Below are 57,416 nucleotides of genomic sequence, written 5' to 3'. Positions count from 1 at the left end.
CGATGGCGGCGTGCTGGCGATGGTCTCCAGCCCAAGCTACGATCCCAACCCGTTCGTGAAGGGCATCAGCTACAAAGCCTATAAAACGCTGCTGCAGGATAAAAACCTGCCGCTGATCAATCGCGTTACCCAGGGGCTGTATCCACCGGCATCGACGGTAAAACCCTACATGGCGATGTCGGCGCTGCTGAGCAAAGTGATTACGCCGGGCACCACCTTCTTTGGCGCGCCCACCTGGACGCTGCCGGGCACCGATCGCAAATACCGCGACTGGAAAAAGTCCGGCCACGGCATGCTCGACGTCACCAAAGCGATTGAAGAGTCCGCCGACACCTTCTTCTATCAGGTGGCGTTCATGATGGGCATCGACCGCATCCATAGCATGCTCAGCCAGTTCGGCTACGGCAAACCTACCGGTATCGATTTGAATGAAGAGTACGCCGGGCTGCTGCCAAGCCGCGAATGGAAGCAGAAAGTGCATAAACATACGTGGTATCAGGGCGATACGGTGTCGGTGGGCATCGGTCAGGGCTACTGGATCGCCACGCCGATTCAGATGGTGAAAGCCATGGTGGCGCTGATCAATAACGGCCGGGTGATTAATCCGCACCTGCTGGCCAAAGCACAGCGCGGCACCTGGCAGCAGGTTTACCAGCCGACCGCGCCCCAGCCGCAGATTGGCGATGCGAAATCACCGTACTGGTCGCTGGTGCGCCACGCCATGTTTGGTATGGCTAACGCGCCTAACGGCACCGGTTATAAATATTTCCATACCGCGCCGTACGGCATCGCCGCCAAGTCCGGTACGTCGCAGGTGTTTAGCCTGAAGCAGAACCAGACTTACAACGCGAAGATGATCCCGGTGCGCCTGCGCGACCACATTTTCTATACCGCCTTTGCGCCGTTTAACAACCCGCAGGTGGCGGTGGCGCTGATTCTGGAAAACGGCGGTAACGAAGGCATTACGGCCGCGCCGGTGATGCGCAATATCCTCGACCACATCTTCCTGCCGCCGCCGGATAGCAGCGTGCCGATGCAGACGGCCAGCACCGCGCAGGTGCACTGATCAGCGGAAAAATACCCGGTTGCGGCCGTGGTGTTTGGCATCGTAGAGCGCGGCATCGGCATTGCTGTACAGCGTGTCGAAATCGGAGCCCGGCTTACCGTAGCTCACGCCGAGGCTGGCGGTCACCAGCTGCTGCGGCAGCACCGCGAGCGGCGAGGCGTTAAGCGAGGCGTGGATCGCACCGGCGACAATCACCGCGTCGGACAGACGATAGTGCGGCAGCAGCACGGTAAACTCTTCGCCGCCGATGCGGCCAATGCTGGCGCCGGCCGGGCAGTGTGCCTGAATGCGCGTCACCAGCCCGCAAATCACCTTATCGCCCATCGGATGGCCGTATTCGTCGTTGATCTTCTTGAAGTGGTCGATATCCAGAATAATCAGCGCCGCCGGACCGCTCTCCAGCGTCTGGCTGATGCGCTGAATAATCGCGCCGCGATTCCACACCGCCGTTAGCGGATCGTGGCTGGCTTTGTACTCCAGCTCCTGCGCCAGCTGGTTTAACTGCTCATTCACGCGGTTCAGCTCGCGCTCCGCGCGATCGCTGCGGGAGATGAGCCGCCAGGTTTCGCGCATCAGGCGCTGATAGTGGCGATTCAGGTGCAGCAGCGCCTCGCGGTAATCCTGCGCGCTCAGCGTGTTTTGCGCCGCCACATGCTGTGAGCGATTCAGCACCTCGCTCTCTTCACGGAACAGCTCATTGAGGTCCATCATGACGCCAGTTCCGCCTGCAGATTAACCTGCAGATCGGTAAAATCCAGCGCCAGTTCCTGACCAAACTCTTCCGCGATGTCATCTTCCGCATCAAACAGCCAGTTCAGCGTGACGCACTGACCGCGCTGCGCCAGCTGGTTGAACAGATCGAACAGGCGGAACAGCATTTTGGTGCTGGAGCTGTTGAAGTAGCGCAGCGCGATAGTGACGACCACCGCGTTGTTGTCGGTGGGTTGCCACTGCTCAAGGGCATCCAGCAGCGGGCGATAAAACGCCGCCGCGTTCTCCGGCCACGACTCGCCGCGCAGCGCAAACTGGCGGGTGGCAAAATCAAAACTCACTTCGGGCGTGCTCTCAGTGGCAGCGATAATCAGGTTTTGCATACAACCTCAATCCTGGTGAATGGTGGCTTTAAGCCAAAACGTGGCGTAGCCGCTGGCGGGCAGCGGACGCAGTTCATACTCCAGCGGCTCACTGACATCACGGGCAAGCGTCAGCAAACCGATATTGGCCCCTTTGCTGGTGGCGGGGCTCTCGGTGCGCAGACCGACACGGTAGGCCTGCTTAATTTCGTCGTTACTCATGGTACGCAGCAGATCGAGCCAGTCGCGCAGCTGCTCGCAGGCGGCCTGTTCGACCTGATTACTGCTCTCCAGCACGTAGTTATCGCCATCCACGTGCAGCGTTACGGTACCAAAGCGAAAGTGCTGTTCGGCGTGGCTCAGGGTACGGCTGTCCTGCGAATAGCGCAGGATATTCTGCACAATCTCGACAAAGCTGGAGAACAGCCGGCGGCGCACTTTCAGTGGGGCCTGCTGGTTTTCCAGAAACACTTTGATCACTTCACCCATCGCGGTGATGTTCTGCGGCGAAAAGAAGCCGGTATAGTGCAGCGCAACGCTGTCGGGCGGCAGGTGCGTGCCGGTGGAAGCTGGATGCATAAGAGGCTCGTTAATAACGCAGGCCAAACCAGGTGACGTCATCGCGTCGCGGCTGGTTGCCCTGCCAGTGAAGAAATGCCTGCGCAAACGCCGTGGAGAGCTCGGCCATCGGCAGGGTTTTATGTTGTGCAATGACCGTCTGAATCCGCTTTTTACCGAACATAATCTGCCGCGCGCCGCCGGGTTGATCGGTCACGCCGTCGCTCATCACCAGCAGCACATCGCCAGGCTGCAGTCTGCGCTGCTGCTGCGGCCAGCAATAGTCGTGCGGTGTATCGGTGTAGCCAACGCCGACGCGATCGGCCTGCAGCGCGGCGGCTTCACCCTGTAGCGGCTGCAGCACCGCGTGCATGCGCGCGCTGGCCCAGCTCAGCTGATGGCTGGTCGTCTCCAGCCGCAGCGCAATTGCATCGCAGCCGTCGTTGGACAGCGAAGTCTGCTGCGAGGCGTTAAGCTGGCCCAGGGTTTGTTTGATGTGGCGGTTAAGCGCCTGCAGCAGGGCAGACGGCGTACGATGGTTGTGCTGCAGCGCACGCTCCAGCGCCGCATGCAGAATCACCGTCATAAACGCGCCGGGAATGCCGTGACCGGTGCAGTCGGCAATCAGCGCCAGCCAGCCGTGCTCATCGCGGTGAAAGGCGTAATAGTCGCCGCCCACGCCGTCGCGCGGCTGCCAGTGCAGGCACCAGTCGCTCAGCTGCTGCGCCATCTGCTGCCGCGAGCGGTCCAGCATCGCGTCCTGAATCACCCGCGCGTAATCGATGCTCTGTAAAATTTGCTGATGCTGCTGTGCCTGCAAATCGGAGACGGTACGAATCAGGTCGATACCGAGGCCGATGCCAATATAGCGGCCCTGTTCAGTCACGATAAAACCATCGGTTACTGATTTATCTCCGCTGGCGACCACCTGCTGCGCGACCCGATCGAGTTCGGTTTCGGCATCGATCACCAGCGGTTGTTTGTCCATAAAGGCGATACAGCTTTTACGATCGTACAGCTCGCGGAAGAACGGGCGCGTCATTTGCGACAGAAAGATGTGGCGGTTAATCATGCCGAACGGCGTGCCGTTTTCCACCACCGGCAGGCCAATCAAATCTTTATGTTCGCTAAACAGCGCCATTACCGCCGTGTTGTCCATCGCTGGCGTGACGAACGGCACCGCAATACACAGCGAACGCGCGCGGGCACGACCCGTCAGGGCGCTAAGCCCGGTGCGGAAATCAGGCTGCTGCATGAGAAAGAGTCTGGCGTTGATTAGGAATAATCTTAGGTTACGGCACGGCGATGACACTTTTATGTCACCGCCGGCCAGCGCACGCTGCTGCGCTTACTGCGGGGCTTTTAGCGCATCGGCGACGTGGCTGATGGCGCGCACCACCTCACTGGAGCTGCCGCGAATTTCGGCAATCACACCGCCCGCCTGCTGCGCGAGCACTACGCCCTGATCGGCACGTTTCAGGTTCGACGCGATGCCTTTCTGCGCCTTATCCGCCAGCAGGTGGTTATGCCTTACCCGATTTTCGATTTCGCTGGTGGCGCGATTGATGTTCGCTGCGAGGGTGCGCACTTCACTGGCGACTACGGCGAAGCTGCGGCCATGCTGACCGGCGCGCGCGGCTTCCACTGCCGCATTGAGCGCCAGCAGATTGGTTTGGTCGGCAATGCGGCGGATACTCTCCACGATGGCGCCGATGCGATCGGAAGAGTCGCTTAGGTCATTAATATCACCAGAAATACCGTGCAGTTCGCTGGCCAGCGCATTGATATTCTGCACGCTGTTCTCAATGACCGCCGCTCCCTGTTGCGTGCTTTCACTGGTATGCAGCGCGGTTTGCCATGCCTGCTGCGCTGCTTCGCGCTCCAGCTGGTTTTTTTCCACCTGCGCGGTAACGTCGGTGGCGAACTTCACCACTTTGTACAGTTCGCCGGCGCTGTTAAACACCGGATTATAGGTGGCGCGCAGCCAGACGGTGTTGCCCTGCTTATTGACGCGCTCGAACTGGCCGGAGATATATTCACCCTGATTGAGCTTGTGCCAGAAGCGGCGATAGGCCTCGCTGGTGCGCATTTCGGGCGGACAGAACAGGCTGTGATGGCGACCGATGATCTCATCAGCGCGATAGCCCATGGTATTAAAGAAGTTATCGTTGGCCATCAGCACTTCACCTTTGAGGTTGAAAGCAATCACCGCCATCGAGCGCTCAATGGCGGTGGTCATGGCGCGCTGCTCCTGCGCATCCATGATGCGTGCGGTGATATCACTCGCCAGCTTAACGATTTTAATCACCCGACCGTGGCGATCCTGCACCGGTACGTAGTTGGCTTCCAGCCAGATCGGACGGCTGTGCTTCGCCACGCGCAAAAACTTATCGCTGAAGCCTTCGCCGCGATTCAGACGCTGCCAGAACTCGCGATACTGCGGTGACTGCACCATATCTGGCGTGCAGAACAGGCTGTGATGCTGGCCGACAATTTCTGCCAGCGTGTAGCCCATGCGCTCCAGAAACAGCGCGTTGGCGGTAAGGATGTGACCATCAGGCGTAAACTCAACCATGGCGATGGCCTCCTGCAGCGAACTGAGCGTTGCGCTGTTGTGACTGCGTTTCTGCCACGCGAGGCGCGACAGGATTCCCGATGTAATAGTGCTGAACATGGTGGACCTTATTATGGTTATGGGATGTCAGCACGGTTATCGGCGTGAGTGGCTAAAAATTCACCACTAAATAACGCGGTTGCGCAGGTTTTTACCATCGGGTCCGGCGGTTGCTGCAAAAGGCAGCAGTCAGCGGATTTTTACCGAAAAGCGTTTGACGGTACGGCGCGAGTAAGGTTTAATGCGCCCCGTTGCCCGGATAGCTCAGTCGGTAGAGCAGGGGATTGAAAATCCCCGTGTCCGTGGTTCGATTCCGCGTCCGGGCACCAACATTCTGAAAACCCAGCCTTTATGGCTGGGTTTTTGCTTTTTGAAGCACCAATGATTTCTGGTCACTTTGACTGCTGAGGTCATAGTACTGCTTCAGCTATCCAGTATGAGTCTTCCTCTTAAGCAATCTGACGGGTAAAAGCACTTCGAAAATGTCTGCGTTAACTGGTGAACATCCAGATGCAGACGATCGGTTAAGCCATAGAACGGATAACAAATCGGACTAGCGCGGCATCCCTGACTTAGGTATTTTCCCGTCCATGCCAGACATCCAATGCAGCTCAGGCTGACCAGAGAAACAACTCACAGTGGTAGCCCAACGGACTCCAGTTACAGAACGCTAATATCGATGTTGCCGGATGCCGTTTTAATCGCGTTAATCTGTGCGGCAATCATCGCCATAGCGGACGGCCTCGCGTGTAATCACCGCTGACCTTGCCGTAATCCAGCGGCTGCGCACGCGAAGGCTGCGTGTAGCGGTCGATGCCAGCACGCATGGTGTTGAGGTCTTCGCTGGCTTTCTTGTAGTCGAACAGGTAACGGCGGCGATTATTGGGATCGGACTGCGTGGCGACAGTGCGGGCGCGGTCGAGGGAGAGCTGGACTTAGTCTGGTAGGTGTTGGGTGGTGGCGAGTTCGTCGAGTTCTGAAGCAAAAGTAATTTCTGGATTGACTAAGACTGTAACCAATAGAAGTGTATTTATTGAAGTTTGAACGAAACAATTAACCATGATTTCCTCCTCAGTGACTAGGAGGGTGTATTCACTAATTAATAAATAGGACGAATAGGGCTAAATAAATCTCATGCGTGATTACTTTAATAATGATGTGATTTTTTCTGCAGTGACCAAACACCCCCATTTTATTTATTTTTATGGGGGTGATGTTATTTAGAAATGTTGATGAAACCTAAAGAAAGCTCGCAATTAATTCTCATTTCCACTCGCAGATGAGAATGGGTCGTTCCAGCCTTTTATTTTTATCAATTCTTCCAGCTCCTCTCGGGTGTTGGCATTGTTTTTGTGAATCTCGTCATGAATGTCAGGGTTTACGACTAAGATATCATCCAGGTTAAGCGCATTGTGAGGATCATCTGATTTTCTATTCACATGATGAGCGTGGGCATCCTTTTCAAGTGCCTTCCCTGAGAGTTGGCAGCTTTCTATTCCATCTCTTTTAATTTTATCTTTTTTTAAATTTGGAAGTGCATTTTCAATTCTAGACTTCAGGATTTCACGGCTTTTTTCAGCGGTTGGGGAGTCTCGTAACGCTATTAAGACTTTTTCAGATTGCCGCAGCTTTTCACGTATAATAGAATCACGAGGTTCTTGTACTCTGTCTGAAACAGTATGCAATATAGCTGATACTGAAGCATATCTTTCATTATCAAAGATTAACTTATCTTTATCAGAAAGGTTATTATAAATCTTATTAACTCCTCCATTATCGCATGCTAACAAAGTTCCTATTTTTTTCTTATTAATAAATGTATTTCCATCAGAACCAAGTGCGCCTCCGTTAATTACGGCATTTTTTATCTTTGAGTTCTCTGCTTCAGTTAAGTTTTTACTATTTTCTGGCAGTTCAATATTCAAATCTTTAGCTAACGTTAAAGATGGTAGTTTTTTACTCATCTTCATCGCCCTTATCAGTTACATTAAGGTAGATTTCATTCAAAGTTGAAAATGCCTCAGTATTCTCATCATCATTTTCTCTAATTATTCTTGATAAGTTATAATACCAGCGTTTAGCTTTTCTAGGATTGTCGTAAAAATCATCCTTTAAATTAAGGAGATGGTTTCTTTGTTCACCATCGATATGGGTCAGTATATACTTATATTTCTGAAATTCATTTGTGAAAGTTTCTTTTGATAATGACATCCAGTTTTCTTGGAGTTTTTCAACGAAGGGAAATAACTCCTCGAAATTTTCGGCCTCTATTTTAAATGGTTTGACTAAGTTTTGAAGGAAACTATAAGCCTTCTCGAAATCTCCAATTCGCTTCAAATCTTCTGGTGTCTTAGCATTTTTCAGACAAGACAATTCAAAATCTTTCATATACCCTCCATAATGTAATGATTGTTAACTTATAAAAATCTAATCTCTATAAAAATAGAATGTTAACTTTGTAATATTACCAATAAAATTTCATATTGTTTACATCTGCCGCGCCGCAAGCGCCTTGCATGCTGACGATAGGGCGCAAAGTCGAGCTTTGCACGCTATCGTCCAGCTTACAAATACTTCTTGAACGAGGATGTCAGCACCGCCAGCGCCATGCCCAACATCAGCGCCGCAGGTAGCACCAGCAGATTTTGGTAAACAGCCGGTACCAGCGTGGTGTTGAACTCAACTGCGGGACGTAATAGCGCTTCGATAACATAGTGATCGCTCATAGTATTGCCTCACTTTTGGCAGGATTCATACCTGCTGCGTGCCGAGTGATGCAGATTGCGCCAGCACAAGTAAGCGCGCAGCAGTGCCAGAGAAAGGATGAAGAACAGTGGAAGCAGCATCTGCGATGCATGAGGCATTCCATGCAATCCGGCGAATTCCATCACTGGGCTGATAACTGCTGGCTCAGTGAATGCTCTGTGATCAGCACCGGGTAATGTTCCAACTATAGGCGACGCGCCAGATCGCTAGCTGATACCTATGCGAGCTGTAGATCTGGCGCAATCTGGCACAACTGCTGTAGTGAAGCTGAGCTGCTAACGTTCACCACCATTCCAACCGCACCACGACGGCTGAGCGGTTCAGCGTTACGTGATAGCCATTTTGCGATTGAGCATCATCGCCAACCAGAAACAGCGCACCAACTCCTGGTAGTTTCAGCGCGCGCGGCTCAGTGATGCCGGGAGTGAGTTCAGGTGTTGCCACTGGCAACACTGAACCTTCACTGTAATCAGGTTGGATTGATTGCTGTAGCGACTGAGGCTCAGCGTTGATTCCCTCATAGAACGGCGATGCCGATCGTCCGCCGAGATCCGCGATAACGTTGAGTTCCGCATGTGAGATAAATGGCAGTGCGGCGATCGCGCCAGCCAGCATCAATTTGTTCATTGCTGCCTCCGTGGTTCTGTCCAGATAATTTCGGTTGAAGGTGTTTGATTGCTCGCGAGGTTAGCGGGTGCCTGTGTTGCGATTGGACCAGGTTGAGCAGGCGTTAGTGAAGCCAGCTTTTGGCTGACAATCTGCCGATAGCGCGCAGCCGGTTTACCTCAAGCCGGATGGTGATAGCAGCCAGCCGCATTCAACCAACTGCCGGGACTACGCTCCCAGCACTCGCGAAGAATGCGCGCCGCTGCGCTCAGGTTGGTATACGGATCAAACGCATCCCTCGTGAGCTGAAGCGATGGCCATTCCAGCCGAGATTGACCTTCGCGATGCCAACATCGATTCTCTTAAGCAGATGGATTTTCATAAACTGCTGCAGCGCCTGCCAGGCAGCTTGTCGACTTTCATAGCGATAGCTTTTACCCGCGACGTTGATTGTCCAGGGCTATAGGCGCGTGCCATGTGGCAGCTGGCGCGATGATTCAGCCAACGCAAGTGAGTAAAGCGACTCAGCTGGAACGCCATGCTGCAGAGCGGCTTTCTGATAACCCGACGGCACGCTTTGCATACTGGTTGACGCCACAGAGCTGGCGGCACTTAGCTACAACGCGAGGGTTTGAACGCTGCGATATGCCATCCGCTTTCCTCTTGCTGGAGAAGAACCGGCATGATGCCGTTGCCGTAGCACATCCAGCGGCCTGCATCGTGGTTCAGGGTGATGCGGCGCTCGCGTACTTGATCGGCGAAATGCGGTGCTGTTGCGCCCAGTTGCGGAGTTTCTGATCGCTGCCTTCACTATCGACAAGGTAGATATCAACGGGGCGTTTATCGGCGAGAACGGCGGAAAGTCGAGCATCGCAGCGCTGGCAATCTGCATCGCGCACGAGCAGCGCGAGCCGACCACCAGAGTCATGCGCGATGCCTGCGGCGTTGCCCATGTTAACCGGTAGCATGTTGGGCATCAGGGTTTCCAGGCAGCATCAACTTCGCGCTGGAATTTGAGCTCTTTCTCTGTTCGTTCTTATTACTGTTTTACCCAGAGTTCGGCGTAGTGGCGGCGTTCGGCGTCTGATTCTGCTTCTATGCATAAGGCAGTAACAGGCTCAGTTTTTGGTCATTGAATACCTCTAATTCCATTCTTAATTTTAAGGAATTTATTGTATTCCCTTTCATTAATCTCATTAATTAAATAGGTGTCTTTTTATTCAGTTATATAACTTTTATTTTTCTGTATGTCTTCGGTGTAAATAGACCTAGGTAGGGATAATGAGAAGATAAATGGTTTTGCTTTAACGGGAAATAGTCATTTGATAACATCATGATCCATTTCTCATCAACAATCACTTGATAAGGATTATAATGAGCGTTATGTGCTTTTCGATGCTAAAGTAAATAATAAATAGTTAAATTTTAAAAAAATATCCATGAGTATTCATTTTGCAACCGCCTCTAAATACACTTCATCTTTATAAGCCCATGCTTTTATTCCATTTTGACATGCTGATGTTCCCACTATAACAAAAATTGGAGATTTAATTATTTGCTTATTGGCATGATAGAAACGTTCAATGCTAATTTTATCTTGATTTGATAATGCCGGTATTAATTGAGGGTGAGTGTGCCAGTAACCTGCAAAAACTAAACCATAGCTCCTGGCTTGGCTTTGCTCATAATCACATCGGTAAGAATTAAGTTCTACCCAATGTTTTGAAGATTTGTCTGATGAATGCGGCAAAGTAGCTGAGGATAGCCATAAGCCATTATCGAATGAAGGGCTGATGAATAATTGCCCTCCACATTCCATTTTGTCACCGTGCTGTCTATGAGCATCAAAAATAGCAGAAACATCTTCGCTAACCTGCAATTTGAAATCATATTCTTCCCACACCCAAGTCCATGCGAGAGAAGGAGGGTTATTCATTGTTCCATTCATTTTTAATTACCATTGTCTCGATGTTTTCATCAATCTGTGGACCTACGTAAGTTCCTCCAGCCATAACGACCCTGCTACTTTCAGTAACAAATGAACTCCATAGGTTACTATCTGAGTTTTCAGTGTCCTGCAAAATTTTAACTACTGACTTTGATACCATACCTGCAATCAGTTGGATATTTAATGAGCTTCCGGGAATGAACCCTACACCACAGGCTGGTAATTTGAAATAACCATTGTTTTCCCATTGAGTAAATTTATTCTTAAAGTCCCCTTTTTTATCAAAGAGATATCTTGCATCTGCGACTTTTGTTTTATTGCTGCACAAAACATGGCCAACAAATGCGTAGGGCTCAACCCAAGCTTGCACAAATGAAATCTCTTTTACTCTTGACTTAATTTCCCATAGGAAGTATTCAGTTGGCCAGTCTGCAGAGGTTGAAACAATACAGTCATATGAATAGATGTTAATATCCTTATGAAAAACTGCTTGATGAAAATATTTTGGAATTGCAGTTATTACAGCTGTTGGTATGCAAGATCGAAGGTAATTCTTAAGTGCTAATGATTTATTTTTACCTAGATCATCAATTGTTAAAACATGTCTTCCTAAATTAGAATCATCGAGAGTGTCAGGGTCAACAATTGTTAGTTCTGTTATGCCGGAATGTATTAATTGTGATGCTACATGACTTCCAAGTGAACCTGCGCCAATCAGAAGAACTTTTTTTTGTTCATTTTCATCGATGCGGAAATCTTTTGAACGTGAAAAGATAACTTCGTTGTCGAGAAAAAAAGTATCAGTAATTAGTAATTTATCCTTTTCACCTATGGGGTTTTTTACTGAGCGGATTTTAGCCTTTCTTAACCCAAAGTTAAATGTCTGACTATCTCTGACTCCTTTCCTTTGAATTAGGAACGAAATAACACTCACTGGCTCTGAATTAAATATTTCAAGAACTACCCACCTTAAGGGGTGATTAGATTCATTTTCTAACCATTCTTTCAGAGCCTGAATATCACTTTCATCAGCATGACTTGAGAGCCAATCGACAAAACCATAAGCAGTTGGTAATTTTACATTTGGTGTGGATGTTAATTTTAAGTAAAACGCCCCTTTTGCTGCCTCAATCTTTTTTTTGGTGGGAGATACCTGCCATTGATAATGTTCTAAAATTTTATTGTCACTATCTGAGGCCCAAATTTCTCCATTACCTAACTCGCCACTCTTGGATAAAGTGTATAGAGGTGTAGATTCTTTTGGTTTGCTCAGTAAAGTTAATTTCTGTTGACTTAATTTAGCTTGCATAGCCCAATAGCTGATTACTTCACTGTCAAATTCATTTTTAATTTCTTTAGTGTTTTGACTTTCGCATACAAGGGAGACCATCTTCCCTAATCTTAAGAACGTGTTATCAATAACTTCAACGGGATCACCATATACAGCCTTATCTCCACCACCAAATAAACAAACAAACTCATCCAAGATATGAGGCCATTCTAACCAAGGGCTTGGTTTAATAGATAATGCTAAGGCTACGCTTGGGAAGCTTTCACTAAACCCTACCTGTAACTTCCTTTTTATTCCTAGATAATCAACAGGAAGATTCAGCTCAAATCTAATAACTTCCTTTGAGTTTGTTGTATTAACTTCAACTAGAAAACAATTGTTAAATATCTCATGAAGTCTGTTTACACCTGCCTGTATAGCAGGTGTGATATTATTAGTCTTATCCAAGGCGTTCGACCGTCCCTGCATTAGCTTGACCTAAACCAGATAACGTACCAAACGCACTCAATACATTTTTATTTAATGTTACACCAGACGTTCTTCCCGGCAATGTCCAAGACGTGCCAAAATCTTTGGATATCTCACTAATCATAGATTGAGGTACACCAAACTTATCACTTACTTCCTGTTCAAATCTCTGCTGAGTGCCCCAGTCGCTTAAACCAAGTGCGATATCGGTGATTGCATCAGCGTGCCAATCGTAAAATGCATCTCTATATTTATCACCTTCTCCATTATCTCTATTCCATTTTTCAGCGAAGTTTTCACCTTCATCACATGGATTTAGAACCTTATATTCACTATTAGAATAATCAACATGTTGAGCCATATCAGATACAATCGAGAACATCACATCGATTGGCCTCATTGGTGTCAAGGCAGACCTTAAAGCAATTTGATAATAAGCTTTTGTTGCGAGCGTAGTAATAACTGCTGAAATAGGCCTATGAATTTCTCTCGAAGCACGTATAGCCCAGCGATCGCGGTGTCTTTTTAAAAGCTTAATAGTTGCGCCAAGAGGATGAGAGTCTGAGTATTCTTGATAGTTAGGAATAGGATCCATAGTAGACTTAGCTAACTCTTCATTACCAACGATACTGTCTATAGTCCTAGTTGATTCAGTGATCATCAAAATTTTTTTAGTGCTTACATTTTCAAGCCATAGTGAATAAGAACGCGGAGCACTAGCTTTCCAACCATCTTGCCTATCAGGAACAAGTAGTTTCCCATACCCCTCACTTTCATAATTTCCAGGTGCTATAATAGCAGGAGTAATATCTATATGAAAACCTGGGTTTTCATCAGAGTAGACAATTCTAATTCCACGTCTAAGTTGTTGTGGATCAGCTTTAACTGTTGACTCTGTTCTGAATAACGTCTCTATTGCAAGCAATACATCTTCTGGTTTGGAATTAACAGCATTCGGTAATAAGATGATGGCGTCGGCATCGATAGTCGCCATATCGCCCTTGGCTTCAGGTGCAGGTTTAACAGTTGTCTTAAGGCCAATTGAACCCTGGATAAAGATATGAGCCCCAGACAAACAAAACTCCTGAGCCTTATCTAATATTTTTTGCAATTGGGAATATCGGCTTTCAATCAAATCATATTGAATAGAAGTTAAAGATATTTTTTTAGAGGCTTCAATGAGCATCTTCTCCCAACTGTTAACCTGTGAGGAGTCTTGCGCTGTATAGTCTAAAACTTGAGAGCTCATACTAATCTCCTGATTAAAAAAACTATTTCTTTGAAATTTTATTGAATATTTCTGATTGATATATCGCATCTTGAAGAGCGTTATGGGTAGCTAAGTTTTTGGTTTTTAACTTTACATCTATCTTGCTAGATTTTGTTTCCTGCCAAAGTGTACCAAATTTGCCCATATAATATGACTTAATATCAAGAGCTGTAAAACCAAAAGGGTTTTTTCCCAGCTGTTTAATAAATGCATAATTAATGAACGACCAATCAAAAGCAGCATTGAATCCAACAAAAACTATTTTTTTATCTTTGAATTGTTCTCCTTTCAGCCAATTATCAAAAAGTTCAATGGCAATAGATATGTTCTTACCATTTTCATTTAACTCATCAATATTTAGCCCGGTTACCGCAAGAGCCTCATCTTCAACCAAGCCTCCCTGTGGCTTAATTAAGCAACTGAAGTTTTCTTCTGGTTTTCCTACTACGCAAGCGCCAATACTAATGAGGTCATATTCCCCCGGAATTGGGCCGGTAGTTTCAATATCAACAGAGATATAAATTTCTGGCGAAGACATTACAACCTCGCTTGATACAATTTAAATATGCTAGCGTGAGAAAATAACAAAACTTAATGAAAAGTCAATTAATTATAAGGGGTGAGAGCTCTGGATGTGATTAAGTTATTGTTTTTAATTGGGTTTATATCTGCCCCCCCTCTTGAAGTATTGAGTTTTCTTTAAGGTGTGACATGATGATTTATAAGATTGATTTCTAAAACTTGCAATCAAACGTGAAATAACGAACATTTGACTTAGGTAAGAATTTAAAAGGTGAATTATAATGAATAAAAGCGATTTACTCAATCAATCTAATTATCCTCCTCTTGAGGAGGCAGAGTCAATTGACGAATTCCTGTCTTTTATCGAAAGTGAAATAGTGTGGGATTGCGTCGCTGTAATCAGTGATGAAGGAAGTTCGAATATAATTATTACTACAGTTGATAATGGGGTTGTTAACTCTTGCTTCAGATTAAACTTATCACCTGCGGGATTTGTGGGGTGTATTAAAAGAGTTGCATCTAATAAAAAATTAATTCTGTCATATCTTCAGGGTGCAAATTTATCCATAAATGATTTATTAACTCTGGGGTCTATCCAAGATATATATGCTCGTACTATGGAGCAGTCATGTGAAATAGGGTTTCCTGAATTGACTAAGTTTATTGAATCAGCTGAGACAGGTTGTAGGGATAAAGGTCGAGGGAATGATTTTACACTTGAAACCAAACGAAAGGTAAATATGGCTAGTCACAGTCGCTGCATGTTTACTGGATGTGGCGAACATTTATATATTGATGAGCTGACAGGGCAGGATGGAAATTACTCATACCTGGCTCACAATGTTGCTTCTTCTGAAAATGGCGAACGGGGCATACCTGTACTATCTAATTTGCTTTCAAACGAACCAAGTAATGTCCTCTTGTTATGCGACAAACATCACCGGTTGATAGATCGTGTTGCTGCTTGTGATTACACTGCAGAAATACTTTCGGGTATGAGAAGTAAATTCATTCGCGATGCTGATGAATTACTTGATGGTCTTAAATATCAGTCAATACCTGTTTACTCGATTTTATGGCCTATAAATACGAATGTTGCATCACCTCCCAATAAAAAAGAAATATCGGCATCTCTTGCTACACTTAATTATAAAATGAGTGGTGTAATTAATTGTATATATGATAGTAACGATTTCACTCGAGAAATGCCAGATCTTCATAAGCACATCATGCCAGCTAATATTAAAAATGCTGCAGATAAAATCATTCAGCAAACCAGAGATTCAGGACACCGAGCTGCATTGTTTGCTTTTGGCCCATCACCTGCATTAGTTGCATTAGGAGCCCTTCTGGGAAACAAAAGCCAATATACTCCAATGTTAAGATACCGTGATGGTGCTTGCTGGAAGTGGCCTTCATTCACTGCTTCTGGAGTATTTTATGATTGCGAAGGATTTGAGGGGTTAGATCATAGTGAGGATGTTGTAATATGCATAGCTTTTACTGCACTCCCTAAAGTTATGCGTGAAACAGCTAATAAATTGAGTGAGGAGCTCAATGCAAAAGTAATCATTTACAAACCTAAGAATGATGAGTTTGATAACGGAGCAATACCTCACCCAACTGATGGAGTATTATTCTCATCAAGATTACATTACGACTTTCATACATTGAAATCGCACCATGGTGTTAAAAGGATGCATCTTTTAATTTGTGCATCTAATGCCGCATCTGTATTTGTAGGGCAAGCATTCGATTTACATCATCCTGAAATGATAGTTTACGATTTCAAAGAAGGAACTATGCAACCAATATTGTTGCTGACAAACGACTCATCACGCACAAATGTAAGTTACTACTAACTCAAAGTAAATGCCCCTATTAGGGGCATTTATTCTAAAACGAGTTATCAACATAACTTCGATTTTCAGTTTTATTTGAATGTGGTGGATTTTCCGATTTTTCAGCCTTGTAAACCATCGCCTGACCAATCTTGATCCAATCAGCCTTAATCAGTCTGGCTTTCAAGCTAACCCGCTGTTCGCCTGTATGATCACCTTTGTTGAGCGTGAAAATTTCTGACGTCAGGTTACTGAAGGTAAACCCAAGCAGCACTCTCTGGTCCTCGTCTAAGGCTATCTGGCAGCGGCTTATAAGGTCCGTTGCTTCCTTACCGGCGACAGTGGCGTCAAATCGCACACAGGTTGGGCTGTCAGTAGGTCCACTGAGCGCATTAATCACCATGCTGAGGAAGCTACCAGCGAGGGTCTTAATTCTGCGAATGTTGCTCAGATAACCCGGGCTCTTAATGTTGAGATTTTAGGATTTCGCTTTGGTAGAAGTGCTGTTGGTGTTTTTGCAGCGTTGTTGGTGGTAACAGTCATGATGTTTACTTCAGGAGTGGGTAACTAGTCACACAGAAACATTAATCCCTGCCGGATAAAAGCATTCCGTCATAAAACCTGGATAGCTTCGCCGCACTGACTGGTAAGTGCAAAGTACCCCACCAGCAAAGTGATCCCACAGCAGGTAGAAAGTCGCCCACTAAATCTTAGGTACTTTTATCAGTTTATAAGGCTCAGCACGACATAACCTGCTCAGGAGTTTAATGAGTGTTTGGCAAATATTTAACCCGATTTCATACATCAGATATAGATTTAATCTACTGTAATATAAGGAATAATATAGACAGCGGCGTCACTCACAACCCCTCCCTCGCTGCCAGAAATCCCTATTAACATTCGAGACCTGAAGCCAGTATTTTGTCTATATTGTAGATATTGGATATGTGTGGTAATCAGGATTCAGCCATGGTCAGTGCGGGTAAATCGACTGAATTTGAAGTGATTGCGGTGTCTTCTGGTAATGTTTCTTACTCAACGAGCAGCAACGGACATGCCGACATCACCATCTCGGTTCCGGATTTCAGTGGCGCGCAGGAAGAGCTCTATTATGTCCTGAAGCGTCCAGCCTACATCGACGAGGTCGCATTTCAGGTAGCGCTGGAGGCTGCCTTTCGTGCGGTAGTGGGGCTGGAAAAGCTCACCGGTAAAAAACGGGACGAAATCCTTCCTGCTGCAAAGATAAAAAGCGCAGGCAAAAGCAAGCCTGCAAGCAGTTCTAACACGGCACGACTTGAGACGTTGAAGCAAACCATTCTCGATGATGCTGAATGGTTGCCTGCTCAGGAAGTCTCACGTCGCAGCGGCTCTGCCGTGGATATCAAAAATCCCAGCGGTCTACCGAACCGCTGGAAGCGGGCCGATAAAATTTTTGCCATTACTTCTGAAGGCAAAGATCTTTATCCTGCTTACGCGCTGGACGTAGGCGGGCAACCGCTGCCGCAGATGAAGAAAATTATTCAGCTGTTTGGTGAAACAAAAACCCCCTGGTCACTGGCGCTCTGGTTTGGCTCACCGAATAGCTGGCTGGGAAATCAAAAACCGAAAGATCTTCTCGCCTCTGCGCCTGAACGGGTGCTGGAAGCGGCCGCGCGGGCAAAAGAGGGACCGGTACATGGATGAGAAAATAAAAACTCCAGTGGTAAATGATGATCTTACGGCCAGAATGGCGATCTGGCCGAAAGACAAAAGGATTTGCCGGGCACTCACCTCACAACGCCAGCTGCACCGCCGCGTCCCCGTCTTCGACCTGCGCCGGCACCGCGCAGCAGATCAGCACTTCATCCTGCGCCAGCGTGATGCCTGGTCGCGTAGGGTATGTCACCGCGCCTTGCACCAGTCTGGTCTTACAGCTGCCGCAATGTCCGGCGCGACAGCTGTAGGCCGGGCTCAGGCCGCGCGCTTCGGCCAGCTCCAGCAGCGTGCCGGACTGCGGTGTCCAGCGCGCTTCTTTCAGCGACTCTGTAAACACCACCGGCACCGCTTCGGTCGCCACCGGCGGCAGCGCGGCGGGCTCTGGCGCATCCTCCTGCTGACGCTGCAGCGACGACGGACCAAACGCTTCGGCGTGAATACGCGCGTCGGCAATATTCAGGCCGCGCAGTCCGTCATACATCGCCTGAGTAAATGACGGCGGACCGCACAGATAGAAATCGTAATCGTTGAACGGCAGCACCTGCGACAGCAGCGCCATATCGATGCGTCCGGCAACGTCGTAATCCACGCCGGCTTCGGCTTCGGCTTCGGCTTCGCCCGGCTGGCTGAGCACCCGCACCAGTTTCAACGCGCCTTCGCTGGCTGCCAGCAGCGCATCGATCTCACGCACAAACGGGCGTTCGGCCAGGTTACGCGCCGACTGCAGCAGATACACCGGACGCATCCGGCGTTTGCGTCGGCCTTCATAAATCAGGTGACGCAGCATCGCCAGCAGCGGCGTGATGCCGACGCCCGCCGCCAGCAGCACCGCTGGCCGCGTTTCGTGTGCATCAATAGTGAAATCACCGGCCGGTGCGCGCACCTCCAGCCGATCGCCGACGCGCAGGGCATCGTGCAGATACTGCGAGACGGCGCCGTCGCGCTTCACGCTGATGCGGTAATAACCGTCCGACGGCGCAACCGACAGCGTGTATTGCCGAATCAGCGGCTTAGCGCTGCCCGGCAGCGTCAGGCGGATCGGCAGATGCTGGCCCGCCAGATGCGGCAGTACGCCAGCGCCATCATCCGGCATAAGATGAAACGAGCGAATCTGCGCGCTCTCATCGACAATTTGCGTGATGCGAAATGGTCGCCACTGCGCCGCCAGCTGCTGCGCCTGCAGGCGTTCGCTGGCGGACGGCCAGTCGCCGGTCATCAGCGAGGCGGGCGATATGCCGTCTGGCTGATCGGCCCAGCGCAGGGCGAGGGCAGCGCGCCGGCGCACGATGCGGCGCGCGCTAAAGCGCCACAGCCGCTCGGCTCCCTGAAAGGCCGCGATTTCGGCGGAATCGGTTATCACCGTGGCATCGCCGCTCATCTGCAATACATCGCCGCTCGCGTAGTCGATAAACAGCAGCCCGGCCTTGCCGTTGAGCACGATATTGCCGAGGGTGGAGAAGAACAGGTTGCCGTTGAAGTCCGGAATGGTCAGTACATCATCGGCACCGATGCGCACAAATCCGGCTTTGCCGCCGCGATGCGAAACGTCCACCTGACGGCGCGCCTGGTCGGCATAAGTGGTGACATAAAACGTGTCCGCCTGCCCGATGGCGGCGCGCGCGGCGTCATCCAGCGCGCTGAGCGTCTCAACTTCGCCCTGATAAGCCCTGCCGGGCGCATGGTCGAAGCGGAAATCGCGCAGCTGAATATAGCGCGGGCAGTTGCCGAAGCTCTGGTCAACCTGCACGCGCAGGCCGCCGCCAATCGCCGTCAGCACGCCGTTCATGCGGTTGCGCCGCCGCGTGTGCAGCTCGATGCCGAGCAGGCCCACCGGCGCGCCATCGGTCATCCCGTCGGCCGCCGGATCGCTGACGTCAGGGCGGGCCGCGATATCCAGCGTGGTGGCGTTGGGCGAGAAGATAAAACCGGGCTGGCCTTCCAGCAGCGTGGCCCAGGCATCACCCTGTGCATCAACGCTGCCGGCAACGATAAACGGCAGCTGCGCGTAAAAGTCACGATGCTGATCGGGCATGTAATCGCGGATCACGCGCTGCCCGACATCGGCCATACGTTCTGCCACTCCCGCCTGCTGCTGCAGCGCAATTTCACCGTCATGCCATACCGGCAGCGTAATCAGTTTCTCGCCCATGATGCTGGCTCCTGTCAGGCGCGCAGGCCGGCGGCGGTCTGCGGAAAAGGCACAAAGCCGGGCAGCGCTTCAATCCGGCGCAGCAGCTGATTCACCGCAGGGTAACCGGACATCTCGACGTTGCCTTCCGGCGCACCGGCCAGGTAGCTGTATAAAGCGATGTCAGCAATGGTGGGATGGTCGCCCACCAGCCACTCACGCTGGCTGAGATGGCTTTCCAGCCGCGAAAGAATCAGATGCGCGCGCGCCAGCACCTCTTCAGCATTAAATTTGGCACCAAACACGGTAATCAGGCGCGCCGCCGCCGGACCGTAAGCCAGTTCACCGGCCGCTACCGACAGCCAGCGCTGCACCTGGGCGGCGCCCAGCGCATCTTCCGGCAGCCAGTCGCTGCGGTTAAATTTCTTCGCCAGGTACACCAGAATGGCATTGGAATCCGCGATATAAACGCCTTCGTCTTCCAGCACCGGCACCTGACCGAATGGGTTGATGGCGAGAAACGCCGGGGTTTTATGTTCGCCGCCAGGCAGGTCGACTTCGACCGTTTCATGCGCTATGCCGAGCAGTGACAGCGCCAGCAGTGCGCGGTGGGCGTGGCCGGAGAGCGCTAAATTGTACAGTTTCATCATGCGATTCCTCAGGTAGTGGCCGGGGTGATCCCGAGCCGTGGCCTAAGGTTCGCACAGCCGTATTGCTGACAGAATAGCCAGATCTGCGAAGTCATTATTGCAAAAAGTGGAAGGATGCGGCCGGGTGCGCAGCAGGGCACACCCGGCAGAGGAAGTGGTTCAGGAAGGCACGACGGCACTACTGCTGGCGGCCTGCGCCTGCTGTTCATTTTGCTGCTCTTCGCGCAGCTTCAGGCGATCCCACACGCGGAAAAATGGATAGTAGACCACCAGCGAAATCGTCAGGTTGACCACCTGCAACACCGTGCCGGAGATATGGCCGCCGGTGGCGAGATAGCCGCTGACGAAGATCGGTGTGGTGAAGGGCAGGGCGATGCCAGCTGGCGGCGCCACCAGACCGCTGCTCATTGCCGCCCACGAGACAATCACCAGCAGCACCGGCGTCAGGATAAACGGCAGGAACAGGTAGGGGTTCATCACCAGCGGAATGCCGAACACCAGCGGTTCGCTGATATTGAACAGCGCCGCCGGCGCGGCGATTTTCCCCAGCTGTTTCATCTGGCGGCTGCGCGCGCGGATCAGCATAAAGATCACCAGCCCAAGCAGCGCGCCGGTGCCGCCGGGCGCAATCCATAAATCGTAAAACTGCTGGGTAAAGATGTGCGGAATCGGCTGGTTATGCTGAAAGGCTTCGAGGTTTTCACTCATGTTCGACAGCCATACCGGCTGAATGAACACCAGCACGATGGCATCGCCGTGCAGGCCGAGCGTCCACAGAATGCCAATCAGCAGCACCGAGAAAATCATCCCCGGCAGCGTGCCGCCGACGTGGTGCATCGGCAAACCAATCACCGTGGCAATCAGGTTGTTGATGTCATGGAATGGTGAGGCTTCAACTGCCAGGCGCAGCAGCAGCACCACGGCCAGCACGCAGAAGCCGGGAACCAGCGCGAGGAACGATTTCGCCACCGCCGGCGGCACGCCTTCCGGCATCTTAATCACCAGGTTACGGCTGTGCACAAAGCGGTAGATTTCGGTGGAGAGCAGCGCAATCACAATCGCCACGAACAGGCCCTGACTGCCGATCAGCGAAATCGGCAGCACGCCGGTGACCAGCTGCGCGGGCGCGCCTTCAACCGGGGCGAACAGCGTCTGCTGCGGAATGGTCATCACAAACGCCACCAGCGCCATCGCGCCGCTGGTCAGCGGGTCGAGCGTGCGATATTTCTCCGCCAGCCGGTAAGCGATGCCGAAGCTGGAGATCAGCGCCATGATGTCGTAGGTGGCACGCACCGGATAGAGCAGTTTATTGCGCCAGCTGTCGCCGAACAGGTCGGCCATCAGATGGCCCCAGGCCGGGATCGGCAGGTAGGCGAAGATCAGAAAAAAGCTGCCGATCAGCATGAACGGCATGTTGAGAATGATGCCGTCCCGCACGGACAGCACATGCTTCTGCCCGGCCACCTTGAGCGCGGCGGGCAGCACATAACGTTCGATGATATTACGGTTGGACATAGGGCCTCCTCGGGCACAATGGCGCAACAAATTAACAGTTCAATGCGTGTCATTTCGGCGCGGCAGCGGATACCTGCACCCGGCCGTCGCGGCGCAATTTATTGCGCGATGAAGCGCGCCGCGACGGCCTGGGTGCGGTTTGCGACAGGGATATCACGCAAACTGCGGCAGCCACGGTTGATTCAGCGTCAGCACTTCGTCCAGCAGCGCTTCGGCGCTGGCGACATCGCCGACCAGCGGATTGCCGACCAGCGCCAGCAGCGCGGCACCGCGATCGCCGTGCACCGCCGCGTCGATGGTTAATCGCTCGAAGGCTTTGATCTGCTGCGTCAGCCCGTGCATCAGCGGTGGCAGCGCGCCAAACACCAGCGGGTGCGCGCCCTGCGCATCGACCACACAGTTCACTTCCACCACTGCGTCGTCCGGCAGACCGTGAATCGCCCCACGGTTCTGGCAGTTCACCACCAGATTTTGCCCGCTATTGTTATGGATGGCGCTGATGAGCTCAACGGCCACTTCGGAGTAATATGCGCCGCCGCGAAAACTCAGCTGCTCCGGCTTGTGCGCCAGCTGCGGATCGGCATACAGCGCGAACAGCTCGGCTTCCACTTTCATCACCTGTTCGGCGCGCGTTCCGGCCTGGCCGTGCTGCGCTTTCTCCTGCTCTTCGGCCAGCATCTGCGGTGTTTGCCAGTAGTAGCGGTGATAAGGGCAGGGAATCGCCTGCAGCGCGCGCAGAAACGCCGGCGACCACGGCATCTCTTTGATGTTATTCATGGTCAGCGCCTGGCCTTCGCACAGCTGTTCGATCACCCCGGCGGTCACGTCCTCGCCGCGGCACAGCACCTGATGCACCCACACCAGATGATTCAGCCCGGCAAAGCGCAGCGCCACCTCGTCAAACGGCGCCTGTAACATGCCGGCGATCATATGGTGCATATTCACCGGCACGTTACACAGGCCGATGATCTTCGCGTTGCTGTAGCGCGCCACGGCTTCGGTGACGATGCCCGCTGGATTGGTGAAATTGATGATGAAGGCATCGGGTGCCAGCTGTTCCACTTTGCGCGCAATCTCCAGCATCACCGGAATGGTGCGCAGCGCTTTGGCGAAGCCGCCGACGCCGGTGGTTTCCTGGCCGAGACGACCATACTTCAGGCCCAGCCGTTCATCGGCGGCGCGTGCTGCCAGCTGGCCGACGCGCAGCTGTGTCAGCACAAAGCGCGCACCGCGAATCGCCTCATCCAGCGCGAAATGCACGCTGACCTTAACCTGCTCCAGCCCGTTCTTTTGCAGCATACGGCGCGTGAGATCGGCGATGATCTGTACCTTTTCGCGTCCTGCCGCCACATCCACCAGCGCCAGTTCGGTTACCGGCAGCTGCGCATAACGGTTGATGATTCCCTCCACCAGCTCCGGCGAATAGCTGCTGCCGCCGCCAATGATTGCTATCTTAAGCATCGTTTTCTCCTGCCGTGGTACGGCGATAGAGTTCAATGATTTCGCCCGCTAAATCCTGAATCAGCATGGCGTTCATCAGGTGATCCTGGGCATGAACCAGAATCAGGGTAACCGGCAGCCGGCCGCTGCCTTCGTCCAGGCTAATTAGTGCCGTCTGCTGCTGGTGCGCGCTGCTCACGTTTTCCCGCGCCGCCGCCAGCTGCTGCTGTGCCGCATCAAACTGCCCGGCACGCGCCAGCTGCAGCGCGCTCAGTGCGGCGCTGCGCGCGGCCCCGGCCTGCACCAGCAGCAGCATGATCTCCTCTTCCGGAACCACCATTACGTCATCTTCAGGCATGCAGAATCTCCCACAGCGCAGCGCCGTGTGTTGTCAGTCGGATTAGGGGAAACGGAAAATCAGGAAGCGTGCAGTGCCAGCGCTTTATCCAGCACCTGTTCGCCGCGCATCATGCCGTAATCCATCATGTCGATCACGGCGACCGCCTTGCCCTGCGGGGCGGCGATGGCGGTGAGACGGGCAGCTTCAAACTGCACCTGCGGGCCGAGCAGCACCACGTCTGCGTCCGGCAGGATGCGTTCGAAGTCTGCCACCGGGACGGCCTGAATGTTGATCGCCAGCCCGCGCGCTTGTGCGGCGTGCTGCATTTTATTCACCAGCATGCTGGTAGACATGCCGGCGGCACAGCAAAGAACAATGCGCATAATTTATCCTCCTGTGAATTGACTCCGGCATTTAAGACCTGTCTCGGCCGCACTGTAAATACCCTGCAGCCAGATGATTTTGTGATGAAAATAATTTAAAATATTATTTATCAGTAGTTTAATCATCAAATCGCCATGAAAATAATTTTCATTGATGTGATCGGCACGATGATTTTCTGTTGCGGGAGCTTTAATTCCAGGAAAATTCAGTGCGCTCAGCTGAAAAAAATCTCACAATGAAAAATATTTTCATGCATCATGAGGGTTCGTTACTGAGGATGTGATGAGCTAATGGATATTGTCTGGCAACTGCAGCAGCAGTCGGCGCGTTTTGATGCGCAGGAATCAAAGCTGGCGCGATTTATTCTGGATAACCTGCACGCCAGCGCGCAGGCCACTATGGAGAGTCTGGCGATGCAGGCGGGTGTCAGCCCGGCTGTACTCCAGCGCTTTGCTGCCTCGGCGGGCTACCGCGATCTGGATGATTTTCTGCACCAGGTGCGCCAGGCCGGCCAGCAGGAAAGTGCGTTTATGACGGTGATTCGTCAGCGGCAGGCTTCGCTCAGCCAGCAGGAGCAGCGGGTGGCGCGCGCCATCCTGCGTGACGCCGCGTTCGCGGCCTCGGCCACCATTGAACAACTGGCCAGCCGGGCGGAAGTCAGTGCGGCGACCATTACCCGCTTTGCCCGTTCGGTCGGCTGCGACGATATTCGCGATCTGCGTATGCGGCTGGCACGCGCCAGCGCCGAACCGGCTACTTCCAGCCACGGTGCGGTGCCGCAGCTGGTGAGTCTGCATCAGGCGCTGACCCAGCAGTGGCAGCAGCTGGATGACAGCCGCTGGCAGCAGGCGGCGCAGGCGCTGCGTCAGGCACGCAGCGTGTTGCTGATCGGTGCCGCCGGCCAGCACACGCCGCTGGTGGCGGAAGTGCAGCAGCGGTTGAGTGAAGCCGGGCTGGCGCTGGCGTGGATCCAGGACGACAACCTGCTGCGTCTGACGCTCAGCCGTTTGCAGCCGGACGATCTGCTGCTGATCCTCGCGCCGGACACCATCAACAGCAGCGTGCTCAGCGCGGTGCATCACGCTCACATCCAGCAGACCCCAGTGATGGCGCTGTGCCCGGCGGCGCTGGATCTCGCCAGCCAGGCCAACTACTGGCTGCCGCTGCCGGATGCAGCACCGGCGCGGCGCTATGGCATCCTGCTGGCGCTGGACCGGCTGGCGGCGGCGCTGTAACACCCCGGCTTTCGACTCAGGCGGTTGCCGCCACCTGAGATTTGGCTTCAATAAACTGCACCAGCGCGCGCGTCACGTCAGCGGTGGTGGCGCTGCCGCCGACGTCCGGCGTCAGAATGCCCGCCGCGCACACGTGCTCAATGCCCTGCATAATCAGCGCGGCCGCGTTGCGTTCGCCCAGATGTTCCAGCATCTGCACCGCAGTCCAGAAGGTGGCGATCGGGTTAGCGATGCCTTTGCCGGTGATATCAAACGCCGAGCCGTGAATCGGTTCGAACATCGACGGAAAACGCCGCTCCGGATCGATATTGGCGGTTGGCGCGACGCCGAGACTGCCGGCCAGCGCGCCGGCGAGGTCGGAGAGAATATCCGCATGCAGGTTAGTGGCGACAATGGTATCCAGCGATTGCGGGTGCAGCGTCATGCGGTGCGTCATGGCATCCACCAGCATCTTGTCCCACTGCACATCCGGAAACTCCTGCGCCACTTCCGCCGCAATTTCATCCCACATCACCATGCCGTGCCGCTGAGCATTGGATTTGGTCACCACCGTCAGCAGTTTGCGCGGCCGCGACTGCGCCAGTTTAAAGGCGTAGCGCATGATGCGCGTCACGCCGACGCGGGTGAAAATCGCCACTTCAGTGCCCACCTCTTCTGGCAGGCCGCGGTGCGCACGGCCGCCGTTGCCGGAGTATTCCCCTTCCGAGTTCTCGCGCACGATTACCCAGTCAAGATCGCCCGGTCCACGGTTGCGTAGCGGCGAGGTCACGCCCGGCAGAATTTTGGTAGGCCGCACGTTGGCGTACTGATCGAAGCCCTGACAAATCGGCAGGCGCAGCCCCCACAGCGTGATGTGATCCGGCACGTCCGGCGCGCCCACCGCGCCAAAGTAGATGGCATCAAACTGCTTCAGCGTCTGCAGGCCATCTTCCGGCATCATCACGCCGTGCTGTTTGTAGTAATCCGAGCCCCAGTCAAAGGTCTGCACGTCAAACGTCAGCTGTTCATCGTGCCGCGTCAGCGCCTGCAGCACCTCAACGCCAGCCGAAATCACTTCCGGGCCAATACCGTCTGCCGGAATCGCGGCAATTTTGTAGTTACGCATCGTGTTCTCCAGTCAATTAATGGGTATGAGGATGAGGCAGATCGGCGCTTTGCGGTTTTGGCGTGTGCGCGGCGAGAATCAGCACGATGAGCGCGGACAACGCCAGCAGCGCGGCGACGAAATAGAGTCCCCAGGTGTAGCTGCCGGTTTGCTGGCGGATCACGCCAATCATCATCGGGCCGACAAAACCGCCGAGGTTGCCGATGGAATTAATGGTGGCGATGCCGGCGGCTGCGGCCGGCCCGCTGAGAAACAGCGTCGGCATGCTCCACAGCGGCGGCTTGGAGGCGCTGATGCCGACCGTGACCAGCGTCAGCGCAATCATCACCGCCAGCAGCGTGCTGACGTTGCCGGCGTAAATCAGCCCGGCGGCAGCCAGTAAACAGGCGCCAATGACGTGCCAGCTGCGCTCGCCGCGACGATCGGAGTGACGTGCCCACAGGATCATGCCGATCACGCCGATCACCGCCGGGAAAGCGTTGAGGAAACCAATTTCCAGTGAGGAGGCGCCGAAGCTGCGGATGATTTGCGGTGACCAGATTCCCAGCGTGTACAGCCCGGCCGAGGTGCCGAAGTACACCAGCGCCAGGGCCAGTACGCGCTTGTCCGCCAGCCCGCGCCAGGCGCTGCTGTGGCCATGTTGCATCGACCGCGCCTGCTCTTCAGCCTGCATGGTCTCCTGCAGCCAGCGCCGCTCTTCTGCGTTCAGCCATTTAGCCTGCGCCGGACGGTCGGTGAGGAAAAACAGCACCACGATGCCCAGCAGCAACGCCGGAATCGCTTCTAACACGAACATCCACTGCCAGCCGGCGTAGCCCAGCAGACCGTGCATCTCCAGCAGCGCGGCAGAGACCGGCGAGCCGAGCGCGGTAGAGAGCGGGGCGGCAGCCATGAAGATGGCGGTAACCTGCGCGCGCTTCGCCGCCGGGAACCAGTAGCTGAGGTAGAGAATGATGCCGGGGAAGAAACCGGCTTCCGCCACGCCGAGCAGAAAGCGCAGGAGGTAGTAGCTGGTGGTGCCCTGCACCAGCGCCATGCAGCCGGAGACCAATCCCCAGCTGATCATCACGCGGGCGATCCAGATGCGTGCGCCCACTTTGTGCAAAATTAAATTCGACGGGACTTCAAACAGAAAATAGCCGAGGAAAAAGATCCCGGCGCCAAAACCAAATACCGTGGGCGAGAAACCTAAATCCTGATTCATGGTTAACGCGGCAAAACCAATATTGACGCGATCGAGAAACGCGATGAAATAGAGCAGCATGATGAAGGGCACAATGCGCAACGTCACTTTACGCATCACCCTTTTTTCGAGGTGAGAGTTCATATTAAAGTGCTCCAGATTGTGTAGGGTAGTATTATTTTCTGGTTGTCGAATGCAGTATGCAGGTTTGTATTGCGCGATCATCAGGCGTGGATTATATAAACTATTTGAATAATCGTGCGGTGAGGGAAATGTGGATATAAATCAATTGCGTTGTTTTGTCGCGGTGGGTAAAGAACTGCATTTCGGTCGGGCGGCACAAAGTATGGAAATGATGCCTGCATCACTTTCCCGCTTTATTCGCCTGTTGGAAGAGGATCTGGGCGTGCGCCTGTTAAACCGCTCAACGCGCAATGTTTCATTAACCGCCGAGGGAGCCCTGTTTTTTGACGAAGCGGGAAAACTGATCGATCAGTTTGATGCGCTGGCGCTGCGTTTTAAAGGCGGATTAAAAGATGAACGCCGGACATTACGCATTGGCGCTATCGATAGCGCCGCGCGCGGTTTAGTTCCGGCACTGCTGAATTTATTTGTGCCGCGTCATCCGCTGAGCGATATCCATATTATCGAAGATAAAACCCTTAACCTGATCCCCAAATTAAAATCCGGCTGGCTGGATATGATTATTATCCGCGCGCCGCAGCGCATGGATGCGTCACTGGCGCTGCGTTTTATTACCCGCGAAAGTTGCGTGCTGGCAGTGCCGCTGACGCATCCGCTGGCGGATAAAGCGCAGGTGACGGTGGCAGATTTTCAGCATGAAGCCATGATTATTCCGGACCGCCGCACCCGGCCGCACAGCCACGATCTCACCATCAGCCTGTTTAAGCAGGCTGGCCTGACGCCGCATATCGCGCAATATGCCGAAGAGAAGCAAACCATTCTCAGCCTGGTGTCCGCCGGCCTCGGTCTGGCGGTGGTGCCAGCCTCTTATCGCACCATGAACAGCGACAGCGTGCGCTATATCGCGCTGACGTTACCGGAGCAGATCAAAGGCTTGCCGCTGAGTATTGCGTGGCAGAAGGGCAACGAAGATCCGCTGTTGCGTGAAATGCTGCGTCTGCTGCATGACCACCGGCAGGAATTGATCGACAGGCTGTGAGGCTGCGCCGGAACGCGCGCTGACGATCTGTTTGTTACTTTCATTCTGCAAGTGACTTGCAAAATGAAAGTTACCCTGCCACAGTATCCCGCATCGACTTCACATCGGGAACTGGCCCATGAAAAACCAACCTCTGTGTAATATGCCGTGCCCTATCGCACGCAGCCTTGGACGCGTCGGCGATGGCTGGAGCATGCTGATCATGCGCGATGCGCTGGCCGGCTTTACCCGCTTTGATGAGTTTCAGAAAAGCAGCGGCGTGGCACCTAATATTCTGTCGCGCCGGCTGAAAGAGCTGGTGGAGGATGGATTGCTGGAAAAGGTGTGTTACAGCGACGCTCCGGCACGCTACGAGTACCAGCTCACTGCGGCGGGCCGCGATTTTCGCACGGTAATACTGGCGCTGGCCGAGTGGGGCAGCACCCACTTTTCACCGGAAGGGCGGCAGATGCAGCTGGTTGAAAGCGCCACTCAGCGCCCGGTGACGCCGCAAATGGTCGACAGCGCCACCGGCCAGCCGCTCTCCAGTGACAAATACCAGATGGTGCCTGGCCCGGCGGCCAGCCCGATGATGCACTATCGCCAGCAGTATCTGGCGAGAAAGCGCGCAGGCGATACGGCGCAAAAATTCGCCCCGCAGACGGTGGCCGGGAACGAACCATGAGCCTGACGCGGAAAAAAGCGGCACTGCTGCTGATGCTGGCCTGCGGCGGCGTGGCGCTGGCCGGCTATGGCTATTACTGGTGGCACAGCGCGCGCTTTATGCCTTCGACCGATGATGCCTACGTCGGCGCGGATATCAGTGCGATTTCGGCCAAAGTGTCCGGCTATGTCCAGACGCTTGCGGTGCAGGATAATGCGGCGGTTAAAAAGGGCGACCTGCTGGTGCAGCTGGATAACCGCGACTATCGGGCGGCGGTTGACCGTGCGGCGGGCGAAGTCGCCGCGCAGCAGGCGGCGCTGCAGGATATCGCCGCCACGCGCCAGCTCCAGCTGGCCACCATCGACGGCGCGCGTGCTGCGCTGCTGGCGGCGCAGGCGGTGACGCAGAAAACCACCGCCGACCAGCGCCGCTATGACGCGCTGGTGAGCAGCGCTGCGGTGTCGCAGCAGATTCGCGATCATGCGCAGGCCGATTACCATCAGGCGCTGGCGCAGGAGGGCAAAACCCGTGCCGATCGCGCGGTCGCCGAACGTCAGCTGCAGGTGCTGGATGCGCGCGAGCAGCAGACGCACGCCGCGCTGGCACAGGCACAGGCCGGCCTGGCGCTGGCACAGCTCAATCTGGAATACACCGCTATCCGCGCGCCGTTTGATGGCGTGATCGGCAATCGCCGCGCCTGGGCCGGTTCGTATGTCAGCAGCGGCACGCAGCTGCTGTCGCTGGTGCCGGCGCAGGGGCTGTGGATTGACGCCAACTTCAAAGAGAGCCAGCTGGCGCACATGCGGCCAGGCCAGACGGCAACAATTGTCGCGGACGTGCTGCCGGGCCGCACCTTCAGCGGGCATGTCGCCAGCCTGTCGCCTGCGACCGGCTCGCGCTTCAGCATTCTGCCGGCGGAAAACGCCACCGGTAACTTCACCAAAATTGTCCAGCGCGTGCCGGTGCGCATTGCGCTGGACGGCGATGCGGCCACGCTCGGGCTGTTGCGTCCGGGACTGTCGGTGACCGTGACCGTCGATGAGCGCAGCGCGCAATGAGCCGCGTGGTCGCCGCGCCGATCGCGCCCGCGCAGATGCCGGTCAGCCGGAAAGTCTTCGCCTTTGCCACCCTGTGCATCGGCATGTTTATCGCGCTGCTGGATATCCAGATTGTCTCAGCTTCGCTGCGCGACATTGGTGGTGGCCTGTCGGCGGGCGATGATGAAACCGTGTGGGTGCAGACCAGCTACCTGATCGCCGAGATCATCATTATTCCGCTCTCCGGCTGGCTGGCCAGCGTGCTGTCTACGCGCTGGCTGTTCGCCGCCTCGGCCTGTGGCTTTACGCTGATGAGCCTGCTGTGCGGCTGGGCGTGGAACATTCAGAGCATGATCGCGTTCCGTGCACTGCAGGGGCTGGCGGGTGGCTCGATGATCCCGCTGGTGTTCACCACCGCCTTCGCCTTTTTCCAGGGCCGGCAGCGGGTGATTGCTGCCGCGACCGTCGGCGCGCTGGCGTCGCTGGCGCCGACGCTCGGCCCGACCGTTGGCGGCTGGATCACCGATAACTTCAGCTGGCACTGGCTGTTTTTTATCAACATCATTCCCGGTATTTACATCACCATTGCGGTTCCGCTGCTGGTGAACATTGACGCGCCCAACCGCGAACTGCTGCGCGGCGCGGATTATCTCAGCATCGTGCTGCTGGCGCTGTCGCTCGGCTGTCTGGAATATACGCTGGAAGAGGGGCCGCGCTGGGGCTGGTTTGATGATGACACCATCGCCACCACCGGCTGGATTGCGCTGGCGGCGGGCGTGTTGTTTGTGATCCGCACGCTGCGGCATGCCAAACCGATCGTCGATTTACGCGCGCTCAAGGACCGCGACTTTAGCCTCGGCTGCTACTTCTCGTTTATGGCGGGCGTGGGGATCTTTGCCACCATTTACCTTACGCCACTGTTTCTCAGCCAGGTGCGCGGCTTCAGCGCACTGGAGACTGGACTGGCGATCTTCTCCACCGGGGTGTTTCAGATTCTGTCGATCCCGCTGTATGCCTGGCTGGCGAACCGCGTCGATCTGCGTATTTTGCTGGCGGCGGGGCTGATCTGTTTTGCGCTGTCGATGCATTTCTTCGTGCCGATTACCCATGACTGGGGGGCGAAGGAGCTGCTGTTTCCGCAGGCATTTCGCGGTATGGCGCAGCAGTTTGCCGTGGCACCGACGGTAACGCTGACGCTGGGCAGCTTGCCACCGGCACGCCTGAAGCTCGCGTCTGGCCTGTTTAATCTGATGCGCAACCTTGGCGGTGCGATTGGTATTGCCCTGTGCGGTACGGTGCTCAACGACCGCACCAACCTGCACTTTAGCCGGCTGGCGGATCATCTCAACAGCGCCAGCCTGACGCTGGGTGATTTTCTGCAGGGGCGCGCTCAGGCGCTGATGACCAGCGGCCTGAGCCCGGATGCCGCGCATACGGCCGCGCTGCAGTCGCTGGCGGCGCTGACGCTGCGTGAAGCGCGCACCCAGGCTTTTTCCGACGCGTTCTGGCTGATCATGACAGGATTTTTCGTCGCGGCGCTGCTGGTGCCGTTACTGAAAAAGCCGCAAGGGTGAGCGCCAGATCGTAGCCCATTAACGTTTACTCAGCGCTTCCCACAGGCCCAGCAGATAAGTGGTGCCAAGCGCGCGGTCGTACAAACCGTAGCCTGGGCGCCCGGTTTCACCCCAGATAAAGCGGCCGTGATCCGAACGGATATAGCCGTCAAAGCCGTTGTCATACATCGACTGCAGCACTTTATACATATCCAGCGAGCCATATTCCGTCGGATGCGCGCACTCGTAGAAATCTTTATCGCGGATGATCTTGATGTTGCGCACGTGGGCAAACGGGATGCGTTTGCGGCGCGAGAATTCGGCCAGAATGGCATAGACATCGTTCTGCGGATCCTCGGCAATCGATCCGGTGCACAGCGTGATGCCGTTGGCTTCAGAATCGACGACGTTACAGATCCAGTCGAGATCGTCGCGGTTTTTCACCACGCGCGGCAGACCGAAGATCGAATACGGCGGATCGTCCGGGTGGATTGCCATCTTCACGCCCACCTCTTCGCACACCGGGATCACCGCTTTGAGGAAATAGGCGAGGTTTTCACGCAGCTTCGCGTCATCAACGTCCTGATATTTGGCAAACAGCTCCTGAACTTTTGCCAGCCGTTCCGGCTCCCAGCCCGGCAGCGCGAAGCCATTGGCGCTGCCCAGCACCTCTTTCACCACCTCGTCGAGGCTTTTATCGATGCCCTGTTTCTCGAAGGCCATGGTGATGGAGCCATCCGGCAGCACATAATTCATATCCGTCTTCATCCAGTCGAACACCGGCATGAAGTTGTAGCAGATCACTTTTACCCCGGCGGCCGCCAGGTTGCGGATACTTTGCTGATAATTAGCGATATAGCGATCGCGGCTCGGCAGGCCGATCTTGATGTCGTCGTGAATATTAACACTCTCAATCACTTCAACCGTCAGTCCGGCTGCGTGCACCTGATCGACCAGCGCCTGGATCTTCTCCTGCGGCCAGGTTTCGCCCACCGGCACATCGTAAAGTGCGCCCACCACGCCGCGTACGCCCGGCACCTGGCGAATATATTCCAGCGAAACCTTGTCTTCCTTCGGCCCAAACCACCGCATTGTCAGCTGCATTATGTCATCCACCGTCATCGTGTCTGTATGATAATGGCTAAACTACCATACTAGAATTCATGAGGGCAGCATTGCGCGGCGATTAAGCCTTGATCCGCGTCACAGAACCGGTTTTATCCGCAGCGCAGTCGCTTACTGGGTGGTCACCAGTTCGGTGAAATACTGCTTGTACTTAAACAGTTCGAGATCCGAGCGCAGCCCCAGTTTGCGCAGCGCGGTCTGCTTCTGACCGCTGATGGTTTTGCGGCTGCGCGCGTATTTACCGGCGATCTGCGTAATGCTCAATCCGTCGAGATAACAGCGAATCACTTCGATTTCGCGCGGGCTCAGCTCGCGCAGCAGCAGCGAGATGTCATCGCCCGCCTGGCGCGGCATCAGGTAGTCGTGCATCTCGCGATCGCTCTCCTGGAATTTATCCAGCTCCAGCATCATGTCCGGCGTCAGGAAGCGCTTGCCGCGACAGATTTGATGGATGGCATCGATCAGCACCTCCTGATCGTGGCTTTTACCGACAAATCCCTGCACGCCGGCTTTCAGCAACAGCTGGACAATCGCCGGTTTCTCCACCGCGGACGACACCAGAATCTTCAGCTGCGGGTAGTGCAGGCGCAGCTGTTTCACCATTTGCAGCCCGTCGAGCTGGTCTTCACCCAGCATGTAATCCAGCACCAGGATATCGAGCGGGTGGCGCTGCAGGAAGGCCATCAGCTGCTGGCGCTGGGCAAAGGCCCCGGCCAGATCGAGCTGCGGCTCCTGCGCTAAGCGGTACTGCATGGCTTTACCAATCAGCGGATGATCGTCCAGCACGGCAATCTGCCAGATTGCGCTCTCTTTCATTACATCACCTCTTCAGGAATAGGCGTTTCCAGGGCACGCAGGAACAGCGCGTCCAGCTCGGCCACCGCCCCGGCGACCTCCGGCAGCAGCTGTTGTAATAGCGCACCATCTTCATGCTCCGCCGCCTGTTCGGCGGCGCGGCAGCGATGTTGCAGCGCGTCGGCGCGCAGCATTCGGGCACTGCCGAGTAGCTGATGCGCGGCGTGACGCGCCGAAGCAAAATTGTTCGCAGCCACCGCCTGCGTCAGCTGGGCGAGATCGTAACTGTTCTGCTGGCGCGCGGTGGTCACCAGGTCGCGCCACGCCTGCGGGTTGTTTGCCGCCAGATTTTCCAGCGTCAGCAGGGTATCGTCGCGCGTCGGGTTCATCGGTGCGCCGGTGATCACCTGCAGCAGCTGCGCGCGCTCCAGCGGTTTAAACAAACAACCGTTCATGCCGGCGTCCTGCGCCAGCTGCGCCACGCGCTCCTCCGCCATGGCTGTCAGGCCGTAAACCGGCACCGCGCGTCGCACCAGACGTTTCTCTTCGGCGCGCAGCTGGCGGGTGAATTCGAAGCCGTCCATCTCCGGCATGTTGCAGTCGGTAATCACGCGATCGGGCTGATTCTCGCGCCACAGCGCCAGCGCGGCTGCACCGCTGTCGGCCACCAGCACATGATGCCCGGCGTAGCGCAGCTGCTGGGCCAGCAGCAGACGGTTAGTGGCATTGTCATCGACAATCAGAATGCGCAGTGCAGCCTGTTTTGCTGGCTCCACCGGCTGTGGCAGGGCGGGCTGCTCATGTTCAATGCTCGCCGCTTCCGCGCGGAAGCGCAGCATAAACACGCTGCCGTCACCCGGTTCGCTCTCGACGTGCAGCTCGGTGCCGAGCATCACCGCCAGCCGGCGGCAGATATTCAGGCCTAACCCGGTGCCGCTGGCGCGGTTGCTGCCCTGATCGACCTGAATGAACGGCTCGAAGATCGCCTGCTGCTGCTCTGCCGTCAGGCCAACCCCGCTGTCGCTCACCTCCAGCACATACTCCGGCCGCGCGCTATCTGCCTGATACAGCGCCACTTCGACTTCGCCGTGCGAAGTAAACTTGATGGCGTTGCTCACCAGATTGGAGAGAATTTGCTTCAGCGCCACCGGGTCAAACAGCACCTGGTCCTGCTCCAGCTCCAGCACGATATTCAGCGCCAGCCCCTTGTTGAGCGCCACCTGGCGGAACAGCGCTTCGCAATCACGCACCACTTCACTGAGCGACATCGGCTGCAGCTGCACGCTGAAATGCCCGGATTCGATTTTTGCCAGGTCGAGAATATCGCCCACCAGCGACAGCAGCGAACGCGACGACTCCCAGGCGACATCAATGTTTTTCTGCCGCTGCTGTTCATTACTCTGGCCGAGATGCTCAATTTCCAGCAGGCCAATCAGCGCCGCCAGCGGCGTGCGGATTTCATGACTCATGTGCGACAGGAAAGTGCTTTTCGCTTCGCTGGCGCGCACCGCGACTTCGTTGGCTTTGCGCAGGTCGGCCATCAGCGCTTCGATATGCGCCAGCTGCTCGCTGATTTCACGCTCGTGCTCGCGCTGTTTGGCCAGCGAGGCTTTCAGCAGATGGTTACGCCACAGGAAAAACAGCAGGCCCAGCCCGGCCACGGCGACGATGCGCAATATATAGCTGCGATAGCTTTGCCACGAGGTGCTGGTGGCGGGCGGCGTGTATTTGATCCAGCGCTCCATCAGCGACTGCATGGTCGGCTGCGGAATATCGGACAGCGCTTTGTTAAGGATCGACAGCAGCACCTGATCCTGACCATTGACCGCCATCGCCATGCGGAACATCGGCAGCGGCGCGACAAACGCGACCTTAAAGCTGTCATTAAAGTGATTGTTGAGCAGAAACAGCGACGACTCGTACGGCACGATAAAGCCATCCAGCTGCTTATCGAGTAGCTGACCGAGCGAATCGATCGACACGCCATTTTCGACAAAGTTGATGCCCGGCCAGCGCTCACGTAAATCGTAACGATAGTAGGCGCGCTCATAGATACCGACGCGCTTGCCCGCCATCTCATCAAAGCTTTTCCACGGGCTGTCTTTGCGGGTTACCACTACCCACGACGAGTAGATGTAGGAGCGGGTGTAGCGGATTTTGTCGTCCTGCTGCGCGGTGGCGTCGCTGACGGCGATAATCGCATCGCGCTGGCGGTTGAGCGTATCGCGCATGTTGCTCAACCCCTGAATCGGGTTGTAGCGAAAGCGAATGCCGGTGCGCTGGGAAATCATTTTCAGCAGGTCAACGCTCAGCCCGACCACGCGCTGGCGGTTATCAGTAAAGGTAAACGGCGTATGCGAAGGATCGTAGTTAACGGTGATCTCGCGGTGCTCTGCCAGCCACGCGGCCTCTTTGTCGCTGAGATCCAGCGGATGGTTCTTAACCACCGACTGATAATCCAGGCTCCAGGCTTCCGCAATCTGTACCGCGTTGCGCAGCGGAATGTTTTTCAGGATTTCATCAATGGCTGCGATCAGCGGCAGATTGGCACTGTTGCTGGCAAAGCGCGCGTCGACATCGTTGGTGTACGGCGTGCTGTGCGCTTCAATCACGTTCTGCAGGCCGCGATGCGAAAGAAAGCGCTGAGTGGCGCTGTTGCTCCAGAACAGGGTGTTTTCGCTAAACGCGGTGTCAGTGTAGGCCCACAGCGGCGGCGCGGCTGGCGCCAGCGTGGCGCGCGGATAGCGCTTGTGCAGCAGCGCTTTGAGTTCTGCATCACCGTAATAGAGCAGACGATAGCGGCTATTTTTCAGTTCACTGTCGAAGGTCGCGTTACGTTTGCTGATTAATACGCTGCGCGCCAGTGAATACGGCAGGCTCAGCGCCAGCTGCGTATCCTGATTGGCGGCCAGCGTGTAGTAAGGAATCAGATCGACTTCACCGTCGTTGAGCGCATCCACCAGCTCCAGCCGGGTTTTATACACCTTGATTTTCACCGGCAGATTTAACGCCTTCGCCACGATGGCCAGATAATCGGCCGAAAGTCCTTCGTAGGTATTGGCTTCAAACGACACGGAATAGGGCGGCAGCGGATTGTTCCACACGCCGACGCGCAGTACAGAGTGCTGTTTCAGCCACTGCTGGCTCTGCGGCGACAGCGTGACTTCCGGTGCTACCAGACCATAGCGCGGCGAGAAATTTAACGTGGTTGCACCCCAGGCAGACAGGCAAAAGCCCAGTAACAGAAGGAGGCTGAGGATGCGTTTACTCACGGATGATTTCACTCGCTGGACCGGTTGCGCGCGCTGCCACCATGACGGCGCTTCTTCTCTGACGGCACGTTGCGCGTCAGGCATCCTTCAACAGCGACTTAATACAAGTGGACTTAAATCGCGCTTAAGAAATTTCTTAAAAACAGGAGAGAAAATTCCTGGTGAAAGCCAGGTTTCGCCGGCGCGCCGAAGCGAAGCGCGCTGCTATTTTTAGTAAGTGTAAGTTTTGTTTGCTGAAATTACCGCGTTGCTTCGCCATTCCTGCTGAACCCGGCGCAATTTTCCGACGCTAATCGCCTTTTCATTTGTTTTATTTACAGAATCTATCGTGCAGGCAAAATAGCCCTTATTTTCTCTCCAGCGATCAACTATGTCCGAAGAAGCGCTGCGCCAGCAGATTCAGAACCTGAAAAAGCACAATGCGCGCCTCAAGCGCCTGGCGCACGACGCGCGTAATAAGCTGAACGCGGCGCTGGACGGCACCGGCTTGTGCCTATGGCAGCTGGATATTCCCAGCGGCAAGCTGGTGATTTTTAACCGGCGCTGGGGCGCGATGCTCGGCTTTCAGGCGAAAGAGACCAAAGCGCGCTTTGATGCCTGGCGCGAGTGCCTGCATCCGGAAGATGCCGATGAGGTGCTGCGCGCCTTTTACGATCATATTGAAGGACGCGCGCCCTATTACGAGGCGCTGCACCGTATGATCGGCAAGAACGGCAAAATCACCTGGGTGCTGGATCGCGGACGCGTCAGCGAGTGGGACGAGCAGGGTAATCCGCTCAAAGTGACCGGCACCCATATCGACATGACCAAAGAGAAGAATTACGAAGCCCAGCTCTCCCAGCTGGCGCATCACGACCCGTTAACCGCGTTGCCCAACCGCCACGCGCTGCAGGCGCATTTTAGTCAGCTGCAACGCGCCGGGCCGTTGTGCGTGGCGTTTATCGACCTCGACAACTTCAAGCACGTCAATGACACGCTCGGCCATCGCAGCGGTGACGAGGTGCTGATTCAGCTCAGCCAGCGCATCCGTGATTTGCTGCCGTCAGAGGCCATCGTCGGGCGGCTTGGCGGCGATGAGTTCGTGCTGCTGCTGCCGTTTTTGATTGATTACCCCAAGGTGCGCATTCTGGCGCAGGCGGTGCTGGATGCGGCGCTGACGCCGTTTGATGTCGACAATGGTCATGCGCAGATTGGCGCCTCAATCGGTATCGCCCCGGTACACCGGCGCGACAGATTCGATGACGCGCTGACCCGGGCGGATGGCGCGATGTACCAGATTAAGAGAAACGGTAAGCAGGGCTTTGGCCTGGCAGGCAATATATCGGCGGGGTGAGGGCCAGTGCCCGCACCCCTTGATCACTTAAAACGCAAAACAGGAACAGCCCAGCGCACCCCAGAACGCGTTGTTGTCTGACACCGGCACCGATGACTGGCGCGCGACATCATGGGCGTGGCTGTGCACGCCGCAGGGGCCGCTGCACTGGTGTACCTGCGGCATCCGCGCGGCGCGGCCGCTGGTCTGCGGCGGGGCGCTGCGGTAGTGACCAGGCACGGTAACCACCGGCGACCACTCCGGCAACACCGGCACCGGCGGCGGTGCCAGCGGCGTGAAGCTGCCAGCGGCATACACCACATTGCCATCCACCAGCGTCAGCACCGATTCAATGCCTTTGATCTCCTCTTCCGGTACGCTGAAGAAATCTTTCGATAACAGCACCAGATCCGCCAGCTGGCCGACTTTGATCTCACCTTTGGCGCTCTGCTCGCTGGAGAACCAGGCGCTGCCTTTGGTCCATAGCATCAGCGCGGTTTCACGGTCGATGCGTGCGTTGTCATCGTACAGCTGCATCCCGCCGACGGTACGGCCTGAAACCAGCCAGTACAGTGCGGTCCACGGGTTATAGCTGGCAACGCGGGTGGCATCGGTACCGAGGCCGACCGGCACGCCGGCCTCCAGCATGCGCGCCACCGGCGGCGTCTGCTTCGCGGCCTCTTTACCGTAGCGATCGACAAAGTATTCCCCCTGGAAAGCCATGCGATGCTGCACCGCCAGCCCGCCGCCGAGCGCTTTTACCCGCTCAATATTGGCTTCAGTGATGGTTTCCGCATGGTCAAAGAACCAGTGCAGGCCATTGAACGGAATGTCGCGGTTCACCTTCTCAAACACATCCAGCATGCGGCTGATCGATTCGTTATAGGTGGCGTGCAGGCGGAACGGCCAGCGATGCTCCACCAGGTGGCGCACCACACGCTCCAGCTCATCTTCCATGCCGGGTGCCAGATCCGGGCGCGGTTCGAGGAAATCTTCGAAGTCCGCCGCCGAGAACACCAGCATTTCACCGGCACCGTTGTGGCGCAGGAAATTGGTGCCCTGGCCCGGCTTCAGCATATCGGTCCACTTCTCAAAGTCTTCCAGTTCGTGGCCGGGCCGCTGGGTGAACAGGTTATAGGCGATGCGTACCGTCAGCTGCTTTTTCGCGTGCAGTTCGGCGATCACGTCGTAATCGTCCGGGTAATTCTGGAAGCCGCCGCCGGCGTCAATGGCGCTGGTCAGACCGAGGCGGTTCAGCTCGCGCATAAACTGACGCGTCGAGTTAACCTGCTGTTCCAGCGGCAGCTTTGGCCCTTTCGCCAGCGTGGCGTACAGCAGCATGGCGTTAGGACGGGCGATCAGCATGCCGGTCGGATTGCCATTGCTGTCGCGCTGGATTTCGCCGCCCGGCGGGTTGGGGGGCTCTTTGGTGTAGCCCACCACTTTCAGCGCGGCGCGATTGAGCAGCGCGCGGTCATACAGATGCAGAATGAAGACCGGCGTATCGGGCGCGGCGGCGTTGATTTCGTCCAGCGTCGGCATGCGGCGCTCAGCAAACTGGAACTCGCTCCAGCCCCCGACCACGCGCACCCACTGCGGTGACGGCGTACGCAGGGCCTGTTCGCGCAGCATACGCAGCGCATCGGCCAGCGACGGCACGCCTTCCCAGCGCAGCTCAAGGTTGTAGTTGAGGCCACCGCGAATCAGATGCAGGTGGGAATCGTTCAGGCCGGGAATGCCGGTGTGCCCTTTGGCGTCGATGATTTGCGTGTCGCTGCCGGCAAAGCGCATGACGTCCGCTTCGCTACCTACGGCGAGGAACTTGCCGTCTTTGATGGCCACGGCGGTGGCCAGCGGGTTTGCGCGGTCGACGGTGTGAAACTTACCGTTGGTAAAAATCAGGGATGCGGTCGTCATTCTGTTCTCTCCGTTAAATTAAGCGTAGCGGCCCTCAGCCACCGTGTTAATGCGCGGTTAAAAATGCTTGCGCCGATGAGGAAAAAAATACGAAATGACAGCAGTTATTGATAACGGATTGTTTTTACGTTGTCGTTCAACTTTTTTTACGGAGGGTAGGGAATGCGTTTAAATCTGGAGGCGCTGCTGATTCTGGATGCGCTCGATCGTCATGGCACCTTTGCCGCTGCGGCCGCGCGACTGTTCAAAACCGCGTCGGCGTTGAGCTATACCGTGCAGAAGATGGAGAGCGATTTAAAAATCACGCTGCTCGATCGCTCCGGCCATCGCGCCACGTTCACGCCGACCGGCCGTCTGATGCTGGAAAAAGGGCGAACGCTGCTGCGTGCGGTGAACGAGCTGGAGCAGCAGGCGCGCTACGTGGAGAGCGGCTGGGAGAGTCTGCTGACCATCAGCGTGGATGCTTCGCTGCCGTTCAGCATCCTCACGCCGCTGATTGACGAATTTTATCAGCAGCACCCGCACACCCAGCTGCAGTTCCGTCAGGACGTGCTGGCCGGCTGCTGGGAAGCGCTGCACTACGGCGAAGCGGACATTGTCTTTGGCGCGGTTCAGGAACCCGCCACGCGCAAAGAGATTGTCTGCCAGCCGCTGGGCTGGCTGGAGTATGTGTTCGCTGTCGCTCCTGACCATCCGCTGGCGGCGGAGCCCGAACCGCTGCTGCGTGAACAGATTCGCCAGTATCGCGCGGTCACGGTGCATGATTCATCCCGCCACGGTGCCGGGATGGATTTACGCGTGCTGGATGAGCAGAAGACGCTGAGCGTGCATGATTTCCCGGCCAAACTGCAGGCGCATCTCGCCGGGCTCGGCTGTGGTTATCTGCCGCTTTACCTGGCGCGCCCGCACCTGGCGAGCGGTGCGCTGGTGGCGCGCCAGCTGGACAGCGAGTGCCGGCGCGATATCGCCTATCTGGCGTGGAATGAGAGCGCCTGCGGCAACGCGGCTATCTGGTGGCGCGAGCGCCTGCCGACGCTGCCCGGCCTGAGTGACATCTACGCGCCAGCCTGATCACAGCGCAATATGATGGCTGACCTGCGGGGGTTCATCCCCCTGATGGAACTGCAGTACCGCCTGCTGTAACTCAGCATCGGCGCGCGAGACGCGCTGGTGCTGACGCAAATGCTCCTGCCATGACTCCACCATAAACCACTCCAGCAGCGCTCCGGCATCGTCGGTCTGCTCCATTAATCCCCACGCATAGGCACCGTCACGGCGTCGCGCCTGCGCCAGTTTGTGCATGGCGTGCTGGAAAGCGGCGCGATCGGCCTGGGGAACACGGTAGCGAATCTGGATCAGTACGGCGCCACGGCGGATATCCACCGCATCGCTCACCACTGGTTCAGCCCAGTGCTGCGCTGGCTGCAGATCCGCTTCGCCCGCCGGCAGCGCCAGCCGTTTTGCCAGCAGCGCCGTGATGAGCAGCGCCGCGCCGGCCAGCATCAGCGTTGGTGCCAGGCCCATGTGCTGGGCGATCAGCCCCCAGGCCAGACTGCCACCCGCCAGCGTGCCGTTGAACACCATCAGATAGACCGCCAGCCCGCGACCGCGCACCCAGTCGGGCAGCACCGCCTGCGCCACGCCGTTGAGGGTCGTCAGCGCGATGATCCAGCCGGTGCCCAGTACCAGCATCAGCAGCAGCGCCAGCCACTGCGGCGGACTGAGCGACAGCGCCACCATGACCAGCGCGCTGAGCACGGCGGAGAGCAGCATCAGTCCATCATGGCTCAGCCGGGCACGCAGGCGCGGCAGCAGCAGCGCGCCGGCAATGGCACCGGCACCGACGGCCCCAAGCAGCAAGCCATAAAAGCCCGCGCTGCCGTGCAGCATGGTGCGCGCCACCAGCGGCAGCAGCGCCCAGATGGCACTGGCGAAGGCAAAATACAGCGCGGCGCGCAACAGTACGCGGTGCAGTTCGCGGCTGGCTTTCACATAGCGCAGCCCGGCGCGGAAAGCGCCAAAGAAGTGCTCATTCAGCGCGGTAGCGGCTTTCGCCGGACGTTTCCACCACAACAGCGCGGCGATGACGAAAAAATAACTGGCGACATCGGCACCGTAAGCGGCCATAGCACCTAAACTTGCCAGCAGCAGGCCGCCGGTAGCCGGTCCAATCGCCCGGGCGATATTGATGCCCAGCGAGTTGAGCGCGACGGCGTTTTTCAGCTCATGACGGGGTACCAGCTCCGGCACGATGGCCTGCCATGCCGGACCGAACAGCGCCGCGCCGACGCCGCCGACAAAGGTCAGGCCGATCAGCCATTCAACGGTGAGCCAGTGGTTGTGCGACAGCAGCAGTAGCGTGCCGCTGACGCTGGCCATCAGCAGCTGCACCACAATCAGCAGGCGGCGGCGGTCAACAATATCCGACAGCACGCCGGCCGGCAGCGCCAGCAGAAATACCGGCAGGGTGGCGGCGGTTTGCATCAGCGCGACGGCGGTTGGGTTATCCGACAGTCCGGTAATCAGCCAGGCGCTGGCGACGTCACGGATAAAGCTACCGGTATTGCCAAGCACCGAAGCGGTCCAGATCACGGCGAAAAGCCCGTAGGCGAAAGGGGAAAACGCGCCGCTGCGCGCTGTTTGTGGATTTGGCTGGTTCATCAGGCTGTTCCTGTCAGTGAGCGATGAGAGCACGATACGAAGCTCGCCCGTCAGGAGATAGCGGAAAAAATCGGCCAACTTGTACAAGGATTTTTGACGGCAGGGCTTGGCAAAAATCTTTGCACAAGTTGTCAAAATCTCTGCTTTAGGTTTTTCCAGCATCCCGCGCTAGTTTGATTGCCAGACACAACATCACTGACTAACGGAGAAAAAACATGAGCACATTCAAGACTAAAGACGGCGTAAACCTGTACTTCAAAGACTGGGGCAAGGGGCAGCCGGTGCTGTTCAGCCACGGCTGGCCGCTGGATGCCGATATGTGGGACAGCCAGCTCAACTTTCTTGCCGAGCGCGGCTACCGCGTCATCGCGTTTGACCGCCGCGGCTTTGGTCGCTCCGATCAGCCGTGGGAAGGCTACGATTACGACACTTTTGCCGACGATATTCACGGCCTGATCGAGCACCTGCAGCTGGATGAGGTGACCCTGGTGGGCTTCTCGATGGGCGGCGGGGATGTGTCGCGCTACATTGGTCGTTATGGTACCGCGAAAGTGAAAGGACTGGTGCTGCTGGGCGCCGTCACCCCGATCTTTGGTAAAACCGACGATCACCCGGAAGGGGTGGAATCAGCGGTGTTTGACGGGATCAAAGCGGGTTTGCTGAAGGATCGTGCGCAGTTTATTAAAGAGTTCGCCACGCCGTTTTACGGCACCAACGCGGGCCAGACGGTTTCCGATGGGGTGCTGACGCAGACGCTGAACATTGCGCTGCTGGCGTCGCTGAAAGGTACGCTGGATTGCGTGACCGCGTTCTCTGAGACGGATTTCCGTGCGGATATTGCCAAAGTGGATGTGCCGACGCTGGTGATCCACGGCAGTAACGACCAGGTGGTGCCGTTTGAAGCCACCGGTAAGCTGGTGCACGAGATGATTGCGGGTTCGCAGCTGAAAGTGTATGAGAACGGCCCGCACGGTTTTGCGGTGACGCATCAGGACCAGCTGAATGCGGATCTGCTGGCGTTTTTGCAGGGGAATTGAGGGGGGAGTGCGTTTTTTCCCCTCACCCTAGCCCTCTCCCGCTTGCGGGAGAGGGGACCGATCGAGCGGGGCATTGGATCTTGAATTAACCTGGGCTGTCTCAGTCCTGCATATGGCAGCGTTTCCCTCTCCCTGTGGGAGAGGGCCAGGGTGAGGGCATCAGGCCGCAGTATCCCGCCTGCTACCACACCCAACCGCATTATCAGTCCGCCAGCAAATGCCCGTACATCGCCAGCAGGCGACGGGTGACGCCGTTGGTCCAGCCGAAGCCGTCCTGCAGCGGATACTCACCGCCGCCACCCGGGCGGGCGCGGTCGCCACTGATATCGTACTTCTCTACCAGCTTATGGTGCAGCGAATAGAAATTCTTCACCGTGGTCAGCCAGTTGACCGCAATCTCGGTTGCCAGCGTCTCTTCACCGTAGTTATTCAGTCCGACCACCGCCATCCACTGCAGCGGTGCCCAGCCGTTGGGTTTATCCCACTGCTCGCCGCTCTCCACCATGGAGGTGACAAGGCCGCCCTGTGTCAGCAGCAACTGGCGCAGGGCCACCGCCTGCAGATGCGCCTGCTCGGGCGATGCCAGCCCCAGGAACAGCGGTACCACCGCCGCTGCGGTAAAGGCACCAAAGCGTTCACGTCGCCAGTCGTAGTCGCGGTACACGCCTGCGGTGTTGTCCCACAGATAGCGATGAATCGCCTGCTTGCGCGCATCCGCTTTCTTCTGCCACGCCAGGCCGGTGAGTTCTTCACCCTTCGCGTGCGCCAGCGTCGAGATCATCAGCTCCAGCTTGTAGAGAAACGCATTCAGATCCACCGGAATAAACTGGGTGGTGCGAATGCTGGCCAGACGCTGTGGATCGCGCAACCAGCGCGAAGAGTAATCCCAGCCGGAAGCGGCACCGGCGCGCAGATCGCGATAGACCTCGCTGGCCGGCCGACGCGATTTGCTGGCGGTTTCCACATCTTCCATCCACGACTCATCGCGCGGCGTGTCGCGATCGTCCCAATAGCGGTTGAGCAGCGAACCATCCGGCATGCGCACCACGTGGCGATAGGCCTGGTGCGGCATCAGCTCGCCAGCCCCGTCCATCCAGAACTGATACTCTTTCATCAGCTGGTCAAGATAGCGCTTCGCGCCGCGAATGCCGTCCTCTTCAAACAGCTCGACCATCAGCGCGAACACCGGCGGCTGCGAGCGGCTGAGGTAATAGGTACGGTTGCCATTCGGCACGTGACCGTAGTTATCAATCAGCCAGGCGAAGTTGTCCGCCATATGACGCAGCAGATCGTCGCGGCCCGCTTCGGCCAGTCCCAGCATGCTGAAGTAGGAGTCCCAGTAATACGTTTCACCAAAACGCCCGCCGGGCACCACGTAGGGCTTCGGCAGCGGCAGCAATGACGAATGCGGTAAATGCTGCTGCGGCATTTTGGTTAACACTGGCCACAGATCGTCAATATGTTCCGTCAGGGTTTTATCCGGATTGGAAACATAAAAACTCTCATTGACCTGCGGTAAATAAAAATGCTCGTGGACAAATTTTTCCAGGTCGAACTCCGCCGAACGTTTGCGGCGGCGATAGCGGATTAAAATATCCAGCGGATCGAATTTAGGCGCGCAGTCCGGAAACGTTTTGCTGTCGGCAAAAATACGTGACGTCTGCACGTGCTCAAACAGCTCCAGATAGCGATCGGCAGGCGTCAGCGCATCAGGCGCAGGCAGGCCTTCGATCAGCTCGGGTTCCGGCTCCGAATCCTGCATACCTTCGCGGATAAACTCGTGAGGATCGTATTGATACCCCAGATCAGCATGGGCTTCGTGTTCTCCGAAAGCTTGACGTTGCTGGTGGTTAGTATTAATAGCGGCCTCCTGAAATTGCCTGGTTGCTCAAAGGACAAATTATAGATCTCTGACCCGATGAGACAACAATGCGAAATATCTATGAACGTAATAAATCTTGTCGATTGATCGGCTTTTTAAGGCTTTTTTCAGCGAATACAACGCCCTATATTTCAGGAATTGAAAGCAGTGTTTCAGATGAAGCTTTAAATAAATGAACAGATTTATCTGTAAATAAAAAAATCGTCAGTGATGACGGCAAAAAAGCGGGAAGAGGTTGATCATTTGATGGCAAACGAGACGGGGAAAAGAGGGCTTTTCGTCGCCCTCACCCCGGATTTCACCGCAGGTGAGGGCGCCATCAGCGCCTTACTTTGCCAGCGTGGCCTTAATTACCGCGGCGAACGGTGTGGTCGGGCGGCCAATGAGTTTGCTGAGCGTGTGGCTGTCGTCGAACAGGGCGCCCTGGGCGGCACCGGCGTCGGAATCCGCCAGCAGTTCGGCCAGCGGCGCGGGTAAACCGGCTCCGATCAGCGCCGCGCTGAATTCCGCAGGCGGCAGGTTAACGTACTCCACCTGTTCGCCGGACTGGCGGGCGATCTCCGCACTGAATTCTGCCAGCGTATAGCTGTCATCGCCGGCCAGTTCGTACACTTTGCCGGCCTGATCGTCACGGCTGATCACCTCTGCCGCCGCGGCAGCATAATCCTCGCGCGCCGCCGACGCGATGCGCCCGTTGCCCGCCGCGCCGATAAAGGCATGATGCGCTAACGCCGGTGCGATGCTGGCCGAATAGTTTTCGCTGTACCAGCCGTTACGCAGCAGGGCATAAGGGATGCCTGAAGCCTGCAGCAGCGCTTCGGTGGCGCGGTGTTCGACGCCCAGACCCAGCGGCGAGGTATCGGCATGCAGCAGACTGGTATACGCGATAAATGACACGCCTGCCGCTTTGGCGGCATCGATCACCGCCCGGTGCTGGGCTTCGCGCTGGCCCACTTCGCTGGAGGAGATCAGCAGCACTTTCTGCACGCCGGCAAAGGCGCCCTGCAGCGTCTGTGGCTGGTTGTAATCTGCGGTACGCAGCGCGACGCCGAGCGCCTGCAGGTCCTGCGCCTTTTCCGGTGAACGTACTACCGCGATGATCTCGCTGGCCGGTACTTTCTTCAGCAAGGCATTAATCACTAAACGGCCCAGTTGGCCAGTGGCTCCGGTAATCGCAATCATGGTGTTTTTCCTCAGGTTGAACTGGTATGGAAACAGCCTACGAGATAAACTAACTTTTAGTAAGTACTTACAGATTTGTTAGTTTGAGCGGAGTGATGTAAATGGCTGAAAACCTGAGTGATAAATTTTCCCGTGGTGAATTGCTCAATGTGAACTGCCCGTCACGTGAAGTGTTAAAACGGATTACCAGCCGCTGGAGTGTGCTGGTGTTACTGGCGCTGCGTGCTGAGACGCTGCGCTTCAGCGAACTGCGCCGCCGGATTGGTGGCATCAGTGAACGCATGCTGGCGCAGACGCTGCGCTACATGGAAGAGGATGGCTTCATTGAGCGTATCGCTTATGAAGTGGTGCCGCCGCACGTGGAGTACCGGCTGACGGCGCTGGGCCATGAGGTGGAAGGGCAGGTCATCGGCCTCGCCGACTGGCTGGAAAGCAATGTCCACCGCATCATTAAAGCGCCGCAGACAGCGTGAGTGCCGTCGCGGCGCGCCAGGCTCAGGCGTGCAAATATTTCTCAAACCAGCCGAGTGTGCGACGCCATGCCAGTTCTGCGGCAGCTTTGTCATAGCGTGGCGTTGAGTCGTTGTGAAAGCCGTGATTCACGCCGGGATAAATATACGCTTCATAGGTTTTGTGGCTGGCTTGCAGGGCGGCTTCATAGGCTGGCCAGCCTTCGTTGATGCCTTTATCCAGCGCGGCATAGTGCAGCAGCAGCGGCGCCTGAATGCGCGCAACATCTTCCGCTTTTGGCTGGCGGCCGTAGAACGGCACGGCGCAGGCCAGCTCAGGAAACGCCACTGCCGCCGCATTGGCCACGCCGCCGCCATAACAGAAGCCGGTGATGCCGACCTTGCCGTTCCCCTCGGGATGTTGCATCAGGAAATCGACCGCCGCGAAGAAATCGTTCATCAGTTTGGTCGGGTCGACTTTGGCCTGCATCGCACGGCCCTCTTCATCATTGCCCGGATAGCCGCCCTGCGAGCTTAAGCCATCCGGCGCCAGCGCGACATAGCCCGCTTTGGCGACCCGTCTCGCCACGTCTTCAATGTAAGGATTCAGGCCGCGATTCTCGTGTACCACCACCACGGCACCCAACTTGCCGCTGGCGTGAGTCGGGCGCACCCGATAAGCGCGTACCTCGCCATGTCCCTGGGGCGACGGGTAGTGAATGTATTCGGCGTTGATATCAGGATCGGTAAACGACACCTGCTCTGCCAGCGCATAATTGGGGCTCATGGCGCTGAGCAGGGTGGCTCCGGTCATGCCAGCGATGGTGAACTTCGCGGCCAGCGAGAGAAACTCGCGCTTGCTGATGCGACCGTGCGCATAGTAGTCATAAAGCTCAAGCAGTTCCTGGGGAAAATCCTGGGCGGTAAGACGGGTCATAACCTCTCCTTCGCTGATTAACCGGACTGTGCTGCTTTAACAAAGCACAGCCTGACGCCGCTGGCAAATGCCATGCCCCAGCGGGTTAATGCGCGATGGCTCACAGAATGTCACCGAAAGGCAGCAAATTAATTTCTTTTTGGTCTATAAAAATTATCTTTTAATTAACAAAGTTTCTTTCTGGCTACTGTGCAGGAAATTTTACAGCGTAACGTGACGGTGCGGTCCTGTGCCGTTTTGTCTTGCGCAGTAATTAACAGCTAAATTAGCCAGTTACCAGATTAACGCCTTTTTCTCTCGCTCTGCTTAATAACAAGATTGTCACAATAAATCACGGGCTTTAACCTTAACTTAGTGATTTTAAACAAGTAGTTTCTGGTGAAAACAATGATCGAAATCAAAAAATACTGTTATAGTTTTAGCCATTCCCACTGTTTCTTTTTGTTCTCGCCGCTTGCCTTACAATTGGCGTGAATCTCTTCCGACGTCACGAAATAATAATCTTGTGCGTCAAACTTGTTAATTATAAGTAAAAATTCGGTGCAATCTTGTGGCAAAGAGGTAAGCAATGTTTGGATTAGATGCCTTCCACCTGGCCAGGATTCAGTTCGCCTTTACTGTTTCCTTCCATATTATTTTCCCGGCCATCACCATCGGTCTCGCCAGTTTCCTGGCGGTGCTCGAAGGCATGTGGCTGAAAACCCGTAACGAGACCTATCGCGATCTCTACCACTTCTGGTCCAAAGTCTTTGCCGTTAACTTCGGTATGGGCGTGGTGTCCGGACTGGTGATGGCGTATCAGTTTGGTACCAACTGGAGTGGTTTCTCGCAGTTTGCCGGCAGTATTACCGGTCCGCTGCTGACGTATGAAGTGCTCACCGCCTTCTTCCTTGAAGCGGGCTTCCTCGGCGTGATGCTGTTTGGCTGGAACCGCGTTGGGCCGGGCCTGCACTTCTTTGCCACGTGCATGGTTGCGCTCGGCACCATCATCTCAACCTTCTGGATCCTCGCGTCCAACAGCTGGATGCATACCCCGCAGGGCTACATCATTGAGAATGGCATCGTGGTGCCGCAGGACTGGTTTAAGATTGTCTTCAACCCGTCGTTCCCGTACCGCCTGTTCCATATGTCGGTGGCGGCCTTCCTCGCCAGCGCCTTCTTTGTTGGCGCGTCTGGCGCGTGGCATCTGCTGCGCGGTAACGATAACCCGGCAATCCGCAAAATGTTCTCCATGGCACTGTGGATGGCACTGATCGTAGCGCCGATTCAGGCGATGATCGGCGATGCGCACGGCCTGAATACCCTTGAGCATCAGCCGGCAAAAATTGCGGCGATTGAAGGCCACTGGGAAAACCCGCCGGGAGAAGCGACGCCGCTGATTCTGTTCGGTATTCCGGATATGGATGAAGAGCGCACCAAATATGCGCTGGAAGTGCCGTACCTCGGTAGCCTGATTTTGACCCACAGCCTGGACAAACAGGTCCCGGCGCTGAAGAGCTTCCCGAAAGAGGACCGTCCGAATTCGCTGGTGATCTTCTGGTCGTTCCGCGTCATGGTGGCGATGGGCCTGCTGATGATCACCCTCGGCGTGCTGAGCCTGTGGCTGCGTTACAAAAAGCGGCTGTATAACTCCCGGCCGTTCCTGTGGTTCGCCCTGCTGATGGGCCCGTCCGGCCTGATCGCCATTCTTGCCGGCTGGTTTACCACGGAAATTGGTCGTCAGCCATGGGTAGTGTACGGCGTGCAGCGCACCATTGATGCGGTGTCGGCGCATGGTGATTTGCATATGAGCATCAGCCTGCTGGCCTTCATCCTCGTCTATTCGTCAGTGTTTGGTGTCGGCTACGTTTACATGATGCGCCTGATTAAGAAAGGTCCGCTGACCGGCGAGGGTAAAGATGTGCGCCACGGTGGTCCGGGGCAGGATAAAACACCTGCGCGTCCGCTTTCTGCGGCCCATGAGAGTCTGAACGAACCGCAGGAGGGTAAATAAATGATCGATTTCTCCATTATCTGGTTCGCCATTATCGTGTTCGCCACCCTGATGTATATCGTGATGGATGGCTTCGATCTTGGCATCGGTATCCTGTTCCCGTTCAACAAAGATGCAGTTGAGCGCGACATGATGGTGAATACCGTTGCGCCGGTCTGGGATGGTAACGAAACCTGGCTGGTGCTGGGCGGTGCCGGTCTGTACGGTGCGTTCCCGCTGGCCTATTCGGTGATTGCCGATGCGCTGGCCATTCCGCTCACCGCGATGCTGATTGGCCTGATTTTCCGTGGCGTGGCGTTTGAGTTCCGCTTCAAGGCCACGGAAGAACACCGCGCGTTCTGGGATAAATCATTTATCGCCGGTTCACTGCTGGCGACCTTCAGTCAGGGCGTTGCGGTCGGTGCGATTATCGATGGCTTCCCGGTGAAAGGGCGCGAGTTTGCCGGCTCGGCGCTGGACTGGCTGGCGCCGTTCCCGCTGTTCTGCGGCGTCGGTCTGGTGGTGGCGTACGCGCTGCTGGGCTGTACCTGGCTGATCATGAAAACCGAGCATGAGCTGCACCGTAAGATGTCCGCGCTGGCGACGCCGCTGGTGATCGCGCTGCTGCTGATTGTCGGCATTATCAGCCTGTGGACGCCATTCACCCACGATGCGATTGCGCACCGCTGGTTCAGCCGTCCTAACCTGTTCTGGTTCCTGCCGGTGCCGGTGCTGGTGCTGCTGTGTTCGTGGGGCATCGTGCGCGCTATCAAGCGTGAGGCGCACTACTCGCCGTTCCTGCTGACGCTGGCGCTGGTGTTTCTCGGCTTCTCCGGCCTCGGTATCAGCGTATGGCCGCACATTATTCCACCGTCGATCACCATCTGGGACGCCGCGTCACCGCCGCAGAGTCAGGCCTTTATGCTGGTCGGTAGCTTACTGATTATTCCGGTGATTCTGGGTTACACATTCTGGAGTTACTACGTGTTCCGCGGAAAAATCAAAGCCGACGAAGGATACCACTGAGATGCAAACCGAGGTCAGCAATATGAACAACCCCACTGAAACGAAAGCCCCCTGGTGGAAGCGCGTGCTGTGGTTAGTAATCATCTACGGCGCAAGCGTGCTGGCACTGGGCGTGGTGGCATCACTGTTTCGTATGATGATGACGGCAGCGGGCATGCGTTCGCACTGAGTGGTCGATGAGGGCAGGCACGCCTGCCCGGTTGATTAAGCATTATCGGTCGCCATCAATGGCGACCCTACAGGTGATGCACGATTTTCGTAGGGTGCGCATTAATGCGCACCGCTATGCGCAGGCAAATCACTGCTCAATGATGCGATGCCGTTAAGACGATAAAAGGTTAGTTACCTAAGCAATTAATGCTTTTCCCGTCTCGCTGTCTTTACTCTTCCTTACGTTATCCATACGATTTTGTTATAATTATGTGACGGATTACGCAAAAGCACCGCCTTTCCCAACCCATTCAATTAAAAAAAATGCTCAGCCTGAATCTGAAAAAACAGTACATCAACGATCTGGTGGACTGGATCGAGGCCAATCTGACCGACGAGCTCAACATCGATCTGATTACCCTTAAATCCGGTTACTCCAAGTGGCACATGCAGCGCATGTTTAAAGAGATGACCGGCCAGACGCTGGCCTCGTACACGCGCAAACGTCGCCTGACGCTCGCTGCCATGGCGCTGCGCCTGACCAGCATGCCGCTTATCGATATCGCCGTGCGGTTTGGCTTTGATAATCAGCAAAACTTCACCCGGGTGTTTAAAAGCCACTTCGCCATGACGCCAGGCGCTTATCGCCGCATTCCTGAGATGCAGATGAAAGACTTCCACAGCCGCATCTCCACCCAGCGGCAGTGGGTGAGTGCGCGCCTGGCAGAGAAGCCGGAGCTGAAGCTGTGCGGAGAAGTGATTGAGTGGGAGTGCCGCTTCGGCGAATACATTGACCATCACAATCACGTGGTGGCGCAGCATACGCGTGATTTCATCGCCTTCGCCGGCCAGCACGTGCAGCGTGGCTGGCTCGGTTTCCAGTTCAGTCCGGGGGTTAACTCCAGCGATCAGCAGCATATCAGCCTGTTCCAGGCGCTGGAGAGCCAGTATGCCGACGTGCTGACCGGCAATGTACAGAACTGGACCGGTGAAAGCGGACTGTATGCGGAGATTGACTGGCACGGCGCGCCGGAAGAGATCAATGCGTTCACCGCAGAGGTGTACTACAACCATCTGCCTGCGCTCGGCGTGGCGCGGCGGCCGGGCAAGGACCTGATTAAGCTCGATCTCCGCTACAGCACGCCGGATCTGCTGCAGGGCACCTTTTACATTCCGGTTAAAGTCTGATAATGCATAAATCGTGCGGTAAACTGTGATAAACCGCACGATTTTATAAATTCCTGTGCCTGAGTGGCGTAAAATCCTTCACTGAAACCTGACTGACCGTGGAAAACACTGTTTGCCACCTCTCAGGCTGGATTATCACCTGCATGCCTGGTCCATTCCGGACCGTTAGAGTGAAAAGACAAAAAATTATGCGACTTCTACCGTTGTTACTTTCAACAGCGCTTGTGGCGTTTTCCGCGCTGGCAAGTGCCCAGATGGCTGAGCCTTTCTCACCGCCAGGCGGCCTGCATCCGCATCAGCCTCACTGCGCCCAGCATGAGATTGCCGGCGATAATGCGCTGCCACAGCAGCGTACGGATGACGTGACGCTGCTGACCTGCACTAACCACCAGGCCTGACGGCGCGCTACCTGCTTAGCGACCAGCGCCGTATTGCGTCCGTCCGCTTTCAGCCCCTCCCTCCGCTGCAATACGCCCGGCCTGGCACATAACTCGAAAATCCCGAGCAATAAACGAGACATAAGCTGCTTTTAACGAGGTGTTGCAGCGGCTAAACTTCTCCACCAAATGTCTCTGCTCAGGAGGAGTTGTGAACAAACCCCGTAGTATTCGAAGCTTGCTGAAAAGCTTTATCGAAAGTGACGCCAGCAACGGCATGGTACTGATTCTGGCGGCGGTGGCGGCGATGGTGCTGGCCAATAATGCCGCCACCGCGCAGGGCTATCAAAACCTGCTGGCGGAGCCGGTACAGATTCGCTTCGGCGCGCTGGATATCAGCAAAAACCTGCTGCTGTGGATTAACGATGCGCTGATGGCGCTGTTCTTTCTGCTGATAGGCCTCGAAGTGAAGCGTGAACTGATCAGCGGCGAGCTGGCCAGCCGCGATCGCGCCATCTTCCCGGTGATTGCGGCGCTGGGCGGCATGGTTGCGCCGGCGCTCATTTTCCTGCTGTTCAATCATGATAACGAAGTTGCCCGCAACGGCTGGGCCATCCCGACCGCCACCGACATCGCCTTTGCGCTCGGCGTGCTGGCGCTGCTCGGCAGCCGGGTACCGGCGGCGCTGAAAGTGTTCCTGATGGCGCTGGCGATCATTGATGACCTCGGTGCCATCGTGATTATTGCGCTGTTCTATACCAGCGATCTGTCAGTGCTGTCGCTGAGCGTGGCGGGCGGCGCTATCGTGCTGCTGGCGATCCTCAATCGCTGCGGGGTGCGCAACATCGCGGTGTATATGCTGGTGGGCGTGGTGTTGTGGACCGCGGTACTGAAGTCCGGCGTGCATGCCACACTGGCGGGCGTGGTGGTGGGCTTCTTTGTGCCGCTGGAGGAGAAAGAGGGACACTCACCGGCTGAGCACCTGGCGCACGGACTGATGCCGTGGGTGAACTGGCTGATCCTGCCGCTGTTCGCGTTCGCCAACGCCGGCATCTCGCTCAGCGGCATCACCTTTGGCGATGTGCTGTCGCCGGAGCCGCTTGGCATTATCCTCGGTCTGCTGATTGGTAAACCGTTAGGTATCACGCTGTTCTGCTGGCTGGCGGTGAAGCTGCGGCTGGCGGCGTTGCCTGGCAGCACCACCATTCGCGACATTATGGCAATCGGCGTGCTGTGCGGTATCGGCTTTACCATGTCGATCTTCATCAGTTCGCTGGCGTTTGACGCCGCGCATGAACAGCTGGTGACGTTCTCGAAGCTGGGCATTCTTAGCGGTTCACTGCTGTCGGCGGTGATAGGTTACACGCTGCTGCGCATCAAACTGCGCTAATAAGGAGAGGCGCAAGCCTCCTTTATGGTATGAATCAGCTCAATTTTAATCATCTCTACTACTTCTGGCAGGTGTGCAAAACCGGTTCGGTGGTGCGCGCCGCTGAAGTGCTGTGCCTCACGCCGCAGACCGTAACCGGCCAGATCAAAGCGCTGGAAGAGCAGCTGGATGGCGTGCTGTTTCGCCGTCAGGGGCGCGGTCTGGTGCCCACCGAGCTGGGGCAGCTGGTGTTCCGCTATGCCGATCGCATGTTTATGCTCAGCCAGGAAATGCTCGATATCGTTAACTACCGCAAGGAGTCGCATCTGCTGTTTGATGTTGGCGTGGCGGATGCGCTGTCAAAACAGCTGGTGAGCAAGGTGCTGGAAACGGTGGTGATGGCCGGCGAGAAAATTCAGCTGCGCTGCTTTGAATCAACGCATGAAATGCTGCTGGAGCAGCTCAGCCAGCACAAGCTGGATATGATCCTCTCCGACTGCCCGATTGATTCAACCCAGCAGGCCGGGCTGTTTTCGGTCAAGCTCGGCGAATGTCCGGTTAGCTTCTGGTGTAATGCGCCACTGCCTGAGCTGCCGTTTCCGGCCTGTCTGGAGCAGCGGCGCCTGCTGCTGCCCGGCCGGCGTTCGATGCTGGGGCGCAAGCTGCTGAACTGGATCCACAGCCAGGGGTTACAGGTTGAGATTCTCGGTGAATTTGATGATGCGGCGCTGATGAAGGCGTTTGGCGCGCAGAACAATGCGATCTTTGTCGCACCGACGCTGTACGGGGATGATGTCTATCGTGACGATAGCGTGCGCGAGATCGGCAGGCTGGAGACGGTGATGGAGGAGTATCACGTTATTTTTGCCGGGCGCATGATTCAGCATCCGGCGGTGCAGAGCATTTGCCATCGCGACTTCAGCGCGCTGTTCAGCCACGGATCGCAGGCATAAAAAAACCGGCGAAGCGCCGGTTCTTTTAACAAAGCGATTAACAGACGGCGATTAAGCCAGTTTGTTGATCTGAGCAGTCAGGTTTGCTTTATGACGTGCAGCTTTGTTTTTGTGGATCAGACCTTTAGCAGCCTGACGGTCCACGATTGGTTGCATTTCGTTGAATGCGTTCTGCGCAGCAGCTTTGTCGCCGGTTGCGATAGCCGCGTATACTTTCTTGATGAAAGTACGCATCATAGAACGATTGCTCGCGTTATGCTTGCGACGTTTCTCAGATGTTACGGCGCGTTTCTTAGCTGATTTGATATTAGCCAAGGTCCAACTCCCAAATGTGTTCTATATGGACAAATCAAAGGCCGAGGACTATGCCTTTTGCGCCTTCTTTTGTCAATGGATTTGTGCAATAAAGCGTCGTTTTAACCACGACACCCGCTTACGTAATTGATGGCGCAAGATTCTACCAGCAACACCGCGCTGAATACAGTATTTCGCAACAAAATTGTTGTGATGGGGCCGGAGCCGCCAGCCAGCGGGCGCCTGACGCTGAATCAGGCGCAGGAAAGGCACGCAGACGGGTTAACCTGAACGCTATTCAAGGGTATAATCCGCCGATTTCCACCGGTTTGAGTCAGCCATGAAGTTTATCCGCGGTATTTACAATCTGAAAGAGCAGCATCGCGGCTGCGTCCTGACCATTGGTAATTTTGACGGCGTGCATCGCGGCCACCAGGCGCTGATGGCGGAGTTAATTGCCGAAGGACGTAGACGCAACCTGCCGGTGGTGGTGATGCTGTTTGAGCCACAGCCGCTGGAGCTGTTTGCCGGCGACAAAGCGCCGGCGCGCCTGACGCGTCTGCGTGAAAAGCTCAAATACCTCGCACTGGCCGGCGTTGATGCCGTGGTGTGCGTGCGCTTCGATCGCCGTTTTGCGGCACACTCAGCACAAAGCTTTATCAGCGAACTGCTGGTCGACAAGCTTAATGTGAAATTCCTCGCAGTGGGGGATGATTTCCGGTTTGGCGCTGGTCGCCAGGGGGATTTCCTGTTATTACAGAAAGCCGGTGCGGAGTATGGCTTTGAGGTCATCAGCACCCAGACCTATTGTGATGGCGGCAAACGTATCAGCAGTACGGCGGTACGTCAGGCGCTGGCGCAGGACGATTTTGCTCAGGCGCAGCAGCTGCTCGGTCATCCGTTCAGTATTTCTGGCCGCGTGGTGCACGGTGATGCACTGGGACGCACCATTGGTTTCCCGACCGCCAATCTCCCGCTTCGTCGCACCGTGACGCCGGTAAAAGGTGTCTTTGCGGTAGAAGTGCTGGGGCTGGGCGAGCAGCCGATTCCCGGCGTGGCAAACATTGGTACGCGCCCGACGGTAAAAGGTCTGCGTCAGCAGCTTGAAGTTCACCTGCTCGACACACATATGAATCTTTATGGGCGCCACATTGAGGTGGTGCTGAAGCAGAAGATTCGCGACGAACAGCGTTTCGCTTCGCTGGACGCGCTGAAAGAACAAATTGCGAAAGATGTGGTGACGGCCCGCCAATTTTTTGGGCTAAAAACACCGGTTTAATGACCGAAATACGGAACCGAGAATCTGATGAGTGACTATAAATCTACCCTGAATTTGCCGGAAACGGGGTTCCCGATGCGTGGCGATCTGGCCAAACGCGAACCGGGAATGCTGCAACGTTGGTA

The 57,416-nt window shown here is 55.6% G+C and carries 51 protein-coding genes, 1 tRNA gene and 4 pseudogenes (2 of these 56 only partly in view); 22 read left to right on the top strand and 34 right to left on the bottom strand.

Annotation, left to right across the window (positions count from 1 at the left end; all coding sequences use genetic code 11):
• Window positions 1-1,066 carry the 3' portion of a penicillin-binding protein 2 gene (mrdA, locus tag F3J41_RS12215; RefSeq protein WP_021507653.1) on the top strand. Its footprint begins 824 nt before the window's first position, so 1,066 of the gene's 1,890 nt are visible here — the last part of the coding sequence; its start codon lies beyond the left edge, outside the window; the stop codon is at window positions 1,064-1,066.
• On the opposite strand, the gene F3J41_RS12210 is transcribed toward mrdA, so the two are convergent.
• The 5 genes from F3J41_RS12210 to F3J41_RS12190 form a co-directional block, all read right to left on the bottom strand.
• Window positions 1,067-1,777 carry a GGDEF domain-containing protein gene (locus tag F3J41_RS12210; protein WP_021507652.1) on the bottom strand — a complete coding sequence of 237 codons (711 nt, stop codon included), beginning with the start codon at window positions 1,775-1,777 and terminating at the stop codon, window positions 1,067-1,069.
• Window positions 1,774-2,160 carry a DUF1987 domain-containing protein gene (locus F3J41_RS12205; protein WP_166711276.1) on the bottom strand — a complete coding sequence of 129 codons (387 nt, stop codon included), beginning with the start codon at window positions 2,158-2,160 and terminating at the stop codon, window positions 1,774-1,776. Before F3J41_RS12205 ends, F3J41_RS12210 begins: the two co-directional genes overlap by 4 nt.
• Window positions 2,161-2,166: 6 nt before the next feature.
• On the bottom strand, window positions 2,167-2,718 hold the full coding sequence (locus tag F3J41_RS12200; protein WP_058774864.1) for a SiaB family protein kinase: 552 nt from the start codon (window positions 2,716-2,718) through the stop codon (window positions 2,167-2,169).
• Between the two features lie 10 nt (window positions 2,719-2,728).
• Window positions 2,729-3,952 (bottom strand): SpoIIE family protein phosphatase, encoded by a 1,224-nt coding sequence (locus tag F3J41_RS12195; protein ID WP_166711274.1) that lies wholly within the window; start codon window positions 3,950-3,952, stop codon window positions 2,729-2,731.
• A 93-nt stretch (window positions 3,953-4,045) separates the two neighbouring features.
• The gene (locus tag F3J41_RS12190) at window positions 4,046-5,371 is read right to left on the bottom strand and encodes a PAS domain-containing methyl-accepting chemotaxis protein (RefSeq protein WP_166711272.1); all 1,326 of its coding nucleotides are present in this window, start codon (window positions 5,369-5,371) and stop codon (window positions 4,046-4,048) included.
• A gap of 193 nt (window positions 5,372-5,564) precedes the next feature.
• Between F3J41_RS12190 and F3J41_RS12185 the strand changes: the two genes are divergently transcribed.
• Window positions 5,565-5,640, top strand: a tRNA-Phe gene (locus tag F3J41_RS12185).
• 393 nt (window positions 5,641-6,033) lie between these two features.
• Here the strand turns inward: F3J41_RS12185 and F3J41_RS23440 are convergent.
• The 11 genes and pseudogenes from F3J41_RS23440 to F3J41_RS12135 form a co-directional block, all read right to left on the bottom strand.
• Window positions 6,034-6,234, bottom strand: a pseudogene (locus tag F3J41_RS23440) (RAQPRD family integrative conjugative element protein); the annotation flags it as partial.
• A 333-nt stretch (window positions 6,235-6,567) separates the two neighbouring features.
• Window positions 6,568-7,275 (bottom strand): hypothetical protein, encoded by a 708-nt coding sequence (locus tag F3J41_RS12175; protein ID WP_150059211.1) that lies wholly within the window; start codon window positions 7,273-7,275, stop codon window positions 6,568-6,570.
• Window positions 7,268-7,699 carry a hypothetical protein gene (locus tag F3J41_RS12170; protein ID WP_150059212.1) on the bottom strand — a complete coding sequence of 144 codons (432 nt, stop codon included), beginning with the start codon at window positions 7,697-7,699 and terminating at the stop codon, window positions 7,268-7,270. The genes F3J41_RS12175 and F3J41_RS12170 overlap by 8 nt, the downstream gene beginning before the upstream one ends.
• A 176-nt stretch (window positions 7,700-7,875) precedes the next feature.
• Window positions 7,876-8,037 carry a hypothetical protein gene (locus F3J41_RS23665; protein ID WP_371815471.1) on the bottom strand — a complete coding sequence of 54 codons (162 nt, stop codon included), beginning with the start codon at window positions 8,035-8,037 and terminating at the stop codon, window positions 7,876-7,878.
• Window positions 8,038-8,198: 161 nt separating this feature from the next.
• Window positions 8,199-8,704 (bottom strand): annotated as a pseudogene (locus F3J41_RS12160) (integrating conjugative element protein).
• A pseudogene (locus F3J41_RS23435) lies at window positions 8,701-9,266 on the bottom strand (lytic transglycosylase domain-containing protein). Before F3J41_RS23435 ends, F3J41_RS12160 begins: the two co-directional pseudogenes overlap by 4 nt.
• Before the next feature lie 29 nt (window positions 9,267-9,295).
• A pseudogene (locus tag F3J41_RS12155) lies at window positions 9,296-9,884 on the bottom strand (TIGR03759 family integrating conjugative element protein).
• 246 nt (window positions 9,885-10,130) lie between these two features.
• Window positions 10,131-10,619: a Mov34/MPN/PAD-1 family protein gene (locus tag F3J41_RS12150; protein ID WP_150059213.1), complete on the bottom strand. Its 489-nt coding sequence runs from the start codon at window positions 10,617-10,619 to the stop codon at window positions 10,131-10,133.
• On the bottom strand, window positions 10,612-12,369 hold the full coding sequence (locus F3J41_RS12145) for a ThiF family adenylyltransferase (RefSeq protein WP_166711270.1): 1,758 nt from the start codon (window positions 12,367-12,369) through the stop codon (window positions 10,612-10,614). The genes F3J41_RS12150 and F3J41_RS12145 overlap by 8 nt, the downstream gene beginning before the upstream one ends.
• The gene (locus tag F3J41_RS12140) at window positions 12,362-13,639 is read right to left on the bottom strand and encodes a nucleotidyltransferase (protein WP_166711268.1); all 1,278 of its coding nucleotides are present in this window, start codon (window positions 13,637-13,639) and stop codon (window positions 12,362-12,364) included. Before F3J41_RS12140 ends, F3J41_RS12145 begins: the two co-directional genes overlap by 8 nt.
• Window positions 13,640-13,661: 22 nt before the next feature.
• On the bottom strand, window positions 13,662-14,198 hold the full coding sequence (locus F3J41_RS12135; protein ID WP_150059216.1) for a 3'-5' exonuclease: 537 nt from the start codon (window positions 14,196-14,198) through the stop codon (window positions 13,662-13,664).
• A gap of 265 nt (window positions 14,199-14,463) precedes the next feature.
• Here F3J41_RS12135 and F3J41_RS12130 point away from each other — a divergent pair, with 265 nt between their 5' ends.
• The gene (locus tag F3J41_RS12130) at window positions 14,464-16,044 is read left to right on the top strand and encodes an SAVED domain-containing protein (RefSeq protein WP_150059217.1); all 1,581 of its coding nucleotides are present in this window, start codon (window positions 14,464-14,466) and stop codon (window positions 16,042-16,044) included.
• Window positions 16,045-16,078: 34 nt separating this feature from the next.
• On the opposite strand, the gene F3J41_RS12125 is transcribed toward F3J41_RS12130, so the two are convergent.
• The gene (locus F3J41_RS12125; protein WP_150059218.1) at window positions 16,079-16,492 is read right to left on the bottom strand and encodes a DUF3577 domain-containing protein; all 414 of its coding nucleotides are present in this window, start codon (window positions 16,490-16,492) and stop codon (window positions 16,079-16,081) included.
• A gap of 500 nt (window positions 16,493-16,992) precedes the next feature.
• Between F3J41_RS12125 and F3J41_RS12120 the strand changes: the two genes are divergently transcribed.
• Window positions 16,993-17,706, top strand: a complete 714-nt coding sequence (locus F3J41_RS12120) for a hypothetical protein (protein WP_166711266.1) — start codon at window positions 16,993-16,995, stop codon at window positions 17,704-17,706.
• An 88-nt stretch (window positions 17,707-17,794) separates the two neighbouring features.
• On the opposite strand, the gene F3J41_RS12115 is transcribed toward F3J41_RS12120, so the two are convergent.
• From F3J41_RS12115 to F3J41_RS12090, 6 genes are all read right to left on the bottom strand, one after another.
• On the bottom strand, window positions 17,795-19,867 hold the full coding sequence (locus tag F3J41_RS12115) for a pyridoxamine 5'-phosphate oxidase family protein (protein ID WP_166711264.1): 2,073 nt from the start codon (window positions 19,865-19,867) through the stop codon (window positions 17,795-17,797).
• 14 nt (window positions 19,868-19,881) lie between these two features.
• A complete protein-coding gene (locus F3J41_RS12110; RefSeq protein ID WP_058759678.1) occupies window positions 19,882-20,493 on the bottom strand; it encodes a glutathione S-transferase family protein in 612 nt (203 codons plus the stop codon).
• 162 nt (window positions 20,494-20,655) lie between these two features.
• The gene (gene celB / locus F3J41_RS12105; RefSeq protein ID WP_059012181.1) at window positions 20,656-22,011 is read right to left on the bottom strand and encodes a PTS cellobiose transporter subunit IIC; all 1,356 of its coding nucleotides are present in this window, start codon (window positions 22,009-22,011) and stop codon (window positions 20,656-20,658) included.
• Window positions 22,012-22,164: 153 nt separating this feature from the next.
• On the bottom strand, window positions 22,165-23,472 hold the full coding sequence (locus F3J41_RS12100) for a 6-phospho-beta-glucosidase (protein ID WP_021507629.1): 1,308 nt from the start codon (window positions 23,470-23,472) through the stop codon (window positions 22,165-22,167).
• A complete protein-coding gene (locus F3J41_RS12095) occupies window positions 23,465-23,809 on the bottom strand; it encodes a PTS lactose/cellobiose transporter subunit IIA (RefSeq protein WP_247656282.1) in 345 nt (114 codons plus the stop codon). The genes F3J41_RS12100 and F3J41_RS12095 overlap by 8 nt, the downstream gene beginning before the upstream one ends.
• A gap of 59 nt (window positions 23,810-23,868) precedes the next feature.
• Window positions 23,869-24,177 carry a PTS sugar transporter subunit IIB gene (locus F3J41_RS12090; protein WP_058759671.1) on the bottom strand — a complete coding sequence of 103 codons (309 nt, stop codon included), beginning with the start codon at window positions 24,175-24,177 and terminating at the stop codon, window positions 23,869-23,871.
• Between the two features lie 288 nt (window positions 24,178-24,465).
• On the opposite strand from F3J41_RS12090, the gene F3J41_RS12085 reads away from it, so the two are divergent.
• Window positions 24,466-25,410 carry a MurR/RpiR family transcriptional regulator gene (locus F3J41_RS12085; protein ID WP_166711262.1) on the top strand — a complete coding sequence of 315 codons (945 nt, stop codon included), beginning with the start codon at window positions 24,466-24,468 and terminating at the stop codon, window positions 25,408-25,410.
• A 16-nt stretch (window positions 25,411-25,426) separates the two neighbouring features.
• Here F3J41_RS12085 and F3J41_RS12080 read toward each other — a convergent pair whose 3' ends face one another.
• Together F3J41_RS12080 and F3J41_RS12075 are read right to left on the bottom strand one after the other, a co-directional pair.
• Window positions 25,427-26,515, bottom strand: coding sequence for a tartrate dehydrogenase (locus F3J41_RS12080; protein ID WP_058774858.1), 1,089 nt, complete (start codon window positions 26,513-26,515; stop codon window positions 25,427-25,429).
• A gap of 16 nt (window positions 26,516-26,531) precedes the next feature.
• Window positions 26,532-27,842 carry an MFS transporter gene (locus F3J41_RS12075; RefSeq protein ID WP_166711260.1) on the bottom strand — a complete coding sequence of 437 codons (1,311 nt, stop codon included), beginning with the start codon at window positions 27,840-27,842 and terminating at the stop codon, window positions 26,532-26,534.
• A gap of 130 nt (window positions 27,843-27,972) precedes the next feature.
• Here F3J41_RS12075 and F3J41_RS12070 point away from each other — a divergent pair, with 130 nt between their 5' ends.
• The 4 genes from F3J41_RS12070 to F3J41_RS12055 all read left to right on the top strand — a co-directional run bounded on the left by F3J41_RS12070 (window position 27,973) and on the right by F3J41_RS12055 (window position 32,135).
• A complete protein-coding gene (locus F3J41_RS12070) occupies window positions 27,973-28,881 on the top strand; it encodes a LysR family transcriptional regulator (protein ID WP_031279716.1) in 909 nt (302 codons plus the stop codon).
• A gap of 118 nt (window positions 28,882-28,999) precedes the next feature.
• Window positions 29,000-29,545: a helix-turn-helix domain-containing protein gene (locus F3J41_RS12065; RefSeq protein WP_058780409.1), complete on the top strand. Its 546-nt coding sequence runs from the start codon at window positions 29,000-29,002 to the stop codon at window positions 29,543-29,545.
• Window positions 29,542-30,582 (top strand): HlyD family secretion protein, encoded by a 1,041-nt coding sequence (locus F3J41_RS12060; protein ID WP_166711258.1) that lies wholly within the window; start codon window positions 29,542-29,544, stop codon window positions 30,580-30,582. Before F3J41_RS12065 ends, F3J41_RS12060 begins: the two co-directional genes overlap by 4 nt.
• Window positions 30,579-32,135 (top strand): DHA2 family efflux MFS transporter permease subunit, encoded by a 1,557-nt coding sequence (locus F3J41_RS12055; protein WP_058759666.1) that lies wholly within the window; start codon window positions 30,579-30,581, stop codon window positions 32,133-32,135. The genes F3J41_RS12060 and F3J41_RS12055 overlap by 4 nt, the downstream gene beginning before the upstream one ends.
• Before the next feature lie 18 nt (window positions 32,136-32,153).
• On the opposite strand, the gene uxuA is transcribed toward F3J41_RS12055, so the two are convergent.
• The 3 genes from uxuA to F3J41_RS12040 form a co-directional block, all read right to left on the bottom strand.
• Complete coding sequence (gene uxuA, locus F3J41_RS12050; protein WP_031279714.1) at window positions 32,154-33,218, bottom strand: mannonate dehydratase; 1,065 nt, start codon at window positions 33,216-33,218, stop codon at window positions 32,154-32,156.
• Window positions 33,219-33,350: 132 nt separating this feature from the next.
• Window positions 33,351-34,055 (bottom strand): response regulator transcription factor, encoded by a 705-nt coding sequence (locus tag F3J41_RS12045; protein ID WP_166711256.1) that lies wholly within the window; start codon window positions 34,053-34,055, stop codon window positions 33,351-33,353.
• Window positions 34,055-37,306: a transporter substrate-binding domain-containing protein gene (locus tag F3J41_RS12040; RefSeq protein WP_166711255.1), complete on the bottom strand. Its 3,252-nt coding sequence runs from the start codon at window positions 37,304-37,306 to the stop codon at window positions 34,055-34,057. The genes F3J41_RS12045 and F3J41_RS12040 overlap by 1 nt, the downstream gene beginning before the upstream one ends.
• A gap of 370 nt (window positions 37,307-37,676) precedes the next feature.
• On the opposite strand from F3J41_RS12040, the gene F3J41_RS12035 reads away from it, so the two are divergent.
• Window positions 37,677-38,639 (top strand): sensor domain-containing diguanylate cyclase, encoded by a 963-nt coding sequence (locus F3J41_RS12035; RefSeq protein WP_166711253.1) that lies wholly within the window; start codon window positions 37,677-37,679, stop codon window positions 38,637-38,639.
• Window positions 38,640-38,666: 27 nt separating this feature from the next.
• Here the strand turns inward: F3J41_RS12035 and F3J41_RS12030 are convergent, their stop codons facing one another.
• Window positions 38,667-40,535 carry an amidohydrolase gene (locus F3J41_RS12030; RefSeq protein ID WP_166711251.1) on the bottom strand — a complete coding sequence of 623 codons (1,869 nt, stop codon included), beginning with the start codon at window positions 40,533-40,535 and terminating at the stop codon, window positions 38,667-38,669.
• Between the two features lie 162 nt (window positions 40,536-40,697).
• Here F3J41_RS12030 and F3J41_RS12025 point away from each other — a divergent pair, with 162 nt between their 5' ends.
• On the top strand, window positions 40,698-41,606 hold the full coding sequence (locus F3J41_RS12025) for a LysR family transcriptional regulator (RefSeq protein ID WP_021507614.1): 909 nt from the start codon (window positions 40,698-40,700) through the stop codon (window positions 41,604-41,606).
• Here the strand turns inward: F3J41_RS12025 and F3J41_RS12020 are convergent, their stop codons facing one another.
• The gene (locus tag F3J41_RS12020; RefSeq protein ID WP_127833654.1) at window positions 41,607-43,196 is read right to left on the bottom strand and encodes an MFS transporter; all 1,590 of its coding nucleotides are present in this window, start codon (window positions 43,194-43,196) and stop codon (window positions 41,607-41,609) included.
• Between the two features lie 215 nt (window positions 43,197-43,411).
• Between F3J41_RS12020 and F3J41_RS12015 the strand changes: the two genes are divergently transcribed.
• Window positions 43,412-44,233, top strand: a complete 822-nt coding sequence (locus tag F3J41_RS12015; protein ID WP_010616452.1) for an alpha/beta fold hydrolase — start codon at window positions 43,412-43,414, stop codon at window positions 44,231-44,233.
• A 202-nt stretch (window positions 44,234-44,435) separates the two neighbouring features.
• On the opposite strand, the gene treF is transcribed toward F3J41_RS12015, so the two are convergent.
• Together treF and F3J41_RS12005 are read right to left on the bottom strand one after the other, a co-directional pair.
• Window positions 44,436-46,094, bottom strand: coding sequence for an alpha,alpha-trehalase TreF (treF, locus tag F3J41_RS12010; protein WP_058759659.1), 1,659 nt, complete (start codon window positions 46,092-46,094; stop codon window positions 44,436-44,438).
• A 348-nt stretch (window positions 46,095-46,442) separates the two neighbouring features.
• Window positions 46,443-47,297, bottom strand: coding sequence for an SDR family oxidoreductase (locus F3J41_RS12005; RefSeq protein WP_132466743.1), 855 nt, complete (start codon window positions 47,295-47,297; stop codon window positions 46,443-46,445).
• 101 nt (window positions 47,298-47,398) lie between these two features.
• On the opposite strand from F3J41_RS12005, the gene F3J41_RS12000 reads away from it, so the two are divergent.
• Window positions 47,399-47,770 (top strand): helix-turn-helix domain-containing protein, encoded by a 372-nt coding sequence (locus F3J41_RS12000; RefSeq protein WP_021507610.1) that lies wholly within the window; start codon window positions 47,399-47,401, stop codon window positions 47,768-47,770.
• Between the two features lie 22 nt (window positions 47,771-47,792).
• Here the strand turns inward: F3J41_RS12000 and yghX are convergent, their stop codons facing one another.
• A complete protein-coding gene (yghX, locus tag F3J41_RS11995; RefSeq protein ID WP_166711249.1) occupies window positions 47,793-48,683 on the bottom strand; it encodes a YghX family hydrolase in 891 nt (296 codons plus the stop codon).
• A 568-nt stretch (window positions 48,684-49,251) separates the two neighbouring features.
• On the opposite strand from yghX, the gene F3J41_RS11990 reads away from it, so the two are divergent.
• From F3J41_RS11990 to nhaR, 7 genes are all read left to right on the top strand, one after another.
• Window positions 49,252-50,676, top strand: a complete 1,425-nt coding sequence (locus F3J41_RS11990) for a cytochrome ubiquinol oxidase subunit I (protein ID WP_021507608.1) — start codon at window positions 49,252-49,254, stop codon at window positions 50,674-50,676.
• Window positions 50,677-51,681, top strand: a complete 1,005-nt coding sequence (gene cydB, locus F3J41_RS11985) for a cytochrome d ubiquinol oxidase subunit II (protein WP_021507607.1) — start codon at window positions 50,677-50,679, stop codon at window positions 51,679-51,681.
• Window position 51,682: 1 nt separating this feature from the next.
• Window positions 51,683-51,850, top strand: a complete 168-nt coding sequence (locus F3J41_RS11980) for a DUF2474 domain-containing protein (protein ID WP_021507606.1) — start codon at window positions 51,683-51,685, stop codon at window positions 51,848-51,850.
• A 305-nt stretch (window positions 51,851-52,155) separates the two neighbouring features.
• Complete coding sequence (locus F3J41_RS11975; protein WP_166711246.1) at window positions 52,156-53,019, top strand: helix-turn-helix domain-containing protein; 864 nt, start codon at window positions 52,156-52,158, stop codon at window positions 53,017-53,019.
• 254 nt (window positions 53,020-53,273) lie between these two features.
• Window positions 53,274-53,417, top strand: coding sequence for a hypothetical protein (locus F3J41_RS11970; RefSeq protein WP_164861030.1), 144 nt, complete (start codon window positions 53,274-53,276; stop codon window positions 53,415-53,417).
• A 190-nt stretch (window positions 53,418-53,607) separates the two neighbouring features.
• Window positions 53,608-54,786 (top strand): Na+/H+ antiporter NhaA, encoded by a 1,179-nt coding sequence (gene nhaA, locus F3J41_RS11965; protein WP_031279712.1) that lies wholly within the window; start codon window positions 53,608-53,610, stop codon window positions 54,784-54,786.
• A gap of 29 nt (window positions 54,787-54,815) precedes the next feature.
• Entirely contained in the window at window positions 54,816-55,718 is a 903-nt protein-coding gene (nhaR, locus tag F3J41_RS11960; protein ID WP_058780421.1) for a transcriptional activator NhaR, read from the top strand.
• Window positions 55,719-55,769: 51 nt separating this feature from the next.
• Here nhaR and rpsT read toward each other — a convergent pair whose 3' ends face one another.
• On the bottom strand, window positions 55,770-56,033 hold the full coding sequence (gene rpsT, locus F3J41_RS11955) for a 30S ribosomal protein S20 (RefSeq protein WP_013507813.1): 264 nt from the start codon (window positions 56,031-56,033) through the stop codon (window positions 55,770-55,772).
• 319 nt (window positions 56,034-56,352) lie between these two features.
• Between rpsT and ribF the strand changes: the two genes are divergently transcribed.
• Entirely contained in the window at window positions 56,353-57,291 is a 939-nt protein-coding gene (gene ribF / locus F3J41_RS11950; protein ID WP_166711244.1) for a bifunctional riboflavin kinase/FAD synthetase, read from the top strand.
• 27 nt (window positions 57,292-57,318) lie between these two features.
• On the top strand, window positions 57,319-57,416 hold the 5' portion of the coding sequence (gene ileS / locus F3J41_RS11945) for an isoleucine--tRNA ligase (RefSeq protein ID WP_166711242.1). The gene runs 2,722 nt beyond the window's last position; the window shows 98 of its 2,820 coding nt (coding positions 1-98); it begins with the start codon at window positions 57,319-57,321; its stop codon lies off the right edge, out of view.

The organism is Pantoea sp. Ap-870, assembly GCF_011752515.1.
GTDB classification, from domain to species: domain Bacteria; phylum Pseudomonadota; class Gammaproteobacteria; order Enterobacterales; family Enterobacteriaceae; genus Pantoea; species Pantoea dispersa.
The sequence above is the reverse complement of the archived record's forward strand: the minus strand, read 5'-3'. Positions and strand labels throughout refer to the sequence as shown.

Bases quoted from the DNA above. Each gene is read 5' to 3' on its own strand.
- F3J41_RS12210 (WP_021507652.1), bottom strand. From the start codon at position 1,777: ATGATGGACCTCAATGAGCTGTTCCGTGAAGAGAGCGAGGTGCTGAAT.
- F3J41_RS12205 (WP_166711276.1), bottom strand. From the start codon at position 2,160: ATGCAAAACCTGATTATCGCTGCCACTGAGAGCACGCCCGAAGTGAGT.
- F3J41_RS12200 (WP_058774864.1), bottom strand. From the start codon at position 2,718: ATGCATCCAGCTTCCACCGGCACGCACCTGCCGCCCGACAGCGTTGCG.
- F3J41_RS12195 (WP_166711274.1), bottom strand. From the start codon at position 3,952: ATGCAGCAGCCTGATTTCCGCACCGGGCTTAGCGCCCTGACGGGTCGT.
- F3J41_RS12190 (WP_166711272.1), bottom strand. From the start codon at position 5,371: ATGTTCAGCACTATTACATCGGGAATCCTGTCGCGCCTCGCGTGGCAG.
- F3J41_RS12175 (WP_150059211.1), bottom strand. From the start codon at position 7,275: ATGAGTAAAAAACTACCATCTTTAACGTTAGCTAAAGATTTGAATATT.
- F3J41_RS12170 (WP_150059212.1), bottom strand. From the start codon at position 7,699: ATGAAAGATTTTGAATTGTCTTGTCTGAAAAATGCTAAGACACCAGAA.
- F3J41_RS23665 (WP_371815471.1), bottom strand. From the start codon at position 8,037: ATGAGCGATCACTATGTTATCGAAGCGCTATTACGTCCCGCAGTTGAG.
- F3J41_RS12150 (WP_150059213.1), bottom strand. From the start codon at position 10,619: ATGAATAACCCTCCTTCTCTCGCATGGACTTGGGTGTGGGAAGAATAT.
- F3J41_RS12140 (WP_166711268.1), bottom strand. From the start codon at position 13,639: ATGAGCTCTCAAGTTTTAGACTATACAGCGCAAGACTCCTCACAGGTT.
- F3J41_RS12135 (WP_150059216.1), bottom strand. From the start codon at position 14,198: ATGTCTTCGCCAGAAATTTATATCTCTGTTGATATTGAAACTACCGGC.
- F3J41_RS12130 (WP_150059217.1), top strand. From the start codon at position 14,464: ATGAATAAAAGCGATTTACTCAATCAATCTAATTATCCTCCTCTTGAG.
- F3J41_RS12120 (WP_166711266.1), top strand. From the start codon at position 16,993: ATGGTCAGTGCGGGTAAATCGACTGAATTTGAAGTGATTGCGGTGTCT.
- F3J41_RS12115 (WP_166711264.1), bottom strand. From the start codon at position 19,867: ATGGGCGAGAAACTGATTACGCTGCCGGTATGGCATGACGGTGAAATT.
- F3J41_RS12110 (WP_058759678.1), bottom strand. From the start codon at position 20,493: ATGAAACTGTACAATTTAGCGCTCTCCGGCCACGCCCACCGCGCACTG.
- celB (WP_059012181.1), bottom strand. From the start codon at position 22,011: ATGTCCAACCGTAATATCATCGAACGTTATGTGCTGCCCGCCGCGCTC.
- F3J41_RS12100 (WP_021507629.1), bottom strand. From the start codon at position 23,472: ATGCTTAAGATAGCAATCATTGGCGGCGGCAGCAGCTATTCGCCGGAG.
- F3J41_RS12095 (WP_247656282.1), bottom strand. From the start codon at position 23,809: ATGCCTGAAGATGACGTAATGGTGGTTCCGGAAGAGGAGATCATGCTG.
- F3J41_RS12085 (WP_166711262.1), top strand. From the start codon at position 24,466: ATGGATATTGTCTGGCAACTGCAGCAGCAGTCGGCGCGTTTTGATGCG.
- F3J41_RS12080 (WP_058774858.1), bottom strand. From the start codon at position 26,515: ATGCGTAACTACAAAATTGCCGCGATTCCGGCAGACGGTATTGGCCCG.
- F3J41_RS12075 (WP_166711260.1), bottom strand. From the start codon at position 27,842: ATGAACTCTCACCTCGAAAAAAGGGTGATGCGTAAAGTGACGTTGCGC.
- F3J41_RS12065 (WP_058780409.1), top strand. From the start codon at position 29,000: ATGAAAAACCAACCTCTGTGTAATATGCCGTGCCCTATCGCACGCAGC.
- F3J41_RS12060 (WP_166711258.1), top strand. From the start codon at position 29,542: ATGAGCCTGACGCGGAAAAAAGCGGCACTGCTGCTGATGCTGGCCTGC.
- F3J41_RS12055 (WP_058759666.1), top strand. From the start codon at position 30,579: ATGAGCCGCGTGGTCGCCGCGCCGATCGCGCCCGCGCAGATGCCGGTC.
- uxuA (WP_031279714.1), bottom strand. From the start codon at position 33,218: ATGCAGCTGACAATGCGGTGGTTTGGGCCGAAGGAAGACAAGGTTTCG.
- F3J41_RS12045 (WP_166711256.1), bottom strand. From the start codon at position 34,055: ATGAAAGAGAGCGCAATCTGGCAGATTGCCGTGCTGGACGATCATCCG.
- F3J41_RS12035 (WP_166711253.1), top strand. From the start codon at position 37,677: ATGTCCGAAGAAGCGCTGCGCCAGCAGATTCAGAACCTGAAAAAGCAC.
- F3J41_RS12030 (WP_166711251.1), bottom strand. From the start codon at position 40,535: ATGACGACCGCATCCCTGATTTTTACCAACGGTAAGTTTCACACCGTC.
- F3J41_RS12025 (WP_021507614.1), top strand. From the start codon at position 40,698: ATGCGTTTAAATCTGGAGGCGCTGCTGATTCTGGATGCGCTCGATCGT.
- F3J41_RS12020 (WP_127833654.1), bottom strand. From the start codon at position 43,196: ATGAACCAGCCAAATCCACAAACAGCGCGCAGCGGCGCGTTTTCCCCT.
- F3J41_RS12015 (WP_010616452.1), top strand. From the start codon at position 43,412: ATGAGCACATTCAAGACTAAAGACGGCGTAAACCTGTACTTCAAAGAC.
- F3J41_RS12005 (WP_132466743.1), bottom strand. From the start codon at position 47,297: ATGATTGCGATTACCGGAGCCACTGGCCAACTGGGCCGTTTAGTGATT.
- F3J41_RS12000 (WP_021507610.1), top strand. From the start codon at position 47,399: ATGGCTGAAAACCTGAGTGATAAATTTTCCCGTGGTGAATTGCTCAAT.
- yghX (WP_166711249.1), bottom strand. From the start codon at position 48,683: ATGACCCGTCTTACCGCCCAGGATTTTCCCCAGGAACTGCTTGAGCTT.
- F3J41_RS11990 (WP_021507608.1), top strand. From the start codon at position 49,252: ATGTTTGGATTAGATGCCTTCCACCTGGCCAGGATTCAGTTCGCCTTT.
- cydB (WP_021507607.1), top strand. From the start codon at position 50,677: ATGATCGATTTCTCCATTATCTGGTTCGCCATTATCGTGTTCGCCACC.
- F3J41_RS11980 (WP_021507606.1), top strand. From the start codon at position 51,683: ATGCAAACCGAGGTCAGCAATATGAACAACCCCACTGAAACGAAAGCC.
- F3J41_RS11975 (WP_166711246.1), top strand. From the start codon at position 52,156: ATGCTCAGCCTGAATCTGAAAAAACAGTACATCAACGATCTGGTGGAC.
- F3J41_RS11970 (WP_164861030.1), top strand. From the start codon at position 53,274: ATGGCTGAGCCTTTCTCACCGCCAGGCGGCCTGCATCCGCATCAGCCT.
- nhaR (WP_058780421.1), top strand. From the start codon at position 54,816: ATGAATCAGCTCAATTTTAATCATCTCTACTACTTCTGGCAGGTGTGC.
- ribF (WP_166711244.1), top strand. From the start codon at position 56,353: ATGAAGTTTATCCGCGGTATTTACAATCTGAAAGAGCAGCATCGCGGC.